General features: G+C 70.7%; 35 protein-coding genes (2 of these 35 cut by a window edge). 7 read left to right on the top strand and 28 right to left on the bottom strand.

Features of this window, described 5'->3' with window-relative positions; genetic code table 11:
- The 5 genes from hydA to AB0I94_RS10030 all read right to left on the bottom strand — a co-directional run.
- Nucleotides 1-56 carry the start of a dihydropyrimidinase gene (gene hydA / locus AB0I94_RS10050; protein WP_363308986.1) on the bottom strand. 1,339 nt of this gene lie to the left of the window's left edge, so 56 of the gene's 1,395 nt are visible here — the first part of the coding sequence; its start codon is at nt 54-56; its stop codon lies beyond the left edge, outside the window.
- A 101-nt stretch (nt 57-157) separates the two neighbouring features.
- The gene (locus AB0I94_RS10045; protein WP_363308985.1) at nt 158-1,441 is read right to left on the bottom strand and encodes an aspartate aminotransferase family protein; all 1,284 of its coding nucleotides are present in this window, start codon (nt 1,439-1,441) and stop codon (nt 158-160) included.
- Entirely contained in the window at nt 1,438-2,280 is an 843-nt protein-coding gene (locus tag AB0I94_RS10040) for a nitrilase-related carbon-nitrogen hydrolase (protein ID WP_363308984.1), read from the bottom strand. Before AB0I94_RS10040 ends, AB0I94_RS10045 begins: the two co-directional genes overlap by 4 nt.
- A 191-nt stretch (nt 2,281-2,471) precedes the next feature.
- Complete coding sequence (locus AB0I94_RS10035) at nt 2,472-4,238, bottom strand: hypothetical protein (RefSeq protein ID WP_363308983.1); 1,767 nt, start codon at nt 4,236-4,238, stop codon at nt 2,472-2,474.
- Nucleotides 4,239-4,344: 106 nt separating this feature from the next.
- Entirely contained in the window at nt 4,345-4,992 is a 648-nt protein-coding gene (locus AB0I94_RS10030) for a TetR/AcrR family transcriptional regulator (RefSeq protein WP_363308982.1), read from the bottom strand.
- A 59-nt stretch (nt 4,993-5,051) separates the two neighbouring features.
- Between AB0I94_RS10030 and AB0I94_RS10025 the strand changes: the two genes are divergently transcribed.
- Both AB0I94_RS10025 and AB0I94_RS10020 read left to right on the top strand, forming a co-directional pair.
- On the top strand, nt 5,052-5,498 hold the full coding sequence (locus AB0I94_RS10025; RefSeq protein ID WP_363308981.1) for a nuclear transport factor 2 family protein: 447 nt from the start codon (nt 5,052-5,054) through the stop codon (nt 5,496-5,498).
- On the top strand, nt 5,495-6,340 hold the full coding sequence (locus AB0I94_RS10020) for an NAD(P)H-binding protein (protein ID WP_363308980.1): 846 nt from the start codon (nt 5,495-5,497) through the stop codon (nt 6,338-6,340). Before AB0I94_RS10025 ends, AB0I94_RS10020 begins: the two co-directional genes overlap by 4 nt.
- 77 nt (nt 6,341-6,417) lie before the next feature.
- Here AB0I94_RS10020 and ggt read toward each other — a convergent pair whose 3' ends face one another.
- Complete coding sequence (gene ggt / locus AB0I94_RS10015) at nt 6,418-8,229, bottom strand: gamma-glutamyltransferase (RefSeq protein ID WP_363308979.1); 1,812 nt, start codon at nt 8,227-8,229, stop codon at nt 6,418-6,420.
- Between the two features lie 104 nt (nt 8,230-8,333).
- On the opposite strand from ggt, the gene AB0I94_RS10010 reads away from it, so the two are divergent.
- The 3 genes from AB0I94_RS10010 to AB0I94_RS10000 all read left to right on the top strand — a co-directional run bounded on the left by AB0I94_RS10010 (nt 8,334) and on the right by AB0I94_RS10000 (nt 12,146).
- Nucleotides 8,334-9,092 carry a hypothetical protein gene (locus AB0I94_RS10010; protein ID WP_363308978.1) on the top strand — a complete coding sequence of 253 codons (759 nt, stop codon included), beginning with the start codon at nt 8,334-8,336 and terminating at the stop codon, nt 9,090-9,092.
- Nucleotides 9,093-9,274: 182 nt separating this feature from the next.
- Nucleotides 9,275-10,438 carry an Ig-like domain-containing protein gene (locus AB0I94_RS10005; RefSeq protein WP_363309037.1) on the top strand — a complete coding sequence of 388 codons (1,164 nt, stop codon included), beginning with the start codon at nt 9,275-9,277 and terminating at the stop codon, nt 10,436-10,438.
- Between the two features lie 112 nt (nt 10,439-10,550).
- Nucleotides 10,551-12,146: a CocE/NonD family hydrolase gene (locus AB0I94_RS10000; RefSeq protein ID WP_363308977.1), complete on the top strand. Its 1,596-nt coding sequence runs from the start codon at nt 10,551-10,553 to the stop codon at nt 12,144-12,146.
- A 38-nt stretch (nt 12,147-12,184) separates the two neighbouring features.
- Here the strand turns inward: AB0I94_RS10000 and AB0I94_RS09995 are convergent, their stop codons facing one another.
- From AB0I94_RS09995 to AB0I94_RS09975, 5 genes are all read right to left on the bottom strand, one after another.
- Entirely contained in the window at nt 12,185-13,054 is an 870-nt protein-coding gene (locus AB0I94_RS09995; protein ID WP_363308976.1) for an amino acid ABC transporter permease, read from the bottom strand.
- Nucleotides 13,051-13,695 (bottom strand): amino acid ABC transporter permease, encoded by a 645-nt coding sequence (locus AB0I94_RS09990; RefSeq protein ID WP_363308975.1) that lies wholly within the window; start codon nt 13,693-13,695, stop codon nt 13,051-13,053. The genes AB0I94_RS09995 and AB0I94_RS09990 overlap by 4 nt, the downstream gene beginning before the upstream one ends.
- A 9-nt stretch (nt 13,696-13,704) precedes the next feature.
- Nucleotides 13,705-14,610: a glutamate ABC transporter substrate-binding protein gene (locus AB0I94_RS09985; protein ID WP_363309036.1), complete on the bottom strand. Its 906-nt coding sequence runs from the start codon at nt 14,608-14,610 to the stop codon at nt 13,705-13,707.
- Between the two features lie 15 nt (nt 14,611-14,625).
- Entirely contained in the window at nt 14,626-15,369 is a 744-nt protein-coding gene (locus AB0I94_RS09980) for an amino acid ABC transporter ATP-binding protein (RefSeq protein WP_363308974.1), read from the bottom strand.
- Nucleotides 15,370-15,490: 121 nt separating this feature from the next.
- Nucleotides 15,491-15,931 carry a DUF6278 family protein gene (locus AB0I94_RS09975; protein ID WP_363308973.1) on the bottom strand — a complete coding sequence of 147 codons (441 nt, stop codon included), beginning with the start codon at nt 15,929-15,931 and terminating at the stop codon, nt 15,491-15,493.
- Nucleotides 15,932-16,392: 461 nt separating this feature from the next.
- Here AB0I94_RS09975 and AB0I94_RS09970 point away from each other — a divergent pair, with 461 nt between their 5' ends.
- A complete protein-coding gene (locus AB0I94_RS09970) occupies nt 16,393-18,192 on the top strand; it encodes an SGNH/GDSL hydrolase family protein (RefSeq protein WP_363308972.1) in 1,800 nt (599 codons plus the stop codon).
- Between the two features lie 92 nt (nt 18,193-18,284).
- Here AB0I94_RS09970 and AB0I94_RS09965 read toward each other — a convergent pair whose 3' ends face one another.
- From AB0I94_RS09965 to AB0I94_RS09900, 14 genes are all read right to left on the bottom strand, one after another.
- On the bottom strand, nt 18,285-19,064 hold the full coding sequence (locus AB0I94_RS09965) for an exodeoxyribonuclease III (RefSeq protein WP_363308971.1): 780 nt from the start codon (nt 19,062-19,064) through the stop codon (nt 18,285-18,287).
- Between the two features lie 45 nt (nt 19,065-19,109).
- Nucleotides 19,110-19,742, bottom strand: a complete 633-nt coding sequence (locus AB0I94_RS09960; protein ID WP_363309035.1) for an MBL fold metallo-hydrolase — start codon at nt 19,740-19,742, stop codon at nt 19,110-19,112.
- A 41-nt stretch (nt 19,743-19,783) separates the two neighbouring features.
- Nucleotides 19,784-21,082 carry a 4-carboxymuconolactone decarboxylase gene (pcaC, locus tag AB0I94_RS09955; protein ID WP_363308970.1) on the bottom strand — a complete coding sequence of 433 codons (1,299 nt, stop codon included), beginning with the start codon at nt 21,080-21,082 and terminating at the stop codon, nt 19,784-19,786.
- 115 nt (nt 21,083-21,197) lie between these two features.
- Nucleotides 21,198-22,538, bottom strand: coding sequence for a crotonyl-CoA carboxylase/reductase (gene ccrA / locus AB0I94_RS09950; protein ID WP_363308969.1), 1,341 nt, complete (start codon nt 22,536-22,538; stop codon nt 21,198-21,200).
- Nucleotides 22,535-24,934 carry a beta-ketoacyl synthase N-terminal-like domain-containing protein gene (locus AB0I94_RS09945; protein ID WP_363308968.1) on the bottom strand — a complete coding sequence of 800 codons (2,400 nt, stop codon included), beginning with the start codon at nt 24,932-24,934 and terminating at the stop codon, nt 22,535-22,537. Before AB0I94_RS09945 ends, ccrA begins: the two co-directional genes overlap by 4 nt.
- A gap of 7 nt (nt 24,935-24,941) precedes the next feature.
- The gene (locus tag AB0I94_RS09940; RefSeq protein WP_363308967.1) at nt 24,942-26,249 is read right to left on the bottom strand and encodes an acyltransferase domain-containing protein; all 1,308 of its coding nucleotides are present in this window, start codon (nt 26,247-26,249) and stop codon (nt 24,942-24,944) included.
- Between the two features lie 168 nt (nt 26,250-26,417).
- Nucleotides 26,418-31,175, bottom strand: a complete 4,758-nt coding sequence (locus tag AB0I94_RS09935; RefSeq protein WP_363308966.1) for a type I polyketide synthase — start codon at nt 31,173-31,175, stop codon at nt 26,418-26,420.
- Nucleotides 31,176-31,200: 25 nt separating this feature from the next.
- Entirely contained in the window at nt 31,201-43,164 is an 11,964-nt protein-coding gene (locus AB0I94_RS09930; RefSeq protein ID WP_363308964.1) for an SDR family NAD(P)-dependent oxidoreductase, read from the bottom strand.
- 67 nt (nt 43,165-43,231) lie between these two features.
- Nucleotides 43,232-44,392 carry an acyl-CoA dehydrogenase family protein gene (locus tag AB0I94_RS09925; RefSeq protein WP_363308963.1) on the bottom strand — a complete coding sequence of 387 codons (1,161 nt, stop codon included), beginning with the start codon at nt 44,390-44,392 and terminating at the stop codon, nt 43,232-43,234.
- 62 nt (nt 44,393-44,454) lie between these two features.
- Nucleotides 44,455-44,832: an ectoine synthase gene (locus AB0I94_RS09920; protein WP_363308962.1), complete on the bottom strand. Its 378-nt coding sequence runs from the start codon at nt 44,830-44,832 to the stop codon at nt 44,455-44,457.
- Nucleotides 44,833-44,899: 67 nt separating this feature from the next.
- Nucleotides 44,900-46,363, bottom strand: coding sequence for an AMP-binding protein (locus AB0I94_RS09915; protein ID WP_363308961.1), 1,464 nt, complete (start codon nt 46,361-46,363; stop codon nt 44,900-44,902).
- 222 nt (nt 46,364-46,585) lie between these two features.
- A complete protein-coding gene (locus tag AB0I94_RS09910) occupies nt 46,586-47,098 on the bottom strand; it encodes a flavin reductase family protein (protein ID WP_363308960.1) in 513 nt (170 codons plus the stop codon).
- A 35-nt stretch (nt 47,099-47,133) separates the two neighbouring features.
- Complete coding sequence (locus AB0I94_RS09905) at nt 47,134-48,192, bottom strand: LLM class flavin-dependent oxidoreductase (protein WP_363308959.1); 1,059 nt, start codon at nt 48,190-48,192, stop codon at nt 47,134-47,136.
- Between the two features lie 281 nt (nt 48,193-48,473).
- Nucleotides 48,474-50,753 (bottom strand): MMPL family transporter, encoded by a 2,280-nt coding sequence (locus tag AB0I94_RS09900; protein WP_363308958.1) that lies wholly within the window; start codon nt 50,751-50,753, stop codon nt 48,474-48,476.
- Between the two features lie 219 nt (nt 50,754-50,972).
- Here AB0I94_RS09900 and AB0I94_RS09895 point away from each other — a divergent pair, with 219 nt between their 5' ends.
- Nucleotides 50,973-51,581, top strand: a complete 609-nt coding sequence (locus AB0I94_RS09895) for a TetR family transcriptional regulator (protein ID WP_363308957.1) — start codon at nt 50,973-50,975, stop codon at nt 51,579-51,581.
- Between the two features lie 58 nt (nt 51,582-51,639).
- On the opposite strand, the gene AB0I94_RS09890 is transcribed toward AB0I94_RS09895, so the two are convergent.
- From AB0I94_RS09890 to AB0I94_RS09880, 3 genes are all read right to left on the bottom strand, one after another.
- Entirely contained in the window at nt 51,640-53,475 is a 1,836-nt protein-coding gene (locus AB0I94_RS09890; RefSeq protein ID WP_363308956.1) for a hypothetical protein, read from the bottom strand.
- Nucleotides 53,476-53,536: 61 nt separating this feature from the next.
- Nucleotides 53,537-54,313 carry an alpha/beta fold hydrolase gene (locus AB0I94_RS09885; RefSeq protein WP_363308955.1) on the bottom strand — a complete coding sequence of 259 codons (777 nt, stop codon included), beginning with the start codon at nt 54,311-54,313 and terminating at the stop codon, nt 53,537-53,539.
- Nucleotides 54,310-57,671 carry the 3' portion of an amino acid adenylation domain-containing protein gene (locus AB0I94_RS09880; protein ID WP_363308954.1) on the bottom strand. Its footprint extends 28 nt past the window's final position, so 3,362 of the gene's 3,390 nt are visible here — the last part of the coding sequence; its start codon lies beyond the right edge, outside the window; the stop codon is at nt 54,310-54,312. Before AB0I94_RS09880 ends, AB0I94_RS09885 begins: the two co-directional genes overlap by 4 nt.

Raw genomic sequence — 57,671 nt, 5'->3', positions numbered from 1 at the left:
ATCTCCTCGGCGGCGGTGATGACGAGTCCGCCGCGGATCAGGGTGCGGGTGCTCATGATGGGGCGCTCCCTTTCATGCTCGTACGGTCGTGCACGTTCATGCTCGTACGGTCGTGCGCGTTCGCGCGCGTACGGTCGTGTGCGCGCGGGTACGTGAACTAGACGCTCCGCAGGGCCTGTTCGAGGATCGCCGCCCCTTCCTCCGCCTCCGCCACGGTCAGTGTGAGCGGCGGGGCGACGCGCAGCACGCTGGTGTCGTGGCCGCCGCCCTTGCCGATGAGGAGTCCGCCTTCGCGGGCCGCTTCCAGGACGGCTGCGGCCGCCTGTGGAGCGGCCTGGCCCGTCTCGGGGTTGTGCAGCTCGATGCCGATCATCAGGCCCCGGCCGCGCACCTCGCGTACGACGGGCAGTTGGGCACAGATGGCGCGCAGCCGCTCGATGAGCAGGCCACCGACGCGCCGCGCGTTGCCCTGGAGGTCGTGCTCCAGGAGATACGTGAGGTTGGCGAGGCCGGCCGCCATGGTGACCGGGGAGCCGCCGAAGGTCGAGATGGAGTTGGAGTCGAGGGAGTTCATGACCTCCGCGCTCGCGACGACGCCACCGATGGACATGCCGTTGCCGATGCCCTTGGCGAAGGTCAGGATGTCCGGCGGACCGCTGGCGGCATGTGCCTGCCAGCCCCAGAAGTGATCGCCCGTGCGCCCCCAGCCGGTCTGCACCTCGTCCGAGATCCACAGGACGCCGTGCTCCCACAGGACTTCGCGGAAGGCGGCGTAGAGCCCGTCCGGTGGCGAGGTGAAGCCGCCGACCCCCTGGACGGGCTCGGCGATCAGCGCCGCCACTCCCCCGCGTGTCTGCCCGAGCATGTCTTTGAGGTCGGCGACGCAGGCCTCGATGAACTCGGCGTCGCTCAGAGCGGCGTACGGCCCGCGACTGCGGACGCCGCCGTGGACGTACAGCGTCTGGAGCGGCGAGAGGCTGGTCGGCGACCAGGAGTTGTTGCCGGTGATGCCGACGGCCGTGAAGGAGCGGCCGTGGTAGCTGTTGCGCATCGCCAGGATCTGGTTCGAGCGGCGGTGCGCGGTGGCCAGGAGCAGGGCCGTGTCGTTGGCCTCGGTCCCCGACGTGGTGAAGAAGACCCGGGCGTCCGGGATGCCGGAGAGGCCCGCGACCCGCTCCGCGAGGTCGATCATCGGCCGGTTGAGGTAGAGCGTGGACGAGTGGATGATCCGCCCGGCCTGCTCGCTGATCGCCTTGGTGACCTCGGGCAGCGCGTGGGCGGTCATGGTGGTGAGGATGCCGCCGAAGAAGTCGAGGTACTGCCTGCCGTCCGCGTCCCGGACGCGGCGGCCCTCCCCGTGGGTGATCTCCAGCGGGTCGTCGTAGTACAGGGCGAGCCACTGCGGCAGGACTGCCTTGTGGCGGGCGTGGAGGTCGCTCACGGCTGTACCAGCCCTTCGTACGCGTCGGGGCGGCGGTCCCGGTAGAACGCCCACTGCTGGCGTACTTGCTCGATCAGGCCGAAGTCCAGGTCTCTGACGACCAGTTCCTCGGCCTTGTCGCTCGCGGCCTCGCCGACGAACTGGCCGCGCGGGTCGACGAAGTACGACGTCCCGTAGAAATCGTTGTCGCCGTACTCCTCGACGCCCACGCGGTTGATCGCGGCGACGAAGTATTCGTTGGCGACGGCCGCGGCGGGCTGTTCCAGTTGCCAGAGGTGGGCGGAGAGCCCGCGGGAGGTGGCGGAGGGGTTGTAGACGATCTGCGCGCCGTTCAGGCCGAGCTGGCGCCAGCCTTCGGGGAAGTGGCGGTCGTAGCAGATGTAGACGCCGACCTTGCCGACGGCCGTGTCGAAGACGGGCCAGCCCGCGTTCCCCGGCTTGAAGTAGTACTTCTCCCAGAAGCCCTTGACCTGGGGGATGTGGTGCTTGCGGTACTTGCCGAGGTACGAGCCGTCGGAGTCGATGACGGCGGCGGTGTTGAAGTAGAACCCGGACTGCTCGACCTCGAAGACCGGGACGACGACGACCATGCCGGTCTCGCGGGCGAGTTCCCTCATCCGTGTGACGGTGGGCCCGTCCGGCACCGGCTCGGCCCAGCGGTAGTGCTCGGGCTCCTGCACCTGGCAGAAGTAGGGGGCGTTGAACACTTCCTGGAAGCCTATGATCTTCGCACCCTGGCGGGCCGCCTCCCGGGCGTGCTCCTCGTGCTTGGCAATCATGGATTCGGTGTCGCCTGTCCAGGTTGCCTGAACCAGTGCGGCGCGTACGACGTTGGCCATGAGGTGCTCCTTCGACGGGACGTCAGAGAGCTTCTACGCCCGTAGACTTGGTGCGTAGACAGGAAAACGTAAGCCTCCCCGACGGGCTGGGCAAGACCATCGCCGTGAACCGGCGGAGTCGATCATGTTTCGCACCCAAGCGGGCGAGAAGAGCACGAGAACATGCAGACGCAACGGGCGTGACGGGCGCGTCAGGCGCTGAATCCGGCGACGCGCAGCGCGTGCACGAGATCCCAGTGACGCTCCTCCGACACCCCCTGGGCAGCCTGGAGGAGCAGCGGAATGAGGCGGTACGGATCGGTGTGCGCGCAACTTGCCGTGTCCTCGGGGGTCCGTACGCGGATGTAGGAGTCGAGCAGGGCACGGGCCTCGCGCTCGCGTCCCGCGTCGATCAGCGCGAGCACCGCCTCGGCGATCTCCGGGGCGGGCCGGGAGACTCCCTGCCGCAGCAGCTTGCGGCAGTCGTCGGCGCGGCCCGCTCCGGCGAGGGCGTCGGCGAGCGCGACGAGCCGGTCGGGCGGCAAGGACGCGGCCTCCCAGAGCAGCGTCGACCAGTCCGCGCCGAGGCCCGCGCGGTGCAGCTCACCGGCGAACACGGGCAGGCGCGGCGCGGGCCAGCCCGCGGCCTCGACCAGTACGCCGTGCGCCTCGCCGCTGCGGCCCTCGCCACGGAGCTTGATGAGCGCGGCGACGGCTTCGGCGGTGGCCCGCTCGGCGTCGCTGTCCGGCCCCGGGGCGCCGCGGCGCCCGTCTTCACCGGCGCCGCCCCGCCCTTGGGCGGTGTTTCCGTAGCGCGCGCCGCGCGGGCTGTTCGCGGCGGGCGGCTGCGCGGCCGTACGCGGTGCGGCGACGGAACCGGTCGCGGTCTCGTCCGCGGTCTCGTCGTCCGCCCCGGAGAACCCCGCGAAACGGGCACCACGGGGGCGGCGCTGGCGGCGGGGCGTGTCGCGCGACTTGCGGCCCGACTCGGGGACGTCGTGGCCTTGCTCGGGGATGTTGTGGTTTTGCTCGGGGACGTTGTGGCCTTGCTCGGGGGCGCGGGTCGCGTCGGGGGCCGCTTCGGGCCGCGCCGCCGGGGGGTCGGCCGACAGAGTGCGGGCATCGGGAGCCGGGACGCCGTGGCCGTCCTGGAAGGCCCCCAACTCCGCTGCGCGAGTGCCGCGATGGCCGCCCGCACCACCGGCCCTGAAGCTGTCGGCGACAGGAGCCGCCAAGCCGTCCTCGGCAGGAGCCCCGAACGCGTTCCGCGTCTGCTCGTCGTAGTCGCCCGAGTCGCCGAAGTCACCGAAGCCGCCGTCCTCGGCCCCGAGAGCCGCCGACGGCCGGTCTCTGAAGCCGCCCGGCGCCCCCGCGCCAGGGCCACCCACCGCTCCGCCGTCGAAGTCGTCCGTCCCCACAGCCGCGAAGTCGTCCGCCACCGGAGTCCCGAAGTCGACCCACTGCGGGTGATCCGCCCGGTCCAACCGCTCGACGCGCTCCCGGAGTTCGGCGCACCGGGCGGTCGCCCGCTCGTGGTCGTCGCGGACCCAGGCCAGATCGCGGTTGATCCGCTCCGCCTCGTCCGGCGTGTCCGCGGCGGCGAGCGAGTAGCCCAGTTCCACCTGCCGTTCCACGGCGAACCGCTGCTCGGTCAGCATCATGTCGAGGCGCTCGCCGAGCAGCCCGCGACCGCCGGGCCGCGCGTCGTACGCGGACAGCGAGGCCGTGTGCAGCGCCCGCGCCCGCTGCGTCTCACGCTCGGCGGCCTGCGCCCCGTACCCCGCGGCCAAGTCGTGCAGCAGCGCCTCCACCACGTCCCAGGGGGGCACTTCCGAGCCATCCAGGCACGCCTGCATCCCCTCGGGGTCACGGGACCAGAACACGCCGCACCACCCCACGCCCGAATCGAGGTGCGCCAGGAGACCTCTCAGGTACTTCGCGAACTCCCCTACATGATCGGGGAGTTGTCCTACTGCCATCCGAGCCAGCACCGCCCCATGGAGCCGGGAGTCTTCCGGTCCGGAAGATAACACCAGTCGTGTTACGGGACGACTACACGCAGTTTTCCGGCCGCCTCACAGCGCCTCACAGAGCGCCGCCGGCGCGGTGAGCGAGGACCGAGGCACAGAGCTTGCGCAGCCCCTCGTGCAGTTGCCCGGCTTCCGCACCCTGGCTGGTCAGATGTTCCACCAGATCGCTGCGGACGGCGGCGAGCAGGGCGTGCGCGAGGTAGTCGGCGTCCTCGCGTGCGTGTACGCCGGACAGCATTCCGGCGACTTCGGAGTGCCAGAGGTCGTACGCCGGATTGAGATAGGGACTACCGGCCCCTGCCCGTTCGAGGGCCAGCATCAGCGCGCGCTGGTTCAGCTTGAGGTCGAGGAGCGCCGCCATGAGCGCGGGCAACCGCTCGTCCACCGGCGCGCCGGGACCGAGCGGCGGCGGCCCCTCGGTGACCTGCTCGCGCAGCTGCCGCGTCTCCTCGACGACCAGCGCCCTGACCAGACCGACGCGGTCGGAGAAGTGCCGGAAGACCGTGCCCTTGCCGGCGCCGGCGGCCTGCGCGATGTCGGCCATCTTGACGCTGTCGGGGTCGTCGGCCGCACCGAACAGCCGGGCGGCGGCGGCCAGCAGGGCGGCCCTGTTGCGGACGGAGTCGGCTCTCTCCTTGCGGGCGGTGATGGTTCCTCCTCGGGATGGGGCGGGGTCGATGTCGGGGTGAGCAGACCCCAGCATAAGTCGACCCGGGGTCCGGTACTTGTAAACGGACCCTGGGTCAGGTTAACGTCGCCGCCATGACACCGCACCCTTCCGCGACCGACGTGTTCACCCACTCTCTGGACCTCCTCCTCGCCAAGGACATCGAGGGCTGGGTCGCCCTCTGGGCGCCGGACGGCGTCCTCGAGTTTCCCTTCGCGCTTCCCGGGGCGCCGAACCGGCTCGTCGGGCGCGACGCCGTACGCGGATACATGGCCGACTACCCCGACCACATCGACCTGCGGAGCTTTGAGGACCTAGCCGTCCACCGCACCGACGACCCCGAGACCATCGTCGTGGAGCTGCGCGGCACCGGCCGCGCGGTCGCCACCGGGCGCCGCTTCGACATGCCGTACATCCAGGTCGTCACCGTCCACGAGGGGAGGATCACGCGCTTTCGCGACTACTGGAACGGCGCGCTGATCGCCGATGCCTTCGACGGCGAGATCCCCGTCGGCGCCGCACACTCCGGAGAGACCCGATGACCATGCGCTTCCTGATCACCGGCGGCACCGGCACCACGGGCAGCCGGGTCGCGACCGCACTCGCCGACCAGGGCGTGTCCGTACGTGTGGCGAGCCGCACCCCTGCGCCGGGCACCCGCCAGGTCCGCTTCGACTGGGCCGACGCCGCCACGCACGGCGCGGCTCTCAGCGGCGTGGACGGCGTCTACCTGGTGCCGCCCATCGGTGACGCCGCGCCCGCCCGGCTGATGGTGCCGTTCCTGGAGCGCGCCCTGGAGGCGGGCGTGCGCCGCTTCGTGCTGCTGAGTTCCTCCGCCATCGCCGAGGGCGACCCCGGAGCCGGTGAGGTGCACGAGGCGCTGCGCCGACTGGCTCCGGAATGGGCCGTGTTGCGCCCTTCCTGGTTCATGCAGAACTTCGTCACCCCCGGCCATCTCCACGGCGAGAGCATCCGCGCAGCGGACGAGATCGTGACGGCCACCGGGCGAGGGCGGGTGGCGTTCGTCGACGCCGACGACATCGCCGCCGTCGCCGTACGGGCCCTGACCGACGAGCGGTCCCACAACGCGGTGCACCTGCTCACGGGGCCCAAAGCGCTCGGCTACACCGACGTCGCAAAGGCGCTCTCCGAGGCCACGGGGCGCGAGATCCGGCATCGCTCCATCCCGGTGGCGGACTTCCGGGAGCGACTCACCGCCACCGGAATACCCGAGGCGTTCGCGCACGTACTGGCCGCCATGGACGATGCCATCGCGCACGGGGCCGAGGACCGCGTGGACCCCACCGTGGAGCGGGTCACCGGCAGGCCGCCCCGTGACTTCGCGGACTTCGCCGCCGCGCACACCGCCGCGTGGCGCCGATGACATGACCGCGACGCCCGCGCGGGGCCCCCTCCTCGCGCGGTCGCCGCGGCATGCCCCTGCGGCGCGGCATCGAGCCTCTACTGCGGCCGCACCACCATCGCCGAGCCGCCACCACGACGCGTCTTCTCCGCGGCGGCGAGCCACTTCCCGCCGGGCAGCCGTTGCACCCCGGTGGCCGCGCCGATCTCGGGATTCTGCTTGAAGGAGTGGCCGATCGCCTCCAGGTCGGCCCGCAGCGGGCTCCCCCAAAGGCCCGGCTCCAGCTCCGTCTGCGCGGCGTTGCGCTGGCTCGCGCGCGGCGCGGCGATCGCGTCGACGAGCGGCAGCCCCCGGTCGACGAAGCCCGTGAGGGTCTGCAGCACGGTGGTGATGATCGTCGCACCGCCCGGCGACCCGAGTGCGATGACCGGCTGCCCCTTCTCGAGGACGATCGTCGGTGCGATCGAGGAGCGGGGCCGCTTGCCCGGACCCGGCAGGTTGGGGTCGTGCACGGCCGGGTCGGCCGGCGCGAAGGAGAAGTCGGTCAGTTCGTTGTTGAGCAGAAAACCGCGACCGGGCACGGTGATGCCGCTGCCGCCCGTCGACTCGATGGTCAGGGTGTAGGCGACGACGTTGCCCCACTTGTCGGCGGCCGTGAGGTGCGTCGTGTTCTCCCCTTCGTACGTGGTCGGTGCGGCCTTGTCACCCGCCTTGCAGGAGGCGGGGTCCCGTGGGTTCCCCGGCGCGAGCGGACTCTTCAGGACCGCGTCGTCGCGGATCAGGCACTCCCGCGAGTCGGCGAACCGCTGCGAGAGCAGTTCCTTCGTCGGTACGTCCTCGAAGGCGGGGTCGCCCACCCACCGCCCCCGGTCGGCGAAGGCGACCCGGCTGGCCTCGATGAACCGGTGCAGATACTTCTTCTTCGAGGCCTTCGAGAGATCGGTCCGCTCAAGGATGTTGAGCGCCTCACCGACGGTCGTGCCACCGGAGGACGAGGGAGCCATCGAGTAGACGTCGAGCCCTCGGTAGGACGTCTTCGTCGGCGCCTGCCGCTTCACGGCGTAGGCCTTCAGGTCCTTCGCCGACAGGTCGCCGGGACGGGCCACGCGCCCCGACGCCGGGTCCACGGGCGGCTTGTTCACGGTCCGTACGACGTCCTTGCCGATGCCTCCCCGGTACATCGCGCCGACGCCCTTGCGCCCCAACTCCTCGTAGGTACGGGCGAGATCGGGGTTCTTGAACGTCGAGCCGACCACCGGCAGCGCCCCGCCGGGCAGGAAAAGCTCCGCCGTGTCGGGGAAGTCCGCGAACCGCGCCTGGTTCGCCTCGGTCTGCGAGCGGAAGGTGCCGTCCACCGTGAATCCGTCGCGCGCGAGCCGCTCGGCGGGCTTCAGGAGCGTGCCGAGCCGCTTGCTGCCCCACTTGTCGAGAGCCGACTCCCAGGTCGCGGGGGTGCCGGGCGTGCCCACGCCCAGGCCGCTGGTGACGGCGTCGGCGAAGGGGATCGGTTTGCCGTCCTCCAGGAAGAGGCCGGAGTCGGCGGTTCGCGGGGCGGTCTCGCGGCCGTCGATCGTGCTCACCTTGCGGCTCTTGGCGTCGTAGTGGACGAAGTAGCCACCGCCCCCGACCCCCGCCGAGTAGGGCTCGGTGACGCCGAGGGCCGCCGCCGTGGCGACCGCCGCGTCCACCGCGTTGCCGCCCTTCCTGAGGACCTCGATCCCGGCGGCGGACGCGTCCGCGTCGACGCTCGAGACGGCACCGCCGTAGCCGACGGCCACCGGCACCTTCGGCGGGGCCGGCGAGGCCGTGTGAGCTGAGCGCGGAGACGAAGGGGGCGCGGCCGCTCCGACCGACACCAATACCCCTCCGACCGCCAATAGCGTCAGATTCCGTACGACAGCACGACGCATCCGTACCTCCAGTCAACAGCCGTCCGCGCAGCGTAACTTCGCGTCCCCCGCCACGTCAGGACCCCCTCGAACACGGGTCCTAGAGCCCGCTAGCATGCGCCCCCATGACTGAAGACGTGCGCAACATCGTCCTCGGCCTGATCGCGGCCGGCCTCGGTGCCGTGCTGGGCTGGCTCGCCCGTACCTACCTCTGGCGGCGGGGGCTCCGCCGCAAGCAGGCCTTCTTCGGGCTGCCCGACAACGCCGAGTCGCTGCTCGTGGTGAACCGCGAGGCGGGCGGCCCCGAGCTCACCGTCGTGCGCCACGACGTGTTCGCGCTGCTCGAACTGGCCGCGCTGATCAAGGACTGCGGGGCGCACGCCCAGCTCGTCGCGCACGACGCCGCCCAGCAGAGCTTCGGCGAGCGCACGGAATTCTGCATCGGTTCGCCGGCCGTCAACCGCCGCATGGCAGCGCACATGCACTCCCTGCTGCCCGGCGTCCGCATCAACACCGAACCGGAGCCGGGCCCGGACCGCGGCGCCTTCCAGATCGGCAGCGAGCGGTACCGCATGGAGGGCGGCATCTCGGAGTACGTGATCCTCGCGCGGCTCACCGCGGGGCAGGGCCAGGAGGCGAGACCCGTCTTCCTCTTCTGCGGCCAGCGGGCGATCACCAACCAGGCGGCCACCCGCTATCTCGCCCGGCACCATGAGCGCCTCGCCCGCAAGCACGGCGGCAACACCTTCGTCCTGCTCCTGAAGGTCGTCAACTCCCAGGCGTACGGTCCCGACGTCGTCGAGCTCGTCGGTGACGTCACCCGCCCCGCCCAGGCCCCCGCTCCGGTGGCCACTCCGGCGCGCGCGTCCCATCGCGCCAAGTAGCCGCGAGTTCACCGGGCGCCGACGGCCGCGACCGACCCATACGCCGCCTCTGTGACCTAGTCGGCGAATTCGGGGCAAGAGGCAACCCATCGGGACCTTTGGCCCTCTCACCGTGCGGTTCCACATTCGCACGGAGGTACGTTCCCTTGAGGCCCCTGAGCTCGCCGAGTCGCCGACGCCCCATACGCTCCCGCCACACCGGGGCCGCGGTCACGGCCGCGGGCCTGGCGGCGCTGGCCGCCGCCCTGACCGCCTGTTCGGGCGGCGCCCCCGCAGCCGCCGACACCGCAGCCGACAAGCCGGACATATCCGTCAACCTGCAGGGCGAGCAGGCCAAGGCGGGCTCCCCGGTCAAGGTGAAGCTGGCCGACGGCAAGCTGAAGCGGGTCGAGGTGACCGGCTCCGAGGGCGCGAAGCTCACCGGCAAGATCGCCGCGAACGGCACCACCTGGACCTCGGACCGCAAGGCGGTGCCCGGCACCTCGTACAAGGTGAAGGCGACGACGGACGAGGGCGGCAGCGCACGCGCCTCCTTCAGGACGGCCGCCCCCGAGCAGGTGAACAAGCTGTCCCTGACTCCCGGCAAGGACACCACGGTCGGTGTCGCGCAGCCCCTGTCGGTCGTCTTCGACCACCCGGTGAAGAACAAGACCGAGGTCGAGAAGCACCTGAAGGTGACGACCTCGAACGACACGACGGGGTCCTGGGGCTGGATCAAGAACTACGACGGCAAGGACCGCGTCGACTGGCGCCCCAAGGAGTACTGGGAGTCCGGCACGAAGGTGAAGCTCGACGCCCGGCTCGGCGGGGTCGACTCCGGCACCGACGGCGGCTGGTTCGTGCGCGACTACGTGACCGGCTTCACGGTCGGCAAGAGCCAGAAGGTCAAGGTCGACCTCGACAGCAAGCAGGCCACGCTCGTGCGCGACGGCCAGAGCGTGAAGACCGTCCCGATGTCGGCGGGCACCCCCGGCGGCGACAAGGCGTCCTGGGGCGGCACGTCCGTCCTGATGGCCAAGGAGGGCACGATCAACATGCGCTCCGAGACGGTCGGCCTGGGCGACGCCTACGACAAGATGGTCGACAACTCGATGCGTCTGACCTGGTCGGGCATGTACGCGCACGCGGCCCCCTGGAACGCCTCATACTTCGGCAACACCAACCACAGCTCGGGCTGCATCGGCATGAGCGACGGTGACGCCTCCTGGCTCTACGGCCAGGTCCAGGTCGGCGACCCCTTCGAGGTCTCCGGCAGCGGCTCGAAGGGCGTACCCGACCCGGGCAACGGCTACGGGGAGTGGAACATCTCCTGGTCCGACTGGCAGACGAAGAGCGCCCTGAGCTGAAAGTAGTTCACTCAACAATCGTTACCGGTGCGTAACTTACCGACGGGTTACCTCGGGTAAAGCCTCCCGGTTACCGTCGGGTCACTTTGCTTGCACGAGTAAGGAGTGACCCGTGGGACAACCGCGCAAGGCCCTGCGCACGACCACCGTGGGCGCCGTGTCGGCGACTCTTGTCGCCGGCGCCGCCTTCGGTCTCGCCCCGGCCGCCCAGGCGGCTCCGCCGGCCGCTCCCCAGGCGGCGAGCACCACGGACGTACGTTTCGTCGACATCCCCGGCGACGGCGGCACGATCCTCAAGGCCAACGTCTTCACCCCCAAGGGCGCGAAGGCCGGGGTCAGATACCCCGCGATCGTGCTGCCCACCAGCTGGGCCATGCCCCAGGTCGAGTACGTCGCCCAGGCCCAGAAGCTGGCGAACTCCGGTTATGTCGTGGTCAGTTACAACTCACGCGGCTTCTGGCAGTCGGGCGGCGAGATCGAGACCGGAGGCCCCGAGGACATAGCGGACGCCTCCAAGGTCATCGACTGGACCCTGGAGAACACCCCGGCCGACCCCGGGAAGGTGGGCATGGGCGGCGTCTCGTACGGCGCGGGCATCAGCCTGCTCGCCGCGGGCCACGACAAGCGGATCAAGGCCGTGGCCGCCCTCAGCGGCTGGGGCGACCTCATCGACTCGATCTACAGCGGCCGCACCCAGCACCGCCAGGCCGCCGGGCTGCTCGGCGGCGCCGGTGTCCTCACGGGCCGCCCGAGCCCCGAACTCCGGCAGACCCTCAAGGACTTCCTCGGGTCCAACCCGGACCAGGAGGACGAGATGATCGCGTGGGGCGCCAAGCGCTCCCCCGCGACCTACATCGACCAGATCAACAAGAACGGCGCTGCCGTCATGCTGGGCAACGCCTGGGGTGACACGATCTTCCCGCCCAACCAGTACGCCGAGTTCTACGAGCAGTTGACCGGCCCCAAGCGTCTCGAATTCCGTCCGGGCGACCACGCGACCGCCGAACTGACCGGCCTTCTCGGGCTGCCCAACGACACCTGGACCTCGACCCAGCGCTGGTTCGACCGCTACCTCAAGGGCGAGAAGAACGGCATCGACAGCGAGCGACCCGTCCAGCTCAAGTCCCGTTCGACCGGTGGCTATGAGGGCTATCCCGACTGGAAGTCCGTCGGCGCGACGACGAAGAAGATCGACCTGGCGGGCTCCACCACGCTCCGCACGAACGTCGACTCGGGCGCCAACGGCGGCACGGTGCTGCTCTCGAACGCCCTCGACCAGTTCCTCAAGATCCCGCCGGTGACGTCGGTGCCCCTGCTTCCGCGGCGCTACGCGGGCGTCTGGCAGTCCGAGAAGTACGACAAGGCCCAGCGGGTGCGCGGGACGGCGAAGCTGCACACCACGCTCACCAGTACCAAGGAGAGCGGCACCCTCGTCGCGTACCTCTACGACGTGGGCCCGCTCGGCCTCGGCAAGCTGGTCAGCAACGCGCCGTTCACCTTCCACGGCAAGACCCCCGGCCGGCCGTTCGGCGTGGACCTGGAGTTGTTCTCCACGGCCTACGACGTACCGGCAGGACACAAGCTCGCCCTGGTGGTCGACACGGTCGACCCGCTCTACATCGAGCACAACCCGTCCGGCGCGCAGCTGACCTTCTCCTCGCCCGTGGCCGACCCGTCGTACGTGTCGGTCCCGTTGCGCGAACAGTGATCACCGGCTGCTGCCGGGTCGGGCCCTGGCCCCTTTAGCTACTGCACACCCGGCAGCAGCGTCCCTGGTTCGGCCGGGGCCACATCCGCGGCCTCGGTCTTGGGATTGCGCCGCTGTCGCTTGGACACCCACTGGGCGAACCACGAAAGCAGCATGCACATCCCGATGTAGATCGGCGAGATCACCAGAACCACGGGGATGAAAGGTAGATCGTAGTCGAGGTTCGACGCGATCAGCTTCCCGGCGTGGAGGAACTCCTCATAGGTGATCAGATAGCCGAGCGACGTGTCCTTGAGCGCCACCACCAACTGGCTGATGATGGCGGGCAGCATGGCGCGCACGGCCTGCGGTACGAGGACGTGCGTCATGACCTGTGTCTTGCGCATACCGAGCGCGTACGCCGCCTCGCGCTGCCCGCGCTCCACGGAGTTCACGCCCGACCGGAAGACCTCGGCGAGCACCGAGCCGTTGTAGAGCGTGAGTCCGGTGACCAGGGCCGGCAGCGGCTGGACCTTCAGCGCCACGAAGACGAAGAAGATCATCACCAGGACCGGCATCGCGCGGAAGAACTCCACGAGAAGCGTGGCCAGCCAGCGCACGGGACGGTGCTCGGAGAGCCGCCCCACGGCGAGCAGTCCGCCGAGCGCGAGCGCGAGCACCGCGGAGATGGCGAAGGCCTTGAGGGTGTTCCCGAGGCCCTTCAGGAGGAGTTCCTGGATGCCCGTGTACTCGAAGGGCGTCCACTTGGTCGCGGTGAACTGGTCGGTGTCGAAGAGCAGGTAGAGGAGCCAGCCGGCCAGGGCGAGCAGGATCACGGTGGAGAGGAGCCCGTAGAGCTTGTGTCTGCGCTCGGTCCTGGGGCCCGGTACGTCGTAGAGGGCGGTGGAATCGTGGGAGAGGGCTTTCATCGGGCGACTCCCCAGCGCTTTTCGAGGATGTTGAAGAGGGCGCTGATGGCGAGGGTGATGATCAGGTAGCCGACGGCGATCCAGACGAACGTCCAGATGATGCTGTAACCGAGCTCGTTGAGCGTCTTGTACGTGCCAAGGAGCTCGGTGACGCTGAACGCTCCCGCGATCGCCGAGTTCTTGGCCAGTGCGATGAGGTTGGAGCCGACCGGCGAGATGACGGACCGGAAGGCCTGCGGGAGCACCACCATGGAGAGCGTCTGCCCGAAGGTCATCCCCAGGCTGCGGGCGGCCTCGCCCTGGCCCTTGGGGACGGTGTTGATGCCCGAGCGCAGTGCCTCACAGATGAAGGCGGAGGTGTAGCAGCCGAGCGCGAGGACGGCGAACACCTTGAAGGGCAGGACGAGTCCGAAGCGCGGGAGCCCGAGCAGCACCGCGAAGAAGAGCAGGGTGAGCGGGGTGTTGCGCAGGACCGTCACCCAGGCGGTGCCGAAGGCCCGGAACGAGCCGACCGGCGCCACCCGGAACGACGCCATGACGAAGCCGAGCACGAGGGCCAGGACAGAGGCGTAGACGGTGAGTTCGACGGTGCCGACGAACCCCTTGCCGAAGGTGGAGAAGTTGTCTGTCAGTACGTCCACGACGCCTCCTCAGCTCGCCGGGTAGCGGTCGATGGCGGGCGGCTTCGGCGCCGGGACTCCGGAGAGGCCGAGGGTGGCGTCGTAGGCCTTCTTCCAGTCGCCGTTCTTCTCCCGGGCGGCCAGGGCGTCGTCGACGGCGAACCGCAGGGCGTTGTCGCCCTTGGGTACGCCGATGCCGTAGGGCTCCTCCGAGAACGGCTTGCCGACCAGCTTGAGCTCGTCGGGCACCTTGGCCGCGTACCCGATCAGGATGGCGTCGTCGGTGGTGACGGCGTCGACCTGATACGTCAGCAGGTTGTCGACGCAGACCGAGTAGGTGTCGTACGCGACGAGCGTCGCCTTCGGGTAGTCCTTCTGGATGCGCTGGTAGGGCGTCGACCCGGCCGCCGAGCAGACCTTCTTGCCGTCCAGGTCCCGCGGCCCCTTGATGTCGTCCTCGTCGGAGCGCACGAGCAGGCCCTGACCTGCCATGTAGTAGGGGCCGCCGAAGCCGACGAGCTTCTTGCGGAGGTCGTTGATGGTGTACGTGCCGACGTAGTAGTCGATCTGCCCGTTCTGCAGGGCGGTCTCGCGGTTGGCGGACGCGATCGTCTTGAACGAGATCGACTTCGGGTCGAAGCCGAGCGAGGCCGAGATCATCTTGGCGATCTCGATGTCGAAGCCGGAGTACTCCCCGGTGGCGGGGTTCTTCTCGCCGAGGAACGGCTGGTCCTCCTTGGCCCCGACGACGAGGTGACCGCGCCGTTTCGCCTTCTTCCAGGTGCCGGAGGCGGGCAGCGTGAATCCGGTGGCCACCTGGTACTTGGGCAGTTTTCCGGGGGGCGGCCCCTTCACCGGGGGGCTGCCCTCCTTGCCGCAGGCGGTCGCGGCGCAGGCGGCGAGGACGAGCGCCGCGAGCAGACGTGTCGTACGCATCATGCCTGGCCCCCGTCAGTGCTTGAGGATCTTGGAGAGGAAGTCCTTGGCGCGGTCGCTCTCCGGGTTGCTGAAGAACTCCTCGGGGGCCCGGTCCTCGACGATGCGGCCGGCGTCCATGAAGACGACGCGGTTGGCGGCCGAACGGGCGAAGCCCATCTCGTGGGTGACGACGACCATGGTCATGCCGTCGCGGGCGAGGCCCTGCATGACCTCGAGCACTTCATTGATCATCTCGGGGTCGAGGGCCGATGTCGGCTCGTCGAAGAGCATCACCTTGGGCTCCATGGCGAGCGCGCGTGCGATGGCCACGCGCTGCTGCTGGCCGCCCGAGAGCTGTGCCGGGTACTTGTCGGCCTGCGTCGCCAGGCCCACCCGGTCCAGGAGCTCGCGGGAGCGCCGCGTGGCGTCGTCCTTGTTCTTGCCCCGCACCTTGACCGGCGCGAGGGAGACGTTCTGCAGCACTGTCTTGTGCGCGAAGAGGTTGAAGGACTGGAACACCATGCCCACGTCGGCACGGAGCGTGGCCAGGGCCTTGCCCTCTTCCGGAAGCGGCTGGCCGTCCAGTGCGATGGCTCCCGACTGGATGGTCTCAAGACGGTTGATCGTCCTGCACAGCGTTGATTTCCCCGACCCTGACGGGCCGATGACCACGACCACCTCCCCCTTGCCGACGGTGAGGTTGATGTCCCTGAGGACATGCAGCTCCCCGTAGTACTTGTTCACATCACGCAGTTCGATCAGCGGATCGACGGCCATGCCCTGCCCTGCCCACTCTCAGCGGTGTCGGTCCGCGCAAACTATCCACGTGAAAACGGGACTTACTGGACGACACGCACTTATGGGCATTAACCGTATTTCCAGTTACGTCATCCCGCGGCTACGCCTCCGACGCCTCCGCGTAGACCTGGGACAGTTCAGGAGCGCCCTGCACCGCCCAGTCGAGCCCCGCCTCCACCACCTGGATCTCCCGCCCCGATGGCAGCAGTACGACGGGGCTGCCGCCGGGCCAGACGTGCCAGGCGGCGCCGGGCACCCTACGGACGATGACCGAACCGAGGTAAAGACCGGCGTCGTTGCCGAGCCACGGCAGCAGCTCGGGGTCGTCACGCCAGCGCGGCAGGAGCTGGTCGAGTGCGCTCAACGAGGCGGGTGAGTCGTCGAGTTCGAGCCCGGCGGAGGCCGCCTGGGAGCGCAGCAGCTCACATTCGGCAAGGAGTTCGGCCACCCCGGCCGGGTCCTCGCCGAACGCCGAGGCGAGTCCTGGGCTCCGGTCGGCGGACTGCTGTCTGCGCCACCTGTCGAAGAAGGAGATGTTCATGATCGGCCTCTCCGTGAGGGTGCCTCTGCTCCCCGGTCCAACGAATGTAACTTGCGTCAGTTGATCACGGAATCGCGCGAATCCGGCCACGCGGCGTCGAACTGCCGGAGCGCGTCGGTGAGTAGCTCACCGCGGCCGACGCTCTGACCAGGAAAGATCTGTGTTCAATTGCAGGTGACGTGCGTCGACTGGCGACTGCGGCCCGAAGACCGTTGGTGAGAGCTGCCGGCGTGGCCGAATTATTTGTGGGACAGGCGGAGTTGCACGGTGCCGTCGAGGTCGAACAGCGAGGGTGCCCACTCGCCACCCGAACGGTCGCATCGCACTCGTCGCGATCACCCCGGCATCCCGGCGAGTTCGGGTCACGTTCACGCGCACCTCATTGACGCTTCTCTCCCGCCTCCTTAGCTTCATGGCGCACCTGTCGTCACGTCAGCTTCAGCCAAGGGGAGGGGTCCGGTGTGCGCCCACGCAGCTCGCGTACCTCGCGTATCTCACGTATCTGGGGAGCGGCCGCCGTACTGGCGGTGATCAGCGGCGCCGTACCTGTGGCGACGGCGCAGGCCGCTGCGCACAGACCCGGGCCGCTCCCTCTGGAGCGGCTCTTCGACAACAGGGCGATCAGTGACGACGCGCGGCCCGGCGACGCGGACTTCGACGGCTCGGGCGACTCGCTCTCGGCGCGTGACCTCGACGCGGCGGGCTGGACTCCGGGCCGCTCGCTCGCTGTGGACGGGGCGCGGCTCACCCTGCCGCGCACGGCCGCGGGCGAGGAGGACAACGTTCGTGCCGACGGGCAGTCCGTGCGGGTGCGCGGGCGCGGGGACGCCCTGGCGTTCCTCGTCGCGGGCACGGGCGGCGAGGCGAGCGGCACGGGGACGGTGCGCTACCGGGACGGTTCGAAGGGGACGTACCGCCTGACGGCACCGGACTGGCGCTCGGGCCCGCTCGCCACGAAGGCGGTCGCGCTGCCGCATGTGAACACTCCCGGCGGCCAACTCGCCGAGAAGACACGGCTGTACGTGGTGACCGTGCCGGTGGCGCGCGGGCGCGAGGTCGCGTCCGTGACCCTGCCGAAGGACCCGGGCGCCCCGGACCTGCATGTCTTCGCGCTCTCGGTGCGGCAGCCGGCCAAGGGGTGGACCGGCAGCTGGTCGACGTCGACGGCCGGGTACACGGCGGTGGGCCCGTGGGCCGACCGGACCGTGCGGCTGGTCGTCCACACCAGCACGGGCGGGCCTCGGGTGCGGATCCGGCTCGACAACACCTTCGCCTCGGCTCCGGTGACGATCGGCAGCGCGACGGTGGCGGTGCAGGAGTCCGGGGCGGAGGCGCGGGACGAACCTCGGCCGCTGTCCTTTCGTGGCAAGGCGGGGACCGAAATCCCGGCGGGGGCACAGGCGTTCAGCGATCCGCTCGACTTCGACGTGCCCGAGGACACGAATCTCCTGGTGAGCTTCCACCTCCCGGAGACGGTGACCACCGCACCCGTCCACAGCCAGGCCATCCAGCGCTCGTACGTCAGCGGCCCCGGCGACCACGCGGCGGACGGCTCCCCGGCGGCGTACACGTCGACGATCACGACCTGGCCGCTGCTCACGGGCGTCGACGTGAGCGGTGGCCCCGGATCCGTGGTGCTGCTCGGTGACTCCATCACGGACGGGGTGAAGTCGACGCGGGACGCGAACCACCGCTGGCCCAACGTGCTGGCCTCCCGGCTGCTCCGGCAGGACGACGTCCCGCGCTTCGGAGTGCTGAACCAGGGGATCTCGGCGAATCGCGTGGTCGCGGACCGCTACCCCGGCGACGGTGTCTCCACCGACACGGGCGGCGTCAGCGCGCTGCACCGCCTGGACCGTGATGTGTTCGCCCAGACGTCGGCCCGTACGGTCGTCGTCTTCGAAGGTGTCAATGACGTGCGGTGGGGCGCGTCGGCGGATCAAGTCATCGCCGGGATGCGGGAGATCGCCGAGCGCGCCCATGCGCGTGGCCTGCGGGTGCTGGCCGCGACCATCGCCCCCTGCCAGGGCGAGTCCCTGTGCACGGCGGCGGCGGACGCGGAGCGGATGAAGGTCAACGACTATCTGCGGGGCGGCGACGATTTCGACGCCGTCCTCGACTTCGACGCCGTACTGCGGGATCCGGGGAACCCGGCACGGATGCTGGCCGCGTACGACAGCGGGGATCATCTGCATCCGGGCGACGCGGGGCTCGCCGCGATCGCGGAGTCGGTGGACCTGCGGAAGCTGGTCTCCGGCTAGCGGCTCGGCGGCGCGGGGGTCAGAATGCCTGGCCCCCGCTCCTGCCTGGAGCCCAGGTCCGCCTAGCTCTGTTCAGGACTGCCTAGGACTGTTCAGACGTCCAGGTCCACCACGACCGGCGCGTGGTCCGACGCGCCCTTGCCCTTGCGCTCCTCACGGTCCACGTACGAGTCGGACACGGTCTTCGTGAACGCCTCGTTCCCGTACACCAAGTCGATGCGCATGCCCCTGTTCTTGGGGAAGCCGAGCTGGCGGTAGTCCCAGTACGTGAACGGGTGGTCGTACTTCAAGGGCCGCGGCACGATGTCCGAGAGCCCCGCCTCCCGCAGCGCCGCGAGTGCCGCGCGCTCGGCGGGGGTCACATGGGTGGCACCCTCGAACAGGGCCGGGTCCCACACGTCCGCGTCGGTCGGCGCCACATTGAAGTCCCCGAGGACCGCGAAGGGCCGTGCGCCGGCCGCGTCGGCGGCGACCGCGGCTTTCAGCGCCTCGAACCACCGCAGCTTGTACCCGAAGTGCGCGTGGTCGACCTCGCGGCCGTTCGGCACGTACACCGACCAGAGGCGGGCCGGACCGCAGGTGGCGGAGATCGCGCGCGGCTCCTGGATCCCGTCGTAATCGGGGCCGCCGGGCAGCCCGGTCGTCACGTCCTCGATGCCCACGCGGGAGACCAGCGCGACGCCGTTCCACCGCCCTGTGGCGTTGACCACCGACTCGTACCCGAGCTCGCGGAGCTCGGCGGCGGGGAACTGCTCCGCGGTGGTCTTGGTCTCCTGGATGCACAGCACATCCGTACCGCTGCTCTCCAGCCAGGCGAGCAGCCTGGGCAGCCGAGCGGTGATCGAGTTCACGTTCCAGGTGGCAATGCGCATGCTTCACAACCTACCGGGCGCCACTGACAGTCCCGGCCCCGCCGGTCACAGCTCGGCGGACTCCCCCGGTGTGAGCCGCAGGTGCTCCGCGCCGCCCAGGGACCCGATCTGGGAGTCGTAGATCGGCCGGGCCAGGTCCGTGAGCAGCGCGTCGTGGATGTCGTAGGCACGCTGCGGCTTGAGCTCGCGTACGTAGTCGATGACCTCGGAGATCTTGCTCCAGGGGGCCATCACCGGCAGCATCAGCGTGTCCACGGGCTGCTCGGGCACCGTCAGCGCGTCGCCCGGGTGGAAGACCGAACCGTCCACCAGATACCCGACGTTGGTGATCCGCGGGATGTCCGGGTGGATCACGGCGTGCAGCTCGCCGTGCACCTGCACGTCGAATCCGGCGGCCTCGAAGGTGTCGCCGTGCCCGACGGTGTGCACCCGCCCCGGGAAGGCCGCCGAGATCTTCTCCGCGACGGAGCGCAGGGTCCAGATCTCGGCGGCGGGGTTGGCGTCGAGGCCCGCCCGCAGCCGGTCCTCGTTGAAGTGGTCGGGGTGCTCGTGCGTGACGAGGATCGCGTCGGCGCCGAGCGCCGCGTCCTCCTCGCTGAAGGTGCCGGGGTCGATGACGAGACTCCGGCCGTCCCGCTCCAGGCGGACACAGGCGTGCGTCTTCTTCGTGAGCTTGATGCGCTTCGCGGCAGTCGGCATGCTCCCCATCCTGCTACGCCTTACTCCTGGGGCGTGGTTTCCTCGCGGATCACGGCCTGGGCGACCTTGAAGGCGGAGTTCGCCGCGGGTACGCCGCAGTAGACGGCCGCCTGGAGCAGTACTTCCTTGATCTCCTGCGGGGTCAGGCCGTTGCGCAGGGCGGCGCGGGTGTGGAAGGCCAGCTCTTCGAGGTGGCCGCCCGCGACCAGCGCGGTCAGGGTGACGCAGCTGCGTGAGCGCCGGTCCAGACCGGGGCGGTTCCAGACCTCGCCCCACGCGTAGCGCGTGATGAGCTCCTGGAAATCCGTGGAGAAGTCGTCGGCCGCGGCGAGCGCGCGGTCGACGTGCGCGTCACCGAGCACTTCGCGGCGGACCTTGATCCCCGCTTCGTACGGGTCGGGGCGTCCGCCGGCCACGGCCTCGGGCTGCTCCATGGGCCCGATCTCGGCGACGGGGAAGACGGGCGGCGGCGGGGCGAGCACCGGCTTGACCGGCGTCGCGCTGATCGCCGCGTGCGTCCCGGTGGCGTCGGGCGCGAGCTGCCAGGCGGTGGAGAAGTGCCGTACGAGAAGGTCGGTGACGGCCGCGGGCTGCTCGACCGGGGCCAGGTGGGAGGCCCCCGGCACCACGGCGAGGCGGGAGTCCGGGATGCCGGCGACGAGGGTGCGGGCCTCGCCCTGCCCGGTGACCTGGTCCTCGGAACCGACCAGGACGAGGGTGGGCACCCCTATCCGGCCCAGCTCGGCACGCACGTCGAAGGCGGCGAGGGCCTCGCAGGCGGCGATGTAGCAGCCCGGGTCGGTCGTACGCACCATCTGTACGGCCCAGTCGGTGATCGCGGGCTGCGCGGCGGCGAAGCCGGGCGTGAACCAGCGCTCGGGGGACGTGCGCGCGATGGGGTCGAGGCCGTTGCTCCGCACGATCACCCCGCGCTGGCGGAACTCGTCGGCGCTGCCGAAGCGGGGCGAGGCGGAGATCAGCGCCAGGGAGGCGACGCGCTGCGGGTGCCGCAGGGCCAGCTCGGCACCTATCGCGCCGCCGAAGGCGCAGCCCGCGTACCCGAAGCGCTGCACCCCGACCTCGTCGAGCGTGACGAGAAGCCGCTGGACGAGCTCTCCGACGGAGCCGCAGGGGTGCGCGGGGGCGCCGCCGTGTCCGGGCATGTCGAAACGGAACACACGCCACTGCTTGACCAGCTCGGGCACCTGGCGGTCCCACATGTGCCATGTGGTGCCGAGGGACGGGCCGAGGATCAGGATCGGTGCGTCCTCCGGCCCGTCAAAGCGGTATTGCAGGGTCTCAGTCTTCGTCTCACTCACCCGCTCACGCTCCCACATCGCACAAAATCTCACCGACGGGGGTGGCGGCCTGCACCGGACCACCCCAGTTCCCGCCGGTGCCGCGCCGCCCGCCGGGGCGGTGGTCGGGCAGGGTTCAGCCGCGCCCCCCGCTGTCGCGGAACAGATTGATCCGGTCGAGCTTGCGGGCCCTCAGCTCGTGGTCGCGTACGCCGAGTCCTGGGCGGTCGGCGAGGCACAGGACGCCGACCTTGCCCTGGTGGAGGTTGGCGGCCACGTCGTGGGTGGCCTCGCCCGTGTCGGTGAGCGGGTAGACCCGGGAGAGCACGGGGTGGACGCTGCCCCGTACGACGAGTTCGTTGGCCGCCCAGGCTTCCCGGTAGTTCGCCATGTGCGTACCGATGATGCGCTTGACGTGCATCCACAGGAAGCGGTTGTCGTACATGTGCTCGTAGCCCGTGGTCGAGGCGCAGGTGACGACGCGGCCGCCGCGGGCAGCCACCATGACGCTGACGCCGAAGGTGTCGCGGCCGGGGTGCTCGACGACGATGTCCGGGTCGTCCCCCGCGAGGTTGCGGACGGCGCTGCGGAAGCGGCTCCACTCGCCGAGGCGGGGGCGGTCCTGTCCGTCCCAGAACCTGTAGTTCCCCGCGGACCGGTCGATGACGAGTTCCGCTCCCATCTGCCGGCACAGCTCCGCTTTGGCCTCCGACGAGACGACACAGATGGGTACGGCCCCGCCATTGACGGCCAGTTGGGTCACATAGGCGCCGAGCCCACCGGCCGCGCCCCAGATCAGGACACGTTCGCCCTGCTTCATGTCCGCTCCGTTGCGGGACACCAGCTGGCGATACGCGGTGGAGAGCCCCACCCCGAGACTGGCGGCCTCCTCCCAGGTGAGGTGGGCGGGCTTGGGCATCAGCTGGTTCGCCTTGACCAGGGAGATCTCCGCCAGGCCGCCGAAGTTGGTCTCGTAGCCCCAGACCCGCTGGCCGGGGTCGAGCAGGGTGTCGTCGTGCCCGCCGGGGGTCTGCAGGTCCGGCTGCAGACAGTGGGCGACCACTTCGTCTCCGGGCTTCCATTCGCGTACGCCCGGTCCGGTGCGCAGCACCACTCCCGAGAGGTCGGAGCCGAGCACGTGGTACGGCAGATCGTGCCGCGCGCCTTCCGGTGAGAGCCGGCCGAGGGTGCGCAGGAACCGGAAGGTGGGGACGGGCTCGAACAGCGCCGACCACACGGTGTTGTAGTTGATCGAGCTGGCCATGACCGCGATGAGCACCTCGCCGTGATCCAGCTCGGGCGTGGCGACTTCCTGCACGTGGACCGTCTTGCGGGGGTCACGCTTGTCGACCGGAATACCGACGAGGGACTTCTGTTCCTCGGCGAGGGTGACGGCGGCGCGGTAGCTGTCCGGCACCTCGCAGCCCGCGATGGTCTTCGGGTCGTCCGTGGCCGCGGCGTCGCGGAGTTGACTCATCGGCTGTTCCTTGTCTTCAGACGGCCGTCGGCGGTGCGGGAGAGGGTGATGAGGGGTCCTGGCTCGCCGGTCGCGGGGCCCACCACGGCCTCGGGTGCGTCGTCGTGCAGCGCGCGGAGCACGTCGAGGATGCCGTCGGCCCCGAAGAAGGTGTCGTCCCCCGCGCTGTTCCCGTAGTGGGCGGAGCTCGACGTACGGGGCGCGCCGCACCAGGTCGAGCTGAGGCGGACGAGTGGCCGGAGGCCATGCTCGCGTGCGACGGATTCCCGGCTCAGTGCGAGGAGGAAGGCGCCTTCCACGATCCGTTCCTGTTCGACGCCCATGAACCGGGCGAAGTCCGGGCGGCTGGTGGGGCTGACCCCCAGGACGAGCGCCATGTCGAGCTCCCCCCAGGTCAGGAGCCGGACGGCGGTGTGCACGGCGGTGAGCCCGCTGGTGCCGCCGGTGTCCGTCAGCATGGTGCCGCCGCCCAGGTCGTGGCGGTGGGCGATGCGCGCCGCGGTGATGTTGGGCAGCAGGCCGGGCAGCGTGTCCTTCGTGGTCGGCGCGGTCGTGGACCGGACGTCGCCGAGGAAGTCGGCGAACGCCGCCCGGTCGGGGCCTTCGAGGACACTGTCGACGTCGGTGGCGTAGCAGCGCACGAGGTTGTCGATGCCGGAGGGCGGCGGGCCGACGGCGGCGGCGACGACCCCGGTCGTCGAGCGCACGGGGGACCACAGTTCGCCGTGCTCCGCGATGAAGAGTGCCGCGGTGCGCAGCGCCATGAGCTGGGTCGGGTCGGTGGCGCGCAGGGTGGGCGGCGGAAGGCGTACGTCCGCGAACGGCGGCGTGGGGTAGCGGTCGCCGAATGTGCGCGGTCCCGGGACACCGCCGCCGCGCAGGAATCGCGTCAGTTCCTCGGGGTTCGGGTCGCCGGGCAGATGAGCGGTCCAGGCGAGAAGCACCACCGGGTCGGTCTCTTCGGCTTCGGCTTCGGCATCGGCGGGCCGGTCCGGTTGTGCGGGCGCACGGTCGCCGATCAGCAGATGGGCGTTGGTCCCGCCGAAGCCGAAGGCGGAGACGCCTCCGACTCTGGGGCGCCGGTCGTCCCAGGGCCAGGGGACGTCGGCCACGGGCACCTGTACGACCTTGCCGGTCTCCGCGGCGTCCTCGGGCTCGGTGAAGCGGCGCTGTGCCGGGATCGTCTCCTGCCGGAGGGCCATCAGCAGTTCGATGACCGACACCGCTCCGGAGCTCCACGCGCTGTGGCCCAGCAGGGACTTGTTGGATCCGCACCAGAGGCTGCCCTTTTCCGCGGCGGCGGCGAGCGTGCGCAGTTCCACCGCGTCGCCGACCGTCGTGCCGGTCCCGTGGGCGACCACCCAGTCGATGTCGTCCGCGGTCAGGCCCGCGGCCTGCCAGGCGCGGTCCAGGCACCGGCGCTGTCCGTCCGGGTTGGGGGCGTAGATCGCCGTGCCCCGGCCGTCCGCGGAGCCGCCGAAGCCCAGCAGGACGCCGAACACCGGGTCGTCGTCCTCGATGGCCCGGTCCAGGCGCTTGAGGGCGACCATGCCGGCACCGTCGGCGAACAGGGTCCCGTCCGCTCCGCGGTCGAACGCGCGGACGTCACCGGTGGGGCTCAGGCCGCGCAGTTTGGCGAAGGTGACGTTGTAGCGCGGCGACACCCCCGACACTCCGCCGCAGTAGGCGATGTCGCTGTCGCCGGCCAGCAGGCTCCTGGCGCCGAGGCTGATCGCGTACAGCGAGGAGGAACAGGCGGCGTCGACCACGGCGAACTCGCAGTCGTCGGGCAGGAGACCCGTCGCCGCGGTCCGGGCGACGCGATCGGGCAGGGTGTCCCGCTGTGGTCGGCCGCTGTGCCCGTAGTGCCGCTGCAGCTGGGTGCGCAGTCTGTCCTCGGCCGCGGCCCGCCGGGCGGCGGGGGCACCCTGGTACCGGTGCCGCGCGGTGTGCAGGGCCACCGCCTCGATGAGTGCCGCTTCGTCGGTGCGCTGTCCGGCGAGTGTGCTGCTGCCCACGTAGTAGGCGTAGCGGTCGCTCCTGCGGGCGGCGAGGGTGTCGCCGGCCTGCATCAGGCAGTGGCGCAGCCAGACCAGGTTCTGTTCGGCGGCCGTGAAGGTTCCGGCCTCGATCTCCTCCGCCAGCCGTGGATGCGGCCGGAAGTCGTGCAGGAATCCCGAGGTCCGGCCGTAGCTCCGGTCCTCGGCGGCGGGTTCCGGCGACCAGAAGTGCTCCAGTGGGTAGCGCTCCCGGGGTTCCTCGAACACCGGGCGGCCCTCGCACAGCAGCTTCCAGAGTTCCTCCGGGTCGCCCGCTGCCGGAACCGCGACTCCCATCCCCACCACGGCGACGCTGTCGGCGGGCGGACCGGCTGTGTTCGGGCCACGAGAACTCATGCCGGCTTCACCGCTGCCCTGACGGGGTGGCGTCACCTTCGCGCACCAAGCCGGTGACGAACGTGGCGAGTTCGGCGACGGTGGCATAGCCTCCCGCGTTGCCTTCGTGGAACCTGTCCTCCAGGCCGTACCGCTGGAGTGCGCGCTCCAGCAGCTCGCTCAGTGTCAGGGAGTCCGCGCCCAGGTCCGCCGTGAGGTCCGCGTCGTCCGTGATCACCTCCGGCGGGTACTCCAGGATCTCGGAACACACGGCGCGCACGGTTTCGAGGACCTCCGCGTCGATGCCGGGCTCGGCGGACGCCCCGGCCGGCTCGGCGGCATCGGAGGCGGAGTCGTCGGCCGCGGTGGAAGGTGACAGGGGCCGCAGCAGGGCGGGCAGATCGGATGTGGTCGCGGCGTCGCGAAGGGGTGCCACGGTGAGTGCCGACGGCAGGATCACGGACACGATCTTCGTGAGCACGTCCAGTGGGCCGCACTCCACGAACGCCGTGACGCCGTCGTCGTGCAGCGCGCTCACGGCCTCGTGGAAGCGCACCGGCCGGGTCATGTCGGCCACCATGAGGTCGACGACGTCGTCCGCCGCCGTCAGGTAACGGCCGAGACCGTGCGAGTAGAAGCAGCGTTCGCGGGGCGGGGACATCGGTATGTTCCGCAGCGTCGTCGCGTACAGGGCGCTCGCGTCGGCCAATTGCGGGATGTGGAAGGAACTGGCGACGTGCAGCCGGGACCTGCGGACCCCCGCTTCGCCCGCCGCCTTCTGCACTTTCGACAGATCCGCCTCGTCACCGCTGATCACCGTCTGTTCCGGGGAGTTGTGCGCCGAGACGGCCACCGCGAGCGCGCCCGCGGACGTGATGAGTTCCTCGGCCCGCGCCGGGCTCACGTTCACCGCGAGCATGCCGCCCCCGGGCGGCGCCTTTCGCAGCGCGGTGTGGCGCTCGCAGACCGCCCTGGTGGCGTCGGCGGGAGTGAGGACCCCGGCGACGGCGAGGGCCGCGAACTCCCCGAGGCTGTGCCCGAGGACGTGGTCGGGCCTGATGCCCCACCGCTCCTCCAGGAGCCGCGCGAGGCCGATCGAACTGGCCAGCGTGGCCACGTCGAGGCGTTCGTGGTCGGAGCGCAGCAGCTGCCCGAGTGCGGGCGCGTCGGTCGAGAAGAGCAGCGGCCGGACGGGAGCGTGTCCGAACTCCGCGGCGGCCGCGTCGATCTCGGCCACACACTCCTCGACCGGCTCCGCGTCCGCGCCCAAGTCCGCGAAGGCTCCCGGCAGATAGGCCCCTTGGCCGGGGAAGAGAAATACCACCCGTTCGGTCATGTCATAGCCCTTTCACAGAGATAACCCAGGCCCGTTCCGCCGAGAAACGCCTTGAGCCTATGAGGGAGCTGTCATCGCGTCAGCCCCTACCAAAAGAGTGCGCGCCCCTATTCGGCGGCGGAGTATGCCTTTAGGGGCATCGGCTTGCCCCCTATTGCATTCAGGCGCTCATACGTTGTCGATGATGGCGAATATCTCGTCGTCGGTTGCCGATTCGATGTCGGAATTCACGGCGCCGGATTCAGGCACCGGATCGTCCGCCAGCCGTTTCCCGAGGTACCGGGATAGCGCGAGCGGGGTGGGGTGATCGAAGATGATCGTCGTGGTGAGGCGGAGTCCGGTGGCGGTGCCGAGCCGGTTCTTCAGTTCGAGACCGGCGACGGATTCGAGCCCCGCCTCGCGGAAGGGCCGTTCCGGGTCGATCCCTTCCGGCCCGGTGTGTCCGAGCACGCCGGCCACTGCTTCGCGTACGAGTCCGAGAAGTGCCGCCTCCTTGCGTGGTGCGGACAGCTCCGCGAGCCTGCGGACCAGGTCCGGCCGGCCGGATGGCCCCGCTGCCCCGCCCTCGGTGTCGTCCGGCAGCGCGGCCGGTGTGACCTCGCTGATGAGGGGGCGCGGGCGGGCGGCGCCGTAGACCTCGGAGAACGTCGCCCAGTCCATGTCGGCCACCACGGTGACGGTCTCGTCCCGTTCGACCGTGCGCTGCATCGCGGCGACGGCCCGCTCCGGCTCCATCAGGCTCATGCCGCTGCCGCCGAGCCAGGCGATCCCCTGCTCGTCGCCGAGCATCCCGCCCCCTGCCCAGGCGCCCCAGGCGATCGAAGTGGCGGGCAGGGAGCGGGCCCGGCGGTGCTGGGCGAGGGCGTCGAGGTAGGCGTTGGCCGCCGCGTAGGCGGCCTGCCCGGCGCTGCCCCACACGGCCGCCGCCGAGGAGAAGAGCAGGAACTGTTCGATCGGCTGGTCGTCGACGAGTTCGTGCAGGTGGGCCGCGCCGCCCGCCTTGGCCGACATGATCCCGGCGAGGCGTGTCAAGGGGTCGGCCGCGCTCTCCATCGGTACGCCGTCGTCGAGGACGCCCGCCGTGTGGACGACGGTGGTCAGGGGCTGATCGGCCGGTATCCGCCCGATGACGGCCGCCAAGGCCTCCCGGTCGGTGATGTCGCAGGCGGCGAAGGTGACCTCGGCCCCCAGCTCTTCCAGTTCGGCGCGCAGTTCTTCGGCGTTCGGCGCGTCGGGGCCCTGCCGGGACAACAGGACGAGCCGGGCGGCTCCCTTGCCGGCGAGCCAGCGCGCCGAGTGGGCGGCCAGAGCACCGCTGCCTCCGGTGATGAGCGCGGTGCCGTTCGGACTCCAGTCGCGGGTCGGCCGGTCGGAGGACCGAGGGATACGGGTCAGCCGTGGAACGAGTACGCCCGCCGGACGGACGGCGAACTGGTGCTCGTCGCCGGGGCGCGCGATCACGCCGGCCAGACGGGTGCGGTCACGGGCGGAGAGGGCTTCGGGGATGTCGACCTGATACAGCGGACGGGCTCGCTCCAGGTCGACCACGCGCAGGAGTCCGGCCAGCGCGCCCTGGTGCGGGCACGTCACGGAGTCGTCGGGCCCGGTGGCGACCGCGCCCGAGGTGACGCACCACAGGGGCGCCTCCACGCCTGCCTCGCTCAGGGCTTGCAGAAGCAGCACGGTGGCGGCGGCTCCGGCCGTGAGCTCCGGATGGCCGGGGTGCGGCTCCTCGTCCAGCGCCAGCAACGACACGACCCCGGCCAAGTCCCGTGCATGTGCGCCGAGTTGCCGGGCCATGTCTGCCGTGTCGTGGCTGGTGGTCCTGACCGGAAGGGTACGGATGTCGCCCCCGCGGCCGCTGAGGGCCGAAGCGACGTGGGCGGCGGCCGGTCCGGGGTGGCCTTCCGGGACCACGAGGAGCCAGGTTCCCGTGAGGACCGGCGACTCGTTCGCCGCGGCCCTGTTCCAGGAGACGCGGTACCGCCACTCCTCGATCGCGGCCTCGCCGCGCCGCCGTTCCCGCCAGGCGTGGAGCGCCGGCAGCACAGCCGCCACCGACTCCCTGGCATCGGGGTCGTGCAGCCCCAGTCGAGAGGCCAGTTTCTTGGCGTCGCCGCCGTCCACGGCCTCCCAGAAGTCACTGTCCTCGGCGGGCGGCGGGCTGTCGCTCCGCTGCTGCGGCGCGAGCCAGTAGGACTTCCGGTCGAAGGCGTACGTGGGCAGCGCTGCCGCGCGGGCGCTGCCCCCGGGGAGACCGGCCCGGTCGAGGGTGACGCCGCAGGTCCACGCGTGAGCGGCCGAGATGACGAACCGGCGGAGATCGCCGTGGTCACGTGTCAGGGTGGGCACGGTGTGGGCCTGGGCCCCGGCGGCCTCGATGCGCTCCTCCATCGGAGGGGTGAGCACCGGGTGCGCGCTCACTTCGACGAAGGTCTGGTAGCCCTGTTCCAGCAGTGCCGCGATGGTCCGGTCGAACCGCACCGGACTGCGCAGGTTCGTGTACCAGTACTCCGCGTCCATCATCCGCCCCTCCGCCAGCGGGGACGCCGTGACGGTGGACCACAGCGGGATCCGCCCCGCGGTGGGGCTGATGCCGTCGAGTCCTCGCAGGATCGCCTCACGGATCTTGGACACCTGCGGGCTGTGCGAGGCGTAGTCGACGTCGATGCGCCGCACGCGGCGCACCGCCTTTTCCTGGCAGAAGGCCAGCAGCTCCTCGACGGCTTCGGGTTCGCCCGCGACCACGGTCGACGCCGGGCCGTTGACCGCCGCCACCCACAGTCGGCCCTCCCACGGCGCCATCCAGTCCTCGACGTCGTCGGCAGGCGCGGCCACCGAGGCCATCGCTCCCTGTCCGGCCAGTGCCGTGATGGCCGCCGAACGCCCCACCACAACCCGTACGGCATCGGGCAGGGACAACACCCCGGCCACATGTGCCGCCGCGATCTCCCCCTGGGAATGACCCACCACCGCAGCAGGCAACACCCCCACCGACTCCCACATCCGCGCCAACCCCACCATCACCGCGAAACACACCGGCTGCACCACATCCACCCGATCCCACCGCGGAGCACCCCCAACTCCCCGCAACACATCAACCACCGACCACCCCGCCTCCCCCTCCACCAACGCCGACACCTCACCCACCACCCGCGCAAACACCCCAGAACCATCCAGCAACTCCCGCCCCATCCCCACCCAATGCCACCCCTGACCAGGAAACACCCACACCACACCACCGCCGCCACCGGCCGACCCCCGCACCACCTGGTTCGACGTCTTGTCCGCCGCGAATGTCTCCAGGCCGGTGAGGAGTTCGCCGCGATCGTCGCCGACCACGCCCAGACGGTGGCGCAGCGCTGCCCGTCCGGCCAGCCCTCGGGCGACCTCCGCGACATCCGCGTCCGGCCGCTCCAGCATCCACGAGCGCAACCGCTCGACCTGTCCCCGCAGGGCGGCCTCGGACTCGCCGGAGACGGTCCAGACCACCGGGCCGCCCTCCTCCGAGCCGCTTCCCGACGCCTCGGGATCAGTGCCCCCGCCCTCGCCCTCCTCCAGTACGACGTGGGCGTTGGTGCCGCTCACCCCGAACGAGGACACTCCGGCCCGCCGGACACGACCCTCCTGGCGCGGCCACTCCACGGCCTGCGTCAGCAGTTCCACCTGCCCCGCCGACCAGTCCACCAACGGCGAGGGCTGCTCCGCATGCAACGTCCGCGGCAACACACCCCGCTCCAACGCCATCACCATCTTGATCACACCGGCCACACCGGCGGCCGACTGGGTGTGCGCGATGTTGGACTTCACCGAACCGAGCCACACCGGGCGTTCACGGTCCTGGCCGTACGTCGCAAGCAGCGCCTGCGCCTCGATCGGATCGCCCAGCTGAGTCCCCGTGCCATGCGCCTCGACCACGTCCACGTCGGCCGCGCGGAGACCCGCGCTCGCCAACGCTGCCTGTATGACGCGCTGTTGGGACGGACCGTTCGGCGCCGTCAGTCCACTGCTCGCCCCGTCCTGGTTCACCGCCGAACCCCGCAACACCGCCAGCACCCGCCGACCGTTCCGCCGCGCGTCCGACAACCGCTCCAGCAACAGGAGCCCCACGCCCTCCGCGGTGCCGAACCCGTCGGCTTCGGCGGCGAACGCCCTGCACCGTCCGTCCGGCGACAACGCGCGCTGACGGGCGAACTCGAGCAGCCCGGCGGGGTTGGTGACGACCTGCGCGCCGCCGGCCAGGGCCAGCGAGCACTCCCCCTGGCGCAGCGCTTGAGCCGCCAGGTGGAGCGCCACCAGCGACGACGAACACGCGGTGTCGACGGTCACCGTCGGCCCCTCGAGGCCGAAGGTGTAGGCCAGACGGCCGGACAGGACGCTGCTCAGGTTGCCCGCCATGGCGAAACCGCTCAGCTCGTCCGGCGTCCTGGAGAGGTCGGGCACGTACCCGGACACCCCACCGCCGACGAACACTCCGGTCGAACTGCCGCGCAGCGAACGGGGATCGCCCACCCCGCGCTCCAGCAACTCCCACGAGGTCTCGAGAAGCAACCGCTGCTGGGGGTCCATCGCCAACGCCTCACGCGGCGAGATCCCGAACAACTCGGCGTCGAACCCGGCGACGTCGTCCAGAAAACCCCCGCCGCGGACATATGTCTTCCCCACGCGGTCAGGGTCCGGGTCGTACAGGTCTTCGTCCCACCCGCGGTCCTTGGGCAGCTCCGAGATGGCGTCCCGTTCCGCGATCACCAGGTCCCACAGATCCTCGGGAGACAGCACGCCACCGGGATAGCGGCACGCCATCGCCACCACCGCGACCGGTTCCCGGGAAGCGTCCGTCAGCTCGCGGTTCTGTCGCTTGAGCCTCGTGTTCTCCTTGAGTGCCGTGCGCAGGGCAGCGACGACATTCTCGTCATGCGTGGTCATTTCGTCCTGCTCCCGACGTTGTGGTTCACGACTCCTCGTCCTGCACGAGCTGCAGCAGTTCCGCGACGTCCATGTCGTCGATGGCGTCGATGGCCCGCTCCTCCGCCTCGTGGGCGTCCCCGTTCGACGACACCTCGGCGAGCCCGGCGAGTTCGAGCAGCCGCTCCATCAGCCCGGCGTCCCGGAGCCTGGGCAGCGGGATGGCCGCCAGTGCCCGTCGTACCTCGGCCTCCGACAGGTCGTTCGTGGACGTCGTGCCTCCGCCGGTCTTCGGGGCGAGCTGTCGCTTGAGGTGATCGGCGAGCTGGTCGGGGGTGGGGTGGTCGAAGATCGTGGTGGGCGGCAGTTGCAGACCGATGGCCGCGGAAAGGCGGTTGCGGAGTTCGACGGCCGTCAGCGAGTCCAGTCCGATGTCGGTGAATCCGCGATGCGGCCCGATGTCCTGCGCGCCGGTCGCCAGCACGGTGGCCGCCTGGGAGCGGACGAGCTGCAGCAGCGTCCGGTGCTGTTCGTCGTCGCCCTGCGACGCCAGGGCGCGGATGAGCGAGGACTCGGTGGGGACGTCCGCGGCGGTGCGGCGCCGAAGCCCGGTCAGCCGGCTCCAGATGGGCATGGGGGGAAGGGCCTGGAGGTTGAGCCCGCTCGCGAAGAGGAGCGGGTCCGGCATCGTCACGGCGGCGTCCAGTAGGCGGAGGCCGTCGGCCGTGGCCAGCGGCAGGAGCCCACCGCGGTTCCGCTGGTTCTGGCTGAGGTGGCTCGTCATGCCGCTCGCTTCGGCCCATAGGCCCCAGGCGACGCTTGTGGCGGCGCCGCCCGTGGCCCGCCGGTACGCGGCCAAGGCGTCCAGGAAGGTGTTCGCGGCGGCGTAGTTGGCCTGGCCCGGACCGCCCAGGAGGCCGCTGGCCGAGGAGAACAGCACGAAGGCGCCCAGCTCCAGGTCCCGGGTCAGGTCGTGCAGATGGACGGCGCTGTCCACCTTGGTGTCGAGCACCCGGTGGAGTTGCTCCGGCGTCAGGCTCATCAGTGTGGCGTCGTCGAGTGCTCCCGTCGCGTGCACGACCGCGGTGAGCGGATGCTCGGCGGGGACGGCGGCGATCGCCGCGGCGAGTGCGTCGCGGTCGGTGACGTCGCAGGCCGCGATGGTGACGCGGGCGCCGAGTTCCGCGAGGTCGGCACGGAGCTGTTCGGCTCCCTCGGCGTCCGGTCCCGACCGGGAAAGGAGCAGCAGGTGCTTCAGCCGGTGTGCGGAGGCCAGATGGCGGGCGACCTGCCCGCCGAGCGTGCCCGTGCCACCCGTGATGAGCACCGTTCCCTCGGCGTCGACGGGTGTCGGGACGCGCAGCACGTTCTTGCCGATGTGGCGGGCCTGGCTCATGTGCCGCAGCGCCTGGGGCATCTCGGCCAGTTCCCATTCGACGCGCGGCAGCGGCCGCAGCCGTCCTTCGTCGAACAGGCCCATCAACTCGGTGAAGACCTCCTCGACCCGGTCGGCACCGGCCTCTCCGACATCGAAGGCCCGGTACGTCACTCCGGGGTGAGCGTCCGCGACCTTCCCGGCCTCGCGTACGTCGGTCTTGCCCATCTCCAGGTACCGGCCGCCGCGAGGCAGCAGTGCGAGGGTCGCGTCGACCATGTCCCCGGCCAGTGACCCCAGCGTCACGTCCATGCCCGCGCCCTCCGTCACCGCCAGGAACTGTTCCGTGAAGTCGGTGGAACGCGAGGAGGCGATGTGCGAGGCGTCCACGCCCCAGTCACGGAGCACCTGTTGCTTGGCGGGGGACGCGGTGGCGAAGACCTCCGCGCCCAGCAGGCGGGCCAGCTGTACGGCGGCCAGGCCGACACCGCCGGTGGCGGCGTGGATCAGCACCCGGTCCCCCCGCGAGACTCCCGCGAGGTCGACCAGGGCGTAGTAGGCCGTCAGGAACACCGCGGGCACCGTGGCGGCCTCTTCGAAGGACCAGTCGTCGGGTATCCGGACGAGCTCCCGGTGGTCGGCGACCGCGGTCGGCCCGAAGGCGCCCATGAGCGAGCCTGCCACCCGGTCGCCGGGCCTCAGTCCGTGCGCCTGGTCCCGCACCTGGTCCCCGACATCGAGTACCACGCCGGCGCCCTCGGTGCCGAAGCCGTCGTCGTCGACCATGCCGAGCGCGACCACGACGTCGTGGAAGTTGAGTCCGGCGGCCCGCACCCGTACCCGCACCTCGCCCGGCCCCAGGGGCTCCAGCGTCTCCGGGCAGGGGACGACTCCGATGTCGTCCAGGGACCCGGTGCCGAGCGGGGTGAGCCGCCATGCGGCGTCGTCGCCCCAGCCGCCGAGGCGCAGCGGGGTGTCTGTACCGGCGTCGGCGCGGCCCAGCCGTGCCGACAGAAGCTGTCCGTCGCGTACGGCCAGCTGGGGCTCGGTGCCGGTCATGGTCAGCACGGCCCGCCAGTCGCAGACCGGTGTGCCGTCCGCCGCACCGGGGTCGAGGTCGAGCAGGGCGAACCGGCCCGGGTTCTCCGACTGGGCGGTGCGGACCATCCCCCACAGCACGGACGCCGGCAGGTCGGTGACCCGCCCCGCGCCCGTCGCGCCGCGGGTCGCCACGATCAGCCGGGTGGCCGCACACCGTTCGTCCGCGAGCCATGCCTGCAGGGTGGCGAGCAGTTCCTCCGCCATCCGGTGCGCGGCCCCGGCCGTGTCCCCCTCGGCGTCGTCCGGACGGCCGCACAGCAGCACTGCCACCGGCGGTGGTTCCTCGCCCCGCTCCAGCGCGGCGCGCAGCTCGTGCACGTCGGCGTAGCGGCGGACGCCGACGCCCGCGGATGTCATCTCTTCGGCGATCTGCGGACTGCCGGACCCGAGGACGGCGGCTTCGCCCGGCTGCTCCTCGGGCTGGACGGCCGGTGGTGGGGTCCATTCCAGGCGGTAGAGGTCCTCCGTGTCGCCGGCGTGGGATTCGGTGGTCAGGGCTGCCAGGCTGTCGGACGTGAGCTCTCGCATGACGAGCGCATCGACGGCTGCCACGGGCTCCCCGGCGGCGTCGGCCACCAGGACACTGACGCAGTCCGGACCGCTCAGGCCGATGCGTACGCGCAGGCGGCCGGCGCCGGTCGCGAACACGGACACCCCCCGCCAGGCGAACGGCAGCCAGATTCCGTCGGCGGAGAAGAAGTCCCCCAGGCTGATCGCGTGTGCCGCGGCGTCCAGGAGCGCGGGATGCAGGGTGAAGCGCGGGGCGTCGTCCTTCACCTGCTCGGGCAGTTCGACCTCGGCGAAGATCTCGCCTCCGCGCCGCCAGGCCGCCACGAGTCCACGGAAGGCGGGGCCGTACTCGTAACCGCGCGCGGCCAGTTCCTCGTATCGCCCCTCCAGCGGTACGGGGCGGCTGCCGGCCGGGGGCCACACCGGCAGGCCTGCCTCCTGGGCCGGTTGTTCACGGGTCACGAGCGCCTCGGCGTGGCTGGTCCAGCCTCCCGGGGCGTCCTGCGGACGGGCATGGACGGTGATCTTCCGGCGGTCGGCGTCGTCAGGTGCCTCCACCATCACCTGGATCTCCACCCCGCCCTTTTCGGGCACCATCAGCGGGGCCTGCACCAGCAGTTCCTCGATGTGGCCGCAGCCCACTTCGTCGCCGGCGCGCATCACCAGTTCGAGGAAAGCCGTACCCGGCAGCAGCACCCGGCCGCCCACCCGGTGGTCCGCCAGCCACCCGTGCGTGGCCAGGGACAACCGGCCGGTCAGCACGAGGCCGACGCCGTCACCGAGTTCGACCGACGCGCCCAGCAATCCGTGGTCGACCGACTCCAGGCCGACGCCGGACAGGTCGCCGCCGCCCGACTCCCGAGTGAGCCAGTAGCGCTTGTGGTCGAAGGCGTAGGTGGGCAAGGGCACGGGCGTGGTGGGGCCCTTGCCGTGCAGCGAGGTCCAGTCGATGTCCACGCCGCGGGTCCAGGCGAGGGCGGCGGACGTGTGGAAGCGGTGGACGGCTCCGTTGTCGCGGTGCAGGGTCGGCACGGTGTGGGCGCGGACGCCCGCCGCCTGGACACGGTCCTCGACGGCCGGGGTCAGCACAGGGTGCCCGCTGATTTCGACGAAGGTGGTGAACCCCTCGTCGAGCAGGGCGGTGATGGTCGGATCGAAGAGCACGGGCTGCCGGAGATTGGTGTACCAGTGCTCGGCGTCGAGATCCGGGCCCGCCATGGGCCGGCCCGTGACCGTCGACCACAGCGGAATGCGGCCCGTGGTGGGGGCCAGCCCCGCAAGCCGGTCCAGGATGGGCCCTCGTACCTGTTCGACGTGCGGAGAGTGGGAGGCGTAGTCCACGTCGATGCGCCGGGCACGTACGCCCCACTCGTCGCAGAAGGCGATCAGCTGGTCCACGGCGGCGGCCTCGCCCGCCACCACGGTGGATGCCGGCCCGTTGACCGCGGCCACCGTCAGCCGCCCGTCGCCCACTTCCTCCAGCCACTGCCGGACCCGATCCGCGGGCGCCGCCAGCGAAACCATCCCTCCCTGTCCGGCCAGTGCCGTGATGGCCGCCGAACGCCCCACCACGACCCGTACGGCGTCAGGCAGTGACAGCATCCCGGCCACATGTGCCGCCGCGATCTCGCCCTGGGAATGACCCACCACCGCGGCCGGCAACACCCCCACCGACTCCCACATCCGGGCCAGCCCCACCATCACCGCGAAACACACCGGCTGCACCACATCCACCCGATCCCACCGCGGAGCACCCTCCACCCCCCGCAACACATCAACCACCGACCACCCCGCCTCCCCCTCCACCAACGCCGACACCTCACCCACCACCCGCGCAAACACCGCAGAACCGTCCAACAACTCCCGCCCCATCCCCACCCAATGCCACCCCTGACCAGGGAAGACCCACACCACACCACCGCCACCGTCCACCACACCGTCCACGACGCTCGACCGCTTGTCGTCGGAGGCCGCACGGTCCGTGCCCTGTGCGAGGAACGTCTGCAAGCCCGCCACCAGGTCGGCGCGTTCGGTCCCCGTCACGACCAGCCGGTGCCGCAGGGCCGCCCGGCAGCAAAGACCGCGCGCCACGCCGGACACGTCCGCCGCCGCCGACGGTCCTTCCGTCACGGCACCGACCAGCCGTCGCGCCTGTTCCCGCAGTCCGTCTTCATTCGCCCCCGACACGACCCACGACACCGCGGCGCCGGTCTCCGGTGCCTGGTCCGGTTCGCTCTCCGGCAGTTCGGTCCGCGCCGGTTCTGTCCGGGGCGGTTCCTCCAGTACGACGTGGGCGTTGGTGCCGCTCACCCCGAACGAGGACACCCCGGCCCGCCGGACACGACCCTCCTGGCGCGGCCACTCCACGGCCTGCGTCAGCAGTTCCACCTGTCCCGCCGACCAGTCCACCAACGGCGAGGGCTGCTCCGCATGCAGCGTCCGCGGCAACACCTCGCGCTCCAGCGCCATCACCATCTTGATCACACCGGCCACACCCGCGGCGGCCTGCGAATGCCCGATGTTGGACTTCACCGAACCGAGCCACACCGGGCGTTCACGATCCTGGCCGTACGTCGCGAGCAGCGCCTGAGCCTCGATCGGATCACCCAGCTGCGTCCCCGTGCCATGCGCCTCGACCACATCCACGTCGGCCACGCCGAGCCCTGCACTCGCCAACGCCGCCTGGATCACCCGCTGTTGGGACGGGCCGTTCGGCGCCGTCAGCCCACTGCTCGCACCGTCCTGGTTCACCGCCGAACCCCGCAACACCGCCAGCACCCGCCGACCGTTCCGCCGCGCGTCCGACAACCGCTCCAACATCACCAGGCCCACGCCCTCGGCCATGCCGAACCCGTCCGCCTCCTCCGAGAACGCCTTGCACCTGCCGTCCGCCGACAACGCGCGCTGGCGGGCGAAGGCGAGGAAGGGGGCAGGGTTGGAGACGGCGTACACGCCGCCTGCCAGGGCCAGCGAACACTCCCCCTGGCGCAGCGCCTGAGCCGCCAGGTGGAGCGCCACCAGCGACGACGAGCACGCGGTGTCCACCGTGACGGCGGGCCCCTCAAGGCCGAAGGTGTAGGAGACACGGCCCGAGATGACACTCATCCCGTTGCCGATGTAGGCGTGTCCCTCCGCCTGCTCCCCGGAACGTCCGAGGTCCACGTACTGCGAAGGGAGAGATCCGACGAAGACACCGGTCGAGCTGCCCCGCAGGGAGCGGGGATCACCGACCCCGCGCTCCAGCAGCTCCCACGAGGTCTCCATCATCAGCCGCTGCTGCGGGTCCATCGTCAGGGCCTCGCGTGGCGAGATCCCGAACAACTCGGCGTCGAACCCGGCGATGTCGTCGAGAAAACCCCCGCCGCGGACGTACGTCTTCCCCGATCGGTCGGGATCCGGGTCGTAGAGATCCTCGTCCCACCCGCGGTCCTTGGGGAAGGCGGAGATGGCGTCCCGCTCCGCGATCACCAGGTCCCACAGGTCCTCCGGGGACGTCACGCCGCCCGGATAGCGACAGGCCATCGCCACCACCGCGATGGGTTCGTCGTCCTTGGCCGGGCCGGCAGGGCGGGCGGGACTCGACGCGGGCGTGCGGCCCGAGAGTTCGAGGTCCACGTGCCGTGCGAGCGCGACGGGCGTCGGGTAGTCGAAGATGATCGTGGAGGGCAGCCGCAGTCCGGTGGCGGCGGCGAGACGGTTGCGCAGCTGCACCCCGGTCAGCGACGTGAGACCCAGGTCGACGAGCCCTCGTTCCAGATCGAGGGCCTCGGCCCCCTGGTGTCCGAGCACGGTGGCGATGTGCTCACGTACCAGGCCCGTCACCGCCTGGAGCCGCTCGCTGTCGGTGAGTCCTGCCAGGCGCCGCGTCAGCTCGGAACCGGGCTCGGCGCCGGTGGCGGTCCGCCGCGGCACGGACGCGGGGACGAGCTCCCACCACACCGGTGCCAGTGCTTCTCCGGCGGCGGCCCGTGAGCGCAGGGCGGGGAGGTCGACCTGGAGGCTGAGCAACACGGGCACGTGGGCCCGGCAGATGAGGTCGCCAAGGGCCGCACCTCGCTCCCGGTCGGCCGGCGGGCCCGAGCCCCAGGCCAGGGAGACCGCGGGCAGGCCTCGGCCGCGGTGCTGATGTGCCAGGGCGTCGAGGAGGCTGCAGGACGCGGAGAGATACGTCTGCTCGTGCGTCGGTTCCGCGCCGCTCTCGCCGAGGAGTTCCGGCGCGCGGGTCACGGTGACGAAGGCTGCCGGGTTCCAGCGGGAGGTGAGTTCGTACAGGTGGGCGGCGGCGGCCACACTGTGCTGCGCCGCAAGGGCGGCATCGGTGCCGCTCACGGGCACGCCCAGCGTCGGGTCCAGGTGTACGACGGCGGTGGGTGTGCCGTCGGCGGACACGTGGGCGAGCGCGTCGGTGAGGGCGGCATGGTCGGCGGCGTCACAGGTGAGGACGGTGGCCTCGGCGCCGAGGGCCGACAGTTCCGTGCGGAACGCCTCGGCGTCCGAGGCCTGGGTGCTCAGTGGGCCGAGGAGTGTCACGCGCCGAGTGCGGTGTTCCTGGACGAGGCGCCGCGCCACCGGGCCGGCGGCCGTGCCCGTGCCGTCGTGGATCAGAACACTGTCCCAGGTGCCGGGCTCGCTCGGCTCGCTCGGCTCGTCCGGTTCGTCCCGTGCGGCAGGAGCCGTCGGCGCCCGGTCGAGGCGGGCGACGAGCGGCTGTCCGGCACGCACCGCGATCTGTGTCTCGCCGGCCGCTGCCACGCTCAGCGGTGCCCGCCAGTCTTCGGTGGCCCCGTCCGCGGCGCCCACAGGATCAAGGTCCAACAGCACGAACCGGCCCGGGTGCGCACGCTGCAGTGCTTTGACCGCCCCCCACACACCGGCGCCCGGCAGGTCGAAGACGAGCTCACCCGCATCGGTCCTCTCCGCGGCGGTGACCACGGCGCCGCGGGTGACCACGACCAGGGTGGAGGAGGCGAGACGTTCGTGGGCGAGCCACTCCCGTGCCGTACTGATCATGTGCTCCACGCGCTCATGTGGCGCCGTGGACGGATCGTCCTGCCGGGCGGAGCACGGCGCCAGGACGTATTCAGGCGCGGCCGCGCCCTCGTCGAGGGCGGCTGCGAGCTCCGACAGATCCCCGTACGCCCTGAGCCCCGGGTCATCCGCCACTTCGGCGCCGAGGAGATCGCGTCCGAGCACCGCAAGGCTTCCGACGCCGTCCGCGGCGTCTTCGGCGTCCGCGCTGGAGACGTTCCGCGAGGCGCCCGTCGCGGACGCGGGCAGCCAGTCCAGATGGAACAGTTCACCGGTGTCGCCGCGGCCGGTCAACTGCTCCTGGCTCACCGCGCGGAAGACCACCGACTCCACGACCGCCACCGGTTCACCGGCGGCGTCGGCGACGAGGACCCGTGCGGTGTCCGGACCCGTGACCCGTATGTGTACGCGAGCGTGAGTGACTCCCGTGGCGAACAGCGACACGCCGCTCCACGTGACCGGCAGCCGGCTGCCCTCGCCGGAGAACGCCTCTCCCAGGGCGGCCAACTGGACGGCGGCGTCCAGCAGCGCCGGGTGCATGTTGTAGTGAGCGGTGTCCTCCCCTGCCGCCCGGGGGAGTTCGATGTCGGCGTAGAGGTCGCTGCCGTGTCGCCGGACCGCCGTCACACCCTGGAAGGCGGGGCCGTAGTGGCGGCCTTGCTCGGCGAGTTCCTCGTACCGCCCTCGGAGCGACACGGGTCGCGCGTCGGCCGGTGGCCACTCTCGGGCGCTCCCGTCGAAAGCCGCGGGGACGAGCTGCTCCGTGATCGTGGCCTCGGCGTGGCGGGTCCAGGCTGTCGAGTCGTCGCTGCGGGCGTAGACGGTGACGGCACGGCTGTCACCCGTGTCGTCGCGGTCGACGACGACTTGGAGGTCGACCGCGCCCTGGTCGCGGATGACCAGGGGGGCGTGCACGGTCAGTTCCTCGATGTGCCGGTGGCCGACCTCGTCGGCGGCGCGTGTCACCAGTTCGACGAAGGCGGCGCCGGGCAGGACGACGGTGCCCGCGATGCGGTGGTCGTCCAGCCATTCCTGGGTGTCCAGGGACAGGCGGCCGGTGAGGAGGGTGGACGAGTCGCCGGCGATGTGCATGGACGCGGTGAGCAGTCCGTGGGCCAGTGCGGTCGCCCCGGTGGAAGGCTGGTTGTTCCCGCGGCCGAGGTTGCGGAACCAGTAGGGGTGATGGTCGAAGGCGTAGGTGGGCAGGGCGGCGGGCGTACCGGGTGGGGTGATCCGCTGCCACAGCACGGGCACGCCGTGAGCCCACAGGTGCCCGGCGGTGGTCAAGGCGCAGGAGACCTCGGAGCGGTCCGGATGCAGGGTGCCGAGCTGCAGCACGTCCTGTACGTCAGGGTCCGCGTCCCGCTGTGGCTCGGCGAGGTCGAGGCATTCGGCGACGGCGGGCAGCAGAGGGCTGGTGGGCCCCAGTTCGAGGAACGTGTTGATGCCGGACCGCGCCAGATGACGTATCCCGCCGAGGAACTGCACGGGGCGGCGGATGTGCTGGGCCCAGTACTCGGGCGACGACGCCTCTTCGGCGGACAGGGGTTCACCGGTCACGTTGGAGATGACCGGGATACGCGGAGGGTGGAAGGCGACGCCCGCCACGATCTCCCGGAACTCCTCGAGGACCGGTTCCATCAGCGGGGAGTGGAAGGCGTGGGAGACCTTGAGCCGCTTGACCGAGCGCCCCTCCCCCGCCCAGTGGTCGGCCAGTGAGGCGATGGCCTCCTGCTGCCCCGATATCACCGTCGAGGCCGGGCCGTTGACCGCGGCGATTCCGACAAGACCTTCGTACGGGCGCAGCGACGGCAGGATCTCCTCCTGCGACGCGCGCACCGACACCATGGCTCCACCCGGCGGCAGGGCCTGCATCAGGCGGCCACGCGCGGCCACGAGGCGGCAGGCATCCGGCAGGCTCAGCATGCCGGACACGTACGCGGCCGTCAGCTCACCGACCGAGTGGCCGAGCAGGGCCTCCGGCACCACGCCCCAGGACCGCATCAACTCGCACAGCGCCACCTCGAAGGCGAAGAGCGAGGGCTGGGCGTACACCGTCCGGTCCAACTCCCGCTCCGAAGCCCCCGCGCCCTTTGGCGGTTCCTCCAAGTCGTGCGACGCGAGCATCAGCTCACGGACCGACCGGCCCACTTCCCGGTCCAACGGCTCACACACCGCGTCCAGAGCCTGTGCGAACACCGGGAAGGCTTCGTACAACTCCCCTCCCATTCCCGGGCGTTGTGCGCCCTGCCCCGACAGGAGGAACGCGACCTTGGACCCCGTCCGCACACGGCCCGAAGCCACACCCGATGAGGCATCGCCCGCAAGCCCGCCCGCCGAGAACGCGTCGAGGGCATCGAGCAGTTGCTCCCGCCCGGCCCCCACGACGGCGAGCCGGTGCCGCAGTTCCGCCCGTCCCGCCAGCCCTCGGGCGACCTCCGCGACATCCGCGTCCGGCCGCTCCGACATCCACGAGCGCAACCGCTCGACCTGGCCCCGCAGGCCGCCCTCCGACTCGCCCGACACCGTCCAGGCCACCGGACCGATCTCCGGACCACTCTTTGGGCCGCTCTTGTCCGAGCCGTCTTCCGGCGCCTCGGGGTGCGCGAGCGCTTCCTCGCCCTCCTCCAGTACGACGTGGGCGTTGGTGCCGCTCACCCCGAACGAGGACACTCCGGCCCGCCGGACACGGCCCTCCTGGCGCGGCCACTCCACGGCCTGCGTCAGCAGTTCCACCTGCCCCGCCGACCAGTCCACCAACGGCGACGGCTGGGCCACATGCAACGTCCGCGGCAGCGTCCCCCGCTCCAACGCCATCACCATCTTGATCACACCAGCCACACCCGCGGCTGCCTGCGTATGGCCGATGTTGGACTTCACCGAACCGAGCCACACCGGGCGTTCACGGTCCTGGCCGTACGTGGCGAGCAGCGCCTGCGCCTCGATCGGATCGCCCAGCTGAGTCCCCGTGCCATGCGCCTCGACCACATCCACGTCGGCCACACCGAGCCCGGCACTCGCCAACGCTGCCTGGATGACGCGCTGTTGAGACGGGCCGTTCGGCGCCGTCAGCCCACTGCTCGCACCGTCCTGGTTCACCGCCGAACCCCGCAACACCGCCAGCACCCGCCGACCGTTCCGCCGCGCGTCCGACAACCGCTCCAGCAACAGGAGCCCCACACCCTCGCCCCATCCCGTGCCGTCCGCATCGGAAGAGAACGCCTTGCACCGTCCGTCCGGCGCAAGCCCACGCTGGCGGGCGAATTCCACCAGGCCGGAGGGGTCCGCCATCACGGTCACGCCGCCGGCCAGGGCCAGCGAGCACTCCCCCTGCCGCAGTGCCTGAGCCGCCAGGTGGAGCGCCACCAGCGACGACGAACACGCGGTGTCCACACTCACCGCGGGCCCCTCGAGGCCGAAGGTGTAGGAGACCCGGCCGCACAGCACACTGGCCTGGTTGCCGGTCAGGGCGTATCCCTCGATCTCCTCGGGAACCCTGGCGATGTCGGAGAGGTATCCGGAGTCGGACGAGCCGACGAACACGCCGGTCGCGCTGGAGCGCAGCGACCGGGGATCACCGACCCCGCGCTCCAGCAGCTCCCACGAGGTCTCGAGAAGCAAGCGCTGCTGCGGGTCCATCGCCAACGCCTCACGCGGCGAAATTCCGAACAACTCGGCGTCGAAGCCCGTGATGTCGTCGAGAAAGCCGCCGCCGCGGGCGTACGTCTTGCCCGTCCGGTCGGGGTCCGGGTCGTAGAGGTCCTCGTCCCAGTCCCGGTCGGTGGGCAGAGAAGTGCTGATGGCATCGGCCTCGGCGGCCACCAGGTCCCACAGGTGCTCGGGCGATCCCACTCCGCCCGGATAACGGCATGCCATCGCCACGATCGCGACAGGCTCCTGCTGGCCCGACTCCACTTCGTGGAGGCGTTGACGTGTCTTGTGAAGATCCGCGGTGACCCGCTTCAGGTAATCAAGGATCTTCTTTTCGTCCGCCATGTGAAGCCTCCGCCATGAGTAACCGCGTGCCACGACTGATCAAGAATCGACTTTTAGCGTGGAGAAATCAGCAGCCGGGTGCGGCGCCGTGCAAACCCATCATTTTGGCGATCCGGTTGCGCTGGATATCGCTCGTCCCGGAGTAGATCAGGCCCGCGAGTGCGCAGCGCACGTCGTGTTCGAGCCCGGATTCCGTCATGTATCCGTATCCGCCGAACGTCTCGACGGCGGCCACCGCGGTGGCCATGTTGCCCTCACTCACGAGGAGTTTGGCGATGGCGACGTCCTCCGTCGCCTGCTCGTTCCGCACGACGCGAGCGGCGGCGTCGTACAACGCGCGCCGAGCGGTGTCCACCGCGATCCTCATGTCGACGATGCGGTGGGCGACCGCCTGGAAAGAGCCGATGTGGCTGCCGAACTGCTTGCGGCTCCTGGCGTATTCGACGACCCGCTCGAGCCGGTGCTGCATCTCGCCGACATTGACCGCGAAAGAACACAGCACTTCCCAGTTCATCACGTGATCGAAGACCAGGAATCCCGAACCGAGGCCGCCTATGACGTTGTCCGTCGGGACACGGCAGTCGTCGAGGAACACTTCGCACAGGGGGGAGGTGCGCAGCCCCATCTTCTCGACCGGGCGGCCGAAGCCGAGGCCCTCGCGGTCGCGCTCCACCAGGATCGCGGAGATGCCGAAGGGGCCGCCCGCGGGGTCGGTCCTGGCGTACACCACGACCACGTCGGCCACCGGGCCGTTGGTGACGAACGCCTTGCTGCCGTTGAGGACGAGTTCGTCCCCGTCGACCCGGGCACTGGTGCGAAGGGCGAGCATGTCCGAGCCCGCCTCGGGTTCGGAGATCGCGTGGGCGCCGATCAGGTCACCCGCGCAGACCGCCGGCATGAAGCGTTCCTGAAGCTCCGGTGAGCCGAAGTGCTGCAGCGGTATGCCGGTGCTGACGACGTGTGTCGTCAGGGAGAAGCTCAGTCCGCTGTCACGGCAGGCGTGCCCCAGGCCCTCCAGGACGTACATCGTGGTCAGCAGGTCCTGCCCGAGGCCGCCCCACCGGTGGTCGAAGGGCAGCGCAAGCAGCCCGGACCGCTGGACGAGCTTCCACCCGTCGCGGGAGAACTCGGCGCGGCCGTCGCGTTCGAGGTGTCCGGCGCTCAGCGATTCGCCGAGCCGCTGCGCGGCACGGCGGAGTTGCCGCTGTTCGTCATTCCAGTCGATCAACGCCTCGCCCTTTCGAAGAAGACGGCCGGCCGTGCGGGTGCCGGCCTTTTACAGGAGACGTGTCAATACTCCGAGAATCCGGTGCCGTCGAGGCTGTGCACCTCGTCGCCGCGCAGTGCGGGGTTGAACACGCTGATCAGTCGCAGGTCCTCTCTCTCGTCGGCGATCAGGAAATGCGCGTCGTGCTGGTCGAGCGCGTACAGAACGCCCGGCCTGATCTCGTACTGGACGGCGCCGTCCGCGCTGACCACCTGACCTTGGCCGCTGATGCAATAGCAGGCCTCGAGATGATTGCGGTACTGCAGCCGTGACTTGGTTCCCGCGTACACCAGGGTTTCAGCGAGGCTGAATCCCATGCGGTCGGCGACGACGATGAATCGGTAACTGAGGCCGTTTCCCCATTCCACGGCCTTGACGCTCTCTTTTTCTCGTATGAACAATGATCTGCCCCTTGTCCTCCGGGTGTGGGGTGGTGTGGTGAGGCACTGGCCTTGTCGACTGCCGCCCCTACTCAGTGGCCAGGCCCAGTGCGGCGCGGTCGGTCTTCCCGGTCGCGCCCCGGGGCAGCGGGTCATCGACGATCCGCACGTGTGTCGGGATGGCGGCCCTGGTGAGCCGCCGTGCGCAGTGCTGACGCAGGGCGATGGCCCCCAGACGGGACCCGGGAGCGCGCCGGACCACGGCGGACAGCCGGTGTCCGGCCGCGCTGTCGGGCACCGCGAGGACCGCCGCCTCGCTGACCTCGGGATGGTCGAGCAGGACCTGTTCCACCTCCTCGGCGTTGACGCGGGTGCCGCGCACCTTGACCTGGAAGTCGCTGCGTCCGACCAGCGTCAGCGTGCCGTCGGGATCCCGGCGCACCAGGTCACCGCTGCGGAAGTAGGTACGAGGGCCGTCCTCGTCGTCGCGGGTGACGAACCCGTCCCGGCCGGGCGGGGAGGCGAGGTAGCCGGGCGCCTGGAACGGGGTGCTGACCACGAGCTCGCCGACGCCGCTCCCCTCCAACGGCCGCCCTCGCGCGTCCTCGATGCGCGCCCGGACGCCGGGCAGGGGCCGTCCCACCGGCATCACGGACCCGTCACCCCAGGCCGCGAGGTCAACGTCATGGACGAAGCTGTCGTTGGTCTCGGTACAGCCGTAGACGTTGGCGAAGGCAGCCGCGGGGAACAGTGCCGGCAACTCCGCGAGCAGCGTCGACGGCATGGCGGCTCCCGTGAACAGCACGTGCGCGGGGGCCTTCAGCGCCTCGTCCTGCCGCCTCCCGTCGCACAGTTGCCGGTACATCAGCGGGAGTCCCTGCACCAGGTGGACCTCGTGCCGGGTGATCAGCTCGCGCAGGTGGGCACCGTCGGTCGCGCGGTCCGGCGCGACCAGAACCGCGCAACCGCCCCTGCTCAACGTCGTCCACAGCTCGAGCATGGAGAGGTCGAAGTTGAGCGGGGCGTAACTCAGCACATGGCGGCCGGGGACGATGCCGAACCGGTCGGCCGCCCACGTCAGGAAGGCGTCGATGGCCGCGTCGGGCAGCGGCACCACCTTGGGCAGTCCTGTGGTGCCGGAGGTGGTCAGCAACAGCCGTACTCCGTCGTGGAGTTCGGCCGCCGCGGGCGCGGTGACCGCGTCCGCGGTGATCTCACCCGTGTCGGCCCGGCTCAGCACGCGGTCAGCACCTGCTCGGGCGGCCAGCTCGTGCAGGGCGTCCACCCCGAGCTCGGCCGAGGGCAACAGCACCGGCCTGCGCTCCGACGAGCACGCGATGATCAGGGCGATCGTCGCGGGGGACTTGCTTGCCCGTACGACCACGGGGCGCATCGGATCCGGCGCCAGTTCCCCCAGGCGCACCCTGATGTCCGCGACATCGGCACCAAGTCGGCCATAGGAGACCGTTTCCTGTTCCCGGACGAGCGCAGGGGATTCAGGGAACCGTTTCACCTGCTCGTGGAACCTGGTGATGAATGAATCGGAGGGCATGCTCACCTTTCCCCGTCGGACACCGAAACGGCTTCGCCGCCGTACGCATGAGAGCGGGCGTCACGCATATGCAGCAGCGTGGCAGCGGCCGCAGACATTGAGAACCCCAATTCTTTTCGCCCCGGGTTTAGGGGCACCCCTTGATGCACCACGGTGTGATCGGGGGCAATACCCCTGTAATGCGCGGACGGGGCCGGGGCCGATTCATGGTCTGCCGGGTCGTCACCCGCTGCGGTACGTGCCCTGCGTGAAGACCAGCGGGCGCGAGTCGTTCAGGATGCCCGCGGCGACGACATGGCCAAGGACCACGTGATGGTCCCCGGCCTCGATCGACCGGCTGAGGAGGCAGTCGACGTACCCGGCCGCCTCCGCCAGGATCGGCGCTTCGGTCGCCGCGGTGACGATGTCCTGGCCGGTGAACCGGTCCACTCCCGACGCGCAGAAGCGGCGGGCCACGTGTTCCTGGTCCTCGGTCAGGAAGCTGACGGCGAACCGGCCGGCCGCCCGGATGGCCGGCCAGCTCCGCGAGGTGCGGCTGATGCAGAACAGCACCAGAGGCGGTTCCAGGGACACCGAGGTGAACGAGTTGATGGCGACGCCCACCGGCCCGTTCGCCGAGTCGGCTGCCACCACCGTGACGCCCGTCGCCAGGCCGCGGAGCACCTTGCGCAGCGCCATCGGATCGACCGGTGCCGCGGACAGGGCGTCACCCTGTACGGCGTCCGAACGTGCCACAGCTTGCCTCCGGTCAGGTCGTGGGGAGCGCGGCGTCAGCGCATCAGCGGCTGGGACTCCTCCACGAACAGCCTCAGGCTGCGGGACATCGTCGCGTAGTCCTGACCGCCGAAGTCGAGCTGCCAGAGGATCACGTCCAGCGGCAACGCGTCCTGCAGCTCAAGGGTCTTGCGGGCGACCGTCGCCGGGGAGCCGTACATCGTTCCGGCGATCATGCGGTCCTCGTCCATGGTGAGGTAGCGCTCGATCATCTTGGAGTAGCCCGCGTAGTCGGGAGAGTCCAGCGACTGGAGCGGCTTGGACGCCTCGCCCCACACCTCGAAGTAGCCGCGCTGGTGCCGCCGTGCGGCAGCTTCCGCCTCCGCGTCGGTGGGGGCGACCATGAGCGGTACACCGGCGGCCACCTGTGGTGTGCGTCCGGAGTCTCCGTGGTGCTCCTCGAAGACGTCCTTGTACACCTCGATCATCTTGCGGATGTGGTCGTAGGCCTCGGGCTGCGGCGTCGCGGTGATCATCAGGTTGTGCCCGCGCTCACCGGCGTAGCGGAAGCTGGCCTCCGACATCGCCACGCAGATCCACACCGGCGGATGCGGCCACTGCACGGTCGGCGGGAGGCTGGTGGCGTCGGAGTAGTTGAAGTACGGCGTGCTCTCGCTGACCTTCTCCTCCGTCCAGAGCCGCACCACGGCGTCCACGGTGGCCTGGAACCTGGCCCGGCTGCCCGTCATGTCGACCTCGAACGCCTCGAAGTCGTGCGGCAGGAACGCGCGGACGAAGCCGACCTCCAGACGGCCGTGGCTCATCGCGTCCACCTGGGCGGCATGGGCGGCTATCTGAATGGGGTGGTGGAAGGATGCCTGGATGCCGCCGGTCAGCAGGCGGATGCGCCGGGTGCGGGCCGCCACGGCCGCGAGGTACGTGAGCGGGCTCGGGCAGTAGCCGCCGGCGCGGTGCAGGTAGTGCTCCGTCATCTTGACGTAATGGAGACCGAGTTCCTCACCCAGTTCCGCCAGGCGGAGCACGTCGTCGAAATACGTGGAAGCCGAACGGGTCTCCGGACCGGCGTCGGGCAGCAGGGAAATGCCGTACTTCATCTTTCCTCCGAGAGGTCGCACGTACGAACGTTCCGCCGCTTTCCCGAGCCGCGTGCAACCCGGGTGGGCCCTTGCGAGGCTATGGATTGCCGTCCGCCACGTCAGCCCCTATCCGGGGAAATAGCTGCCCCCTCAAGGAAATAGGGGCTGCTCTTCCCGGTACGGACAATGGGCGTGCGGCTCCGTGAGTACGCGCCGAAAAACCTGCGACGCGTTCGGAGCGGACCGGGGGATGCCGCTGAACGCGTCGCAGGAGATCTGGGTTGCTCGTCGACCGCCGCTCAGGGCCGGCGCTCACCGGCCCCCGGCAGGAGGCGCTCGTCCTCGCCCACGGTCCCGGCCACGGGTTCCTCCACGGCTTCGGACTCGGGCGCGGCGACGGCTTCGTCGTCGGGCCGGGCGCCCGCGCCCTCGATGTCGGCGTTCGGCAGGACGCGGTCCAGCCACCCGGGCAGCCACCACACCGACCGGCCGAGCAGCGCCATGGCCGCCGGCATGAGGGTCATGCGCACCACGAAGGCGTCGAACAGGACAGCGGCGGCCAGCGTGAACCCGAAGAGCCTGAGCGACAGGTCCTCGGAGAGGAAGAACCCGAGAAAGACGCTGATCATGATGATCGCCGCGGCAGTCACCACACGTGCGCTGTGCCGGAATCCCCCCACGATCGCCTCCGTGGGCGCGGCACCGTGCGCGTACTCCTCCCGCATGCGACTGACGAGGAACACCTGGTAGTCCATGGCTAGGCCGAAGGACATGCCGACCAACAGGATGGGCATCAGGCTGTAGATCGGTGCCGTGTCCTCGATGCCCGTGACGGCGGACAGCCAGCCCCACTGGAAGATGGCCACGACCGCGCCGAAGGTCGCCGCGACCGTGAGGAGGTAGCCGATCGCCGCCTTGACCGGCACGAGCACCGACCGGAAGGCGAGCAGCAGGAGAACCAGCGCGAGCCCGACGATGATTGCCAGGTACGGCAACAGTGCCTCGCCCATCCGGTCGGAGGAGTCGATGTCCATGGCGGTCTGACCGGTGATGTGGAGGGTGGCGTCCGTGTCCTTCTCGACGGCTTCGGTCCGCTCGCGGATGGCGGCGACCAAGTTCTCGGTGTCCTCGCTGGCGGGCCCGCTGTCCGGCACGATCTGCAAGAGGGCCGTGTTTCCTTGCTTGTTGACCGCGGGCGGCGCGACATCGGCGACGTCGGGCAGTTTGCGGATCAGCTCCCTGGCCTGCTCCGCGGCGCGTTCCGGGTCACCGTTCGCGCCCGCGTCGACGACCGCGATGAGCGGGCCGTTGACGCCGGGACCGAAGTTGTCGGCGATCAGATCGTAGGCCTTGCGCTGTGTGGTGTGCTCGGCGGCGGTGCTGTCGTCGGGAATGCCGAGACGCAGGTCCGCGGCGGGCACGGCCATCGCACCCAGCGTGACCACGGCGAGCAGCAGCATCGCGAGCGGTCGACGGGTGACGAGCTCGGCCCAGCGTTGGCCGGCCGTGCGGCCGGTTCCGCTGCCGGCCTCGGGGCCGCGGAAGATGCCGAGGACACGGCCCTGCCGCCCCAGCACCCGCCGGCCGGCGAAGCCCAGCAGCGCGGGCATCAGTGTCAGCGCCACGAGCACAACCACGGCGATGGTGCCCGCCGCGGCGAGGCCGTCCTCGGTCAGCAGGGGGATGTTGAGCACCGCGAGGCCGGCCAGGGCGATGATCACCGTCAGGCCCGCGAAGACCACGGCCGATCCCGCGGTGCCCGTGGCGCGGCCCGCGGCGTCCTCCGGCTCCCGTCCGGCGACCAGTTCGCTCCGGTAGCGCATGACGATGAAGAGCGCGTAGTCGATGGAGACCGCGAGGCCGAGCATGAGGGCCAGTACGGCCGCGTCGCGGTTCAGGGTCACCAGGCCGCTCACCGCGGTGATGGCGAGCAGACCCACGCCGACCCCCACGAAGGCCGTCAGGAGCGGCAGTCCGGCCGCGATGACCGAGCCCAGCGCGACGACCAGGACGAAACCGGCGAAGACCACGCCGACGATCTCCAGGACGCTCATCTCGGGCTGCGGTTCGAGGGCGTCACCGCCGACCTCGACGGCCAGACCGCCCTCACGTCCCGCGTCCGCCGCCTCGGTGAGCGCGGTCCGCGCCGCGTCCGTCACCTTGTCCCCCGGCACGGAGTAGGTCACTTCCGAGTAGGCGACGCGGCGGTCCTCGGACAGCACACCTGCCTCGATGGGATCGACCGCGTGGGCCACTTGCGGAGCGTCCCGCAGTGCTCCGATCACCTGCTCCAGCGTGGCCGCCGGGCCCTTGTCCCGCAGCGTCTCGCCGTCCGGGGCGACGAAGACGACCCGTGCGCTCGCCCCGTCGACGGGCTGCTCGGGGAAACGCTCCTTGAGGAGGTCGAGGGCCCGCTGCGACTCGGTGCCCGGCAGGGCCGATGAGCCGACCGCGGTGGAATCCTCCGACAGGGCGGCGGCGCCCCCACCGACCGCGACGAGCACCGCGATCCACAGGGAGAGAACAAGCCTGCGCCGCCGGAACGACCAGCGGCCCACCCGGTAAAGGAGCGTGGCCATGACGACCTCCGAATCAGGACGCGCCGTGCCCGGACGACCGCGAGGGCAGCGGCATGCGCCGGACGCGGGTGTCGGGCTTTTTTGAAAGTCTACTGTCCTTAGAGGCTTGAATGTCAATTGTTAGTGGCACTCACTTTTGAGCGAGGGCCGCACACGCCGGGAGCCGACCCCGCCCGGTCTGGCCCCGATGACCAGCGAGGAAGCATGCACAATTGGCGCATGACGCAACAGTTCGGGGGCGATGCACCGGCTCCGCCCCTCCGTGAGCGCAAGAAACTCAAGACCAAGGGAACGATCAGGAGGCAGGCTCTCCGCCTCTTCCGCGAACAGGGTTTCGACGCCACGACCGTGGAGCAGATCGCCGAGGCGGCCGAGGTCTCGGTGAGCACGGTGTTCCGCTACTTCCCCACCAAGGAGGATCTGGTCGTCTCCGACGACTACGACCCGCTGTTCATCGAGGCCTTCCACACCCAGCCGCCCGGGATGAGTCCGCTCACGGCCCTGCGCACCGCCATCCGCACCACCCTGGAAGGCGCCAGCCGTGCGGAGCTGGACGAGAACAAGACGCGCGAGTTCCTGATGCTGACGGTGCCCGAGCTGTGGGCGGCGTCCCTGCGCAACATCACCGGTTCGATGACCATGCTGTGCGAACAGGTGGCCAAGCGGGTCGGACGGGAACCCACCGACCCGGCGGTCCGCTCGTTCACCGGCGCGGTCATGGGCACCGTACTCGTCGTATGGCTGGACTGGGCGAACAACCCCGACATGGACGTGCTCTCCGCGCTGGACGACGCGCTGGCACACCTGGAGGCGGGGCTTCCGCTGTGAACGCGGACGGGGCCCGCCGCCGTGCCGCGGGGCGACGGCGGCAGGCCCCGGCGGGAGATCAGTCGGACAGGGGCAGCCTGCAGATGTAGGTGCCCACATTGGCCCAGTGGGAGCGGGGCCCGTCGGGAATGTAGGAGTTCGCCATCCAGACGGCCAGGTCGCCCTCGGCCACCGCCGCCGTGTAGTCGCCCCACCGGCTGGTGCCCGGCGGGACGCCGTTGCCGGTGAACGCGGAGTAGCCGGTGAAGCCGTCCTGCGGTCCGGCCCCGGCCTTGGCGATGTGCACCGGGCCATGGGCCCCGTCCCGGTCGAACCGCACATACGCGGCGCTCGGGTGGTGGTCGGGGCCGCTGAGAGTGAACGTCATGGCCCCCTGCCCGCGCCCGTTCACGGCGATGGCCGGGTCGAACACGTGCTGCTTGTCGACGGCGAGGTAGCCCTGCCGGACGATCCGCGCGTCACGCACCCCGTCCGCGCCCGCCACGGAGACCACGAAGTAGGAGATCCCGAGCCGGGACCCGTCCGGCGCACCGTCCGGTGCGGCGATGAGGGTGTTCAGCGCGCCGAACAGCAGCCCGTCGTGCTCGGCGACCTGTGTCATCCACGGCGCCTTTCCGTCGAGCTTCTGCAGCGGGTCGTCCGCGCCGAGCTCGTCCCGCAACGGCGTCGGACCGCCCTTCTGCGCCACGCCGTAGAGGAAGGGCGCCCCCAACTCCCGCGCTGTGAGCACCTCATGATCGAGCGTCAGTTGTGGCTCGGGTCCGTCCAGCGTCTCGGTGCCCGACAGCGACCACACCACGACGCGGTTGTCCAGCGGCCGGGGGATGCCCTTGTGGTTCAACGGGCTGCCGCTGAGGAACAGCTGCGTTCCACCGCGCGGGCGTGTGGAAGCGGCCGGCTGGAGCCACCCCCAGTAGGGGAAGTCGGGGTCGTCCGTGGGGACGGTCGCCGTGTTGAAGTACGCGTACCTCGGGCTGTCGCCGTCCTCGGCCTCCAGCAGGGCCCGACGGCTGAGGGCGTACAGCTGTGAGCCCTTGTAGGGCGGCGCCGGCTCCACGTTCTCGGCGAGGTTCAGGCTGAGAAGGATGGCGTCCTGATTGCCGCCGAGCAGCGGATGGAAGCTGTAGCAGGCGTTCTGCGCCAACGGCGGGGTGCCGTACTTGCCGTCGCTGGTCGTGTCGACCGAGAACAACTTCCACTCCCCGGTGGGGTCCTGGGTGGCGCTCACGGCCAACAGGACGTAGCAGCGCGCGCTCCGGCTGCCGGGCCCGGGTGCCTCGATCTTGAGTACGGAGCAGAAGAAGCGCTCCCCGACCGGGTCGAAGTAGCACTTCGGGTCGGCCAGCATGTCGCCCGAGGCGTGGGGCCATGCCCGTTCCTCGTCCGGCAGGCTCGCCGGGAGCTGGCGGTAGAACTGGTTGAGGGAGGTGGGAGGCGTCAGTTGGCTTCCGTCGCTGTCGTAGACGGCGAGAGCGCAGTTGACGCTCTCCACCACGTAACCGTTGCCGACGGCCAGTGCCGGATCGGCCGGCTCCCAGCGGATCTGACGGCCGGCGTACCTGCCGGTGCCCGCCTCGTACGAGTCGTGGAAACTGAGGCCGTCGAAGCCGACGGCGTCCCCGGCCGAGGCGGACACGGGTGTGTCCGGCACGGTCGGCACCACGAGCCCGTCACGTGCCTGCGGGGACGTGGAGTGCTTGTACACCTTCTTGGTCGACTCCACCTGCTCGAAGGTCTTCCCCTCCGCCCCCTCGGTACGACGGGGCGCGAGGTCGTCCTCGCCCTGGTCCGCGGGGTGCTTCAGCAGGCGCGTCGTCCCCAGGAAGACCGCCCTGCCGAACCCCTGGGCCGGTGCCTCCTGTGGCCGCGCGTGTTCGCTGCCAGCCAACTCCATTGCAGATCCTTCCTCGTTGCACGGTCCATCGGGCTCCCCGAGAACCTTCGTCATCCGGGGTTCAGGCAGGTGCGGCGGCGATGGCCGCCAGCAGACGCCCGGGGTCCTCCCGCGGGAAGAAGTGACCGCCCGGCAGCATCCGCACCTCGCATCCGGTGCTTGAGTGCTCACCCCAGGCGGCGAGTTCCCGCGCGTCCACGCCGTCGTCCGACGCCCCGCCGTAGACCGAGATCGGCAGGTCGAGCGGCGGGCCCGGCCGGTGGCGGTACGTCCGCAGAACATCGAAGTCCGCCCGCAGCATGGGCAGGAAGGCCGCGAAGGCGGGGCTCTGCCGGATCTCCTCGGGCACACCGCCGACGTCCCTCAGATACGCCATCAGGTCGTCATCGGAGGGACCCACGCCCGCGAAGCGCCGCTCCACCAGCTGTGGCCCCGGGTGGCAGGCCACGTGGAGCCGGGACGGCACCGCCAGACCGGTGCGCAGCGACATCCGACACGCCTCGAAGGCGACGAGCGCGCCCATGCTGTGGCCGAACCAGGCGTGGGGCGCCTTCAGCCAGGGGCGAAGCCCGTCGAGGAGTTCGGGTACGAGGTCGTCGACATGCGTGGCCGGCTGCTCCCCGAAGCGGGTCTCCCGGCCCGGCAGTCGGACGGCGATCACTTCGATGTCCGGTGCCAGGGCAGTCGCCCACGGCCGGAACATGGCTGCCCCGGTGCCCGCGGGAGGCACACACAGCAGCCGGATCCGCGCTTCGGGTGCGGGATTCCAGCACACGCCCCACGCGCCCGCCGAGCCGGCGGGCGCCGGCTCCGTCCCGTCGCGCCGCACGCGCGTCACCGCCCGACGCTGTCGCGCAGCGCTTCGGCGAGTCCTGCGACGGTGGGGTTCTCGAAGATCCACCGCAGGACGTCCTCACCGGCGGCGGTGACCCCGACCTCGTCCCGCAGCGCACCGAGGATGAGCACGGCGTTCACGGAGTCGCCGCCGAGTTCGAAGAAGTTGTCCTCGACCCCGAAGTCCTCGCGGCCCAGCGTCCGGCTCCAGACGGTGAACAGCGCGCGCTCCAGGTCGTCCCGGGGCGCGAGGCGTTCGCGCTCCTCGCCGGAGCCGTCCCAGGGCGCGGGCAGCGCGGAGCGGTCGACCTTGCCGTTCGAGCTCTTCGGCAGCCGGTCCAGGGACAGGTAGTGGAGCGGGACCATGTATTCCGGCAGCGCCTCCTCCAGGGCGGCGCGCAGGGCGGCGGGCTCCGGCGGCGGTTCACCGGCCGAGGGGTCCGTGGCGGGCACGATGTAGGCGACCAGGTGACGGCGGCCGGTGAGCGGATTGGTGTCCACCCGTGCCACGGCCTCGCGCACGCCGGGCCGGCGCAGCAGCGCCGCCTCGATCTCGCCCAGCTCGATGCGATAGCCGTTGATCTTCACCTGGAAGTCGTTCCGTCCGAGGAACTCGATGTCGCCGCCGGGCAGATACCGGCCGACGTCCCCGGTGCGATAGAGGCGTTCACCGGTGACCGGGTGCCTGATGAACCGCTCCGCTGTGCGCTGCGGCTCGCCCCAGTACTCCTTGGCCACGCCGACGCCTCCGATGTAGATCTCCCCCACCGTCCACACGGGGCTCGGCATCAGTTCCGCGTCGTAGACGTGGAGCGTCTGTCGCGCCAAGGGCTTGCCGTAGGGGATGCGCACCCATTCCGGAGGGACCTTGCCGATGGGGTACGACACCGACCAGATGGACGCCTCGGTGGCTCCGCCCAGGCTGATCACCTCCGCGTCGGGGTACCAGGCGCGGATCGCGTCCGGCAGCGTCACGGGGATCCAGTCGCCGCTGAGCATGGCGAGGCGCAGCCTGCTTCCCTCCGGCGCGCCTTGCTGCCCGCGGTCGTCCACCCACGTCTGGAGGAGCGCGGGCACCGAGTTCCACACGGTGACGCCATGACGTGCCGTCAGATCGCTCCAGTGCGCGGGGTCGTGCACAAGACGTGGTGAGGGGACGACCACGGCTCCGCCCGCGGCCAGGATGCCGAAGACGTCGTACACCGACAGGTCGAAGCTGAGGGCCGACAGGGCGAGCACCCGGTCGGCAGGCCCGATACGGAAACGGGCGTTGATGTCCTGCACCGTGTTGGCCGCGCCGCGGTGGTCGATCACCACACCCTTCGGCTGCCCGGTCGAGCCGGACGTGAAGATGACGTACGCGAGGTCCTGCGGCCGGGGAGCCGTCTCCAGAGGGCCGGGGTCGGCAGTGCGCACCTCGTCGTCGGCGAGTGTCACCGCGGTGACGTCCATCGGCCACTCGAGCGCGTCGCGAAGCTCCGGCGTGGTGACGACCACCCGTACCCCGCACCGTTCCAGCAGGGACCGGCGCCGCGCGTCGGGCCAGCCGGGATCGAGCGGAAGGTAGGCGGCGCCGGAACAGGCGACCCCGAGCACGGCGGCGATCTGCTCGTACCCCTTTTCGAGGACCACGGCCACGAGGGTGTCCGTGGCGGCACCGAGCGCGGTGATCCGCCGGGCCAGGCGGTGGGCCTCCGCGATGAGTTGCGCGTACGTGAGCTGCCCGTCCTCGGCGATGACGGCGACCGCGTCCGGGCTGCGTACGGCCTGTTCCTCGACGACCTCGCTCAGCGTGCGGGCCGGTATCGGGGCGGCGGTGTCGTTGGCCGCGGCACGCTCCGCCTCCTGCCACGCGGGCAGCGCGATCGCCGAACCCGCCACGTCCCAGGCGTCCTCGTCCGCCGCCAGCCGCTCCAGCCATCCGCGGTAGGCGGCGAACATGTCGTCCAGCATCCTGTCGGGGAACAGTTCCTCGACGGCGTCCCAGTTCAGGAGCAGTTCACCGCGCTCCTCCGCGACGGTGTGGTCCAGCCACACCTGCGGTGTCTGGGAGATCGCGTGGACCAGCTCACCGAGAACCTCGTCCGTGGTGGCGATGCCGTCCGCCGCCGGGGAGGCACCGAGACGGCTGGTGAAGACGACGGGCATGATCGCGCCCGGCCTGCCGCCGAGCCTGCGGGCGCGTTCCCTGAGCACCTGCACGCCGCTGTAGGAGAGGTGCTCCAGATCCGCGAGGAGCTGGCGGTGCAGCCGCTGCGCGCGAGCACCGAACGAGCCGGCCTCCGGTGCGTCGGCGGCCAGCATCGTCAGTGACGTGAAGTCGCCGACCACGTCGTCGATGTGCGGGTGCAGCCGCGGCCGGTTGAACAGCGTCAGGTTGAGCGTCACCGCGGGCTGCCCGGTCCAGCGCCGGAGCACGTCGGCGAACGCGGTCATCAGAACCGCCGACGGCGTCAGGCCGCGGCGTCCCGCGATCCGCTTGACGGCGTCCCAGCGTTCCCGGGACAAGCGCGCGTCCCTGCGCCTGAACTGAGGCGCGGCGATCTGGGACGGCTGCGTCGCCAGCGGCAGGGCGGGCGGGGGCGGCAGCTCGTCCAGGCGGCCGAGCCAGTACTCCTCGGCACGCGCGTACGCGGTGTCCGTGCGCCGCGCCCGCTCGGTCAGCACGCAGTCGCGATAGGAGACCGGCAGCGGCTCGGGGGTCCAGTCCGGATCCTGGTAGCAGCGGCGCCAGTCCCGATAGACCGTCTCCAGGCTCCGCCCGTCCACGATCAGCATGTCGAAGCGCATGTGCAGCCGCGTGCGGCGGTCCGTCAGCCGTGAGGCGCGGACCTCGAAGAGGGGCCAGCGCCGGGCATCGAGGCCGTTGCCGCGTACTTCCCCGCGGATGCGCAGGAGTTCCGCCTCCTGAGCATCATGGCCGTGCCCGCGCAGGTCGGTCACGGCGATCTCGTACGGCGGGACCTCGGGCAGCACCCGCTGCGTACCGTCCTGCTCGACGACCGCGCGCAGCATGTCGTGCCGGCCGACGACCTTGCGCAGACTCATGGCCAGGCGCCCGATGTCCAGGTCGTCGCGCTCGGACTCGGCGTAGAAGTGCGTGGCGATTCCGCCCAGTTCGACCGAGGCGTTGCGGCCCATCCAGTACGCGTGCTGGACGTCGGTGAGGGGGAACGGGTCGAACCGCTCCTGCGGCCGAGCCACCAGGGGCGTCGGGCCGTCGGAGTCGACGCGCTCCAGGATGTACAGCAACTCGTCCCTGCTGTCCCGCAGTCGTCCCCGCAGCTCGTCGGTGAGGGATCCGGGCGGAGCCAGCACGTCCAGACGGCCGTCGGCCAGTCGCAGCCTGATCCCTCGTCGGT

The organism is Streptomyces sp. NPDC050147 (assembly GCF_040660195.1).
Lineage (GTDB): Bacteria > Actinomycetota > Actinomycetes > Streptomycetales > Streptomycetaceae > Streptomyces.
Note: the sequence above shows the minus strand (reverse complement) of the source record. Positions and strands in the feature narration are given on the sequence as shown.

Excerpts from the sequence above, each read along its gene's own strand:
- AB0I94_RS09945 (WP_363308968.1), bottom strand. The coding sequence starts at position 24,934 with ATGAGTTCTCGTGGCCCGAACACAGCCGGTCCGCCCGCCGACAGCGTC.
- AB0I94_RS09930 (WP_363308964.1), bottom strand. The coding sequence starts at position 43,164 with ATGGCGGACGAAAAGAAGATCCTTGATTACCTGAAGCGGGTCACCGCG.
- AB0I94_RS09975 (WP_363308973.1), bottom strand. The coding sequence starts at position 15,931 with ATGAACATCTCCTTCTTCGACAGGTGGCGCAGACAGCAGTCCGCCGAC.
- AB0I94_RS09940 (WP_363308967.1), bottom strand. The coding sequence starts at position 26,249 with ATGACCGAACGGGTGGTATTTCTCTTCCCCGGCCAAGGGGCCTATCTG.
- AB0I94_RS09900 (WP_363308958.1), bottom strand. The coding sequence starts at position 50,753 with ATGGCCACGCTCCTTTACCGGGTGGGCCGCTGGTCGTTCCGGCGGCGC.
- ggt (WP_363308979.1), bottom strand. The coding sequence starts at position 8,229 with ATGCGTCGTGCTGTCGTACGGAATCTGACGCTATTGGCGGTCGGAGGG.
- AB0I94_RS09980 (WP_363308974.1), bottom strand. The coding sequence starts at position 15,369 with ATGGCCGTCGATCCGCTGATCGAACTGCGTGATGTGAACAAGTACTAC.
- AB0I94_RS10040 (WP_363308984.1), bottom strand. The coding sequence starts at position 2,280 with ATGGCCAACGTCGTACGCGCCGCACTGGTTCAGGCAACCTGGACAGGC.
- ccrA (WP_363308969.1), bottom strand. The coding sequence starts at position 22,538 with ATGAGTCAACTCCGCGACGCCGCGGCCACGGACGACCCGAAGACCATC.
- AB0I94_RS09915 (WP_363308961.1), bottom strand. The coding sequence starts at position 46,363 with ATGCCCTCCGATTCATTCATCACCAGGTTCCACGAGCAGGTGAAACGG.
- AB0I94_RS09905 (WP_363308959.1), bottom strand. The coding sequence starts at position 48,192 with ATGAAGTACGGCATTTCCCTGCTGCCCGACGCCGGTCCGGAGACCCGT.
- AB0I94_RS09985 (WP_363309036.1), bottom strand. The coding sequence starts at position 14,610 with ATGCGTACGACACGTCTGCTCGCGGCGCTCGTCCTCGCCGCCTGCGCC.
- AB0I94_RS10030 (WP_363308982.1), bottom strand. The coding sequence starts at position 4,992 with ATGCTGGGGTCTGCTCACCCCGACATCGACCCCGCCCCATCCCGAGGA.
- AB0I94_RS09965 (WP_363308971.1), bottom strand. The coding sequence starts at position 19,064 with ATGCGCATTGCCACCTGGAACGTGAACTCGATCACCGCTCGGCTGCCC.
- AB0I94_RS09890 (WP_363308956.1), bottom strand. The coding sequence starts at position 53,475 with ATGGAGTTGGCTGGCAGCGAACACGCGCGGCCACAGGAGGCACCGGCC.
- AB0I94_RS10025 (WP_363308981.1), top strand. The coding sequence starts at position 5,052 with ATGACACCGCACCCTTCCGCGACCGACGTGTTCACCCACTCTCTGGAC.
- AB0I94_RS10010 (WP_363308978.1), top strand. The coding sequence starts at position 8,334 with ATGACTGAAGACGTGCGCAACATCGTCCTCGGCCTGATCGCGGCCGGC.
- AB0I94_RS09935 (WP_363308966.1), bottom strand. The coding sequence starts at position 31,175 with ATGACCACGCATGACGAGAATGTCGTCGCTGCCCTGCGCACGGCACTC.
- AB0I94_RS10020 (WP_363308980.1), top strand. The coding sequence starts at position 5,495 with ATGACCATGCGCTTCCTGATCACCGGCGGCACCGGCACCACGGGCAGC.
- AB0I94_RS09895 (WP_363308957.1), top strand. The coding sequence starts at position 50,973 with ATGACGCAACAGTTCGGGGGCGATGCACCGGCTCCGCCCCTCCGTGAG.
- AB0I94_RS09995 (WP_363308976.1), bottom strand. The coding sequence starts at position 13,054 with ATGAAAGCCCTCTCCCACGATTCCACCGCCCTCTACGACGTACCGGGC.
- AB0I94_RS10035 (WP_363308983.1), bottom strand. The coding sequence starts at position 4,238 with ATGGCAGTAGGACAACTCCCCGATCATGTAGGGGAGTTCGCGAAGTAC.